The 57671-nt window shown below is 58.7% G+C and carries 53 protein-coding genes and 4 pseudogenes (2 of these 57 only partly in view); 17 read left to right on the top strand and 40 right to left on the bottom strand.

Annotation, left to right across the window (positions count from 1 at the left end; all coding sequences use genetic code 11):
* From RBH71_RS14440 to sppA, 21 genes are all read right to left on the bottom strand, one after another.
* Positions 1 to 82 carry the beginning of a PhoH family protein gene (locus RBH71_RS14440; protein WP_003514799.1) on the bottom strand. Its footprint begins 974 nt before the window's first position, so 82 of the gene's 1056 nt are visible here — the first part of the coding sequence; its start codon is at positions 80 to 82; the stop codon falls past the left edge of the window.
* Positions 83 to 122: 40 nt separating this feature from the next.
* Positions 123 to 1526 (bottom strand): tRNA (N6-isopentenyl adenosine(37)-C2)-methylthiotransferase MiaB, encoded by a 1404-nt coding sequence (gene miaB / locus RBH71_RS14435; RefSeq protein ID WP_003514798.1) that lies wholly within the window; start codon positions 1524 to 1526, stop codon positions 123 to 125.
* 64 nt (positions 1527 to 1590) lie between these two features.
* Positions 1591 to 2385, bottom strand: a complete 795-nt coding sequence (locus tag RBH71_RS14430) for a lysophospholipid acyltransferase family protein (RefSeq protein WP_003514789.1) — start codon at positions 2383 to 2385, stop codon at positions 1591 to 1593.
* Positions 2386 to 2415: 30 nt separating this feature from the next.
* Positions 2416 to 2844 (bottom strand): Fur family transcriptional regulator, encoded by a 429-nt coding sequence (locus RBH71_RS14425; protein ID WP_003514787.1) that lies wholly within the window; start codon positions 2842 to 2844, stop codon positions 2416 to 2418.
* Between the two features lie 69 nt (positions 2845 to 2913).
* Complete coding sequence (locus RBH71_RS14420; RefSeq protein WP_003514785.1) at positions 2914 to 3408, bottom strand: GNAT family N-acetyltransferase; 495 nt, start codon at positions 3406 to 3408, stop codon at positions 2914 to 2916.
* Between the two features lie 39 nt (positions 3409 to 3447).
* Positions 3448 to 4116: a tRNA (adenosine(37)-N6)-threonylcarbamoyltransferase complex dimerization subunit type 1 TsaB gene (tsaB, locus tag RBH71_RS14415; protein WP_003514784.1), complete on the bottom strand. Its 669-nt coding sequence runs from the start codon at positions 4114 to 4116 to the stop codon at positions 3448 to 3450.
* A gap of 21 nt (positions 4117 to 4137) precedes the next feature.
* Positions 4138 to 4701 carry a NifU family protein gene (locus RBH71_RS14410; protein ID WP_003514783.1) on the bottom strand — a complete coding sequence of 188 codons (564 nt, stop codon included), beginning with the start codon at positions 4699 to 4701 and terminating at the stop codon, positions 4138 to 4140.
* Positions 4702 to 4871: 170 nt separating this feature from the next.
* Positions 4872 to 5363 (bottom strand): universal stress protein, encoded by a 492-nt coding sequence (locus RBH71_RS14405; protein ID WP_003514782.1) that lies wholly within the window; start codon positions 5361 to 5363, stop codon positions 4872 to 4874.
* A 115-nt stretch (positions 5364 to 5478) separates the two neighbouring features.
* Positions 5479 to 6543, bottom strand: coding sequence for a tryptophan--tRNA ligase (trpS, locus tag RBH71_RS14400; RefSeq protein ID WP_003514781.1), 1065 nt, complete (start codon positions 6541 to 6543; stop codon positions 5479 to 5481).
* A 103-nt stretch (positions 6544 to 6646) separates the two neighbouring features.
* Positions 6647 to 7051 carry a VOC family protein gene (locus tag RBH71_RS14395; RefSeq protein ID WP_003514780.1) on the bottom strand — a complete coding sequence of 135 codons (405 nt, stop codon included), beginning with the start codon at positions 7049 to 7051 and terminating at the stop codon, positions 6647 to 6649.
* Positions 7051 to 8640 carry a murein biosynthesis integral membrane protein MurJ gene (murJ, locus tag RBH71_RS14390; protein ID WP_003514779.1) on the bottom strand — a complete coding sequence of 530 codons (1590 nt, stop codon included), beginning with the start codon at positions 8638 to 8640 and terminating at the stop codon, positions 7051 to 7053. Before murJ ends, RBH71_RS14395 begins: the two co-directional genes overlap by 1 nt.
* A gap of 7 nt (positions 8641 to 8647) precedes the next feature.
* Positions 8648 to 11476, bottom strand: coding sequence for a [protein-PII] uridylyltransferase (locus RBH71_RS14385; RefSeq protein WP_003514778.1), 2829 nt, complete (start codon positions 11474 to 11476; stop codon positions 8648 to 8650).
* Between the two features lie 95 nt (positions 11477 to 11571).
* Complete coding sequence (mutS, locus tag RBH71_RS14380) at positions 11572 to 14223, bottom strand: DNA mismatch repair protein MutS (RefSeq protein ID WP_003514772.1); 2652 nt, start codon at positions 14221 to 14223, stop codon at positions 11572 to 11574.
* Positions 14224 to 14413: 190 nt separating this feature from the next.
* Entirely contained in the window at positions 14414 to 15295 is an 882-nt protein-coding gene (locus RBH71_RS14375; protein WP_003514771.1) for a GNAT family N-acetyltransferase, read from the bottom strand.
* A 95-nt stretch (positions 15296 to 15390) separates the two neighbouring features.
* A complete protein-coding gene (locus tag RBH71_RS14370; RefSeq protein WP_003514770.1) occupies positions 15391 to 17622 on the bottom strand; it encodes a hybrid sensor histidine kinase/response regulator in 2232 nt (743 codons plus the stop codon).
* A 55-nt stretch (positions 17623 to 17677) separates the two neighbouring features.
* Positions 17678 to 18166 carry a signal peptidase II gene (gene lspA / locus RBH71_RS14365; protein WP_111802538.1) on the bottom strand — a complete coding sequence of 163 codons (489 nt, stop codon included), beginning with the start codon at positions 18164 to 18166 and terminating at the stop codon, positions 17678 to 17680.
* Complete coding sequence (locus RBH71_RS14360; protein ID WP_003514768.1) at positions 18166 to 19026, bottom strand: TrmH family RNA methyltransferase; 861 nt, start codon at positions 19024 to 19026, stop codon at positions 18166 to 18168. The genes lspA and RBH71_RS14360 overlap by 1 nt, the downstream gene beginning before the upstream one ends.
* Positions 19023 to 20156 carry a class I SAM-dependent methyltransferase gene (locus RBH71_RS14355; RefSeq protein WP_003514767.1) on the bottom strand — a complete coding sequence of 378 codons (1134 nt, stop codon included), beginning with the start codon at positions 20154 to 20156 and terminating at the stop codon, positions 19023 to 19025. Before RBH71_RS14355 ends, RBH71_RS14360 begins: the two co-directional genes overlap by 4 nt.
* Before the next feature lie 93 nt (positions 20157 to 20249).
* Positions 20250 to 20591 (bottom strand): LapA family protein, encoded by a 342-nt coding sequence (locus RBH71_RS14350; RefSeq protein WP_003514766.1) that lies wholly within the window; start codon positions 20589 to 20591, stop codon positions 20250 to 20252.
* 65 nt (positions 20592 to 20656) lie between these two features.
* Positions 20657 to 20983, bottom strand: a complete 327-nt coding sequence (locus tag RBH71_RS14345; protein ID WP_219256707.1) for an integration host factor subunit beta — start codon at positions 20981 to 20983, stop codon at positions 20657 to 20659.
* Positions 20984 to 20985: 2 nt separating this feature from the next.
* A complete protein-coding gene (gene sppA, locus RBH71_RS14340) occupies positions 20986 to 21939 on the bottom strand; it encodes a signal peptide peptidase SppA (RefSeq protein ID WP_013635364.1) in 954 nt (317 codons plus the stop codon).
* Positions 21940 to 22188: 249 nt separating this feature from the next.
* Between sppA and lptC the strand changes: the two genes are divergently transcribed.
* From lptC to ptsN, 6 genes and pseudogenes are all read left to right on the top strand, one after another.
* On the top strand, positions 22189 to 22854 hold the full coding sequence (gene lptC / locus RBH71_RS14335; RefSeq protein WP_003514764.1) for an LPS export ABC transporter periplasmic protein LptC: 666 nt from the start codon (positions 22189 to 22191) through the stop codon (positions 22852 to 22854).
* Between the two features lie 13 nt (positions 22855 to 22867).
* A complete protein-coding gene (locus RBH71_RS14330; protein ID WP_003514763.1) occupies positions 22868 to 23434 on the top strand; it encodes an LptA/OstA family protein in 567 nt (188 codons plus the stop codon).
* A gap of 9 nt (positions 23435 to 23443) precedes the next feature.
* Positions 23444 to 24253, top strand: a complete 810-nt coding sequence (gene lptB, locus RBH71_RS14325; RefSeq protein WP_003514762.1) for an LPS export ABC transporter ATP-binding protein — start codon at positions 23444 to 23446, stop codon at positions 24251 to 24253.
* Between the two features lie 153 nt (positions 24254 to 24406).
* Positions 24407 to 25958: pseudogene (gene rpoN / locus RBH71_RS14320) on the top strand (RNA polymerase factor sigma-54).
* Positions 25959 to 26192: 234 nt separating this feature from the next.
* Positions 26193 to 26774 carry a ribosome hibernation-promoting factor, HPF/YfiA family gene (hpf, locus tag RBH71_RS14315; RefSeq protein ID WP_003514759.1) on the top strand — a complete coding sequence of 194 codons (582 nt, stop codon included), beginning with the start codon at positions 26193 to 26195 and terminating at the stop codon, positions 26772 to 26774.
* A gap of 82 nt (positions 26775 to 26856) precedes the next feature.
* Positions 26857 to 27318 carry a PTS IIA-like nitrogen regulatory protein PtsN gene (gene ptsN / locus RBH71_RS14310; protein ID WP_003493488.1) on the top strand — a complete coding sequence of 154 codons (462 nt, stop codon included), beginning with the start codon at positions 26857 to 26859 and terminating at the stop codon, positions 27316 to 27318.
* A 129-nt stretch (positions 27319 to 27447) separates the two neighbouring features.
* Here ptsN and grpE read toward each other — a convergent pair whose 3' ends face one another.
* Both grpE and hrcA read right to left on the bottom strand, forming a co-directional pair.
* Positions 27448 to 28083 (bottom strand): nucleotide exchange factor GrpE, encoded by a 636-nt coding sequence (gene grpE, locus RBH71_RS14305; protein ID WP_003514756.1) that lies wholly within the window; start codon positions 28081 to 28083, stop codon positions 27448 to 27450.
* A 113-nt stretch (positions 28084 to 28196) separates the two neighbouring features.
* On the bottom strand, positions 28197 to 29288 hold the full coding sequence (hrcA, locus tag RBH71_RS14300) for a heat-inducible transcriptional repressor HrcA (protein WP_003514754.1): 1092 nt from the start codon (positions 29286 to 29288) through the stop codon (positions 28197 to 28199).
* 136 nt (positions 29289 to 29424) lie between these two features.
* Between hrcA and rph the strand changes: the two genes are divergently transcribed.
* Genes rph through hemW form a run of 3 tightly spaced genes read left to right on the top strand, consistent with a single transcriptional unit; the run spans position 29425 to position 32008 of the window.
* Positions 29425 to 30141 (top strand): ribonuclease PH, encoded by a 717-nt coding sequence (rph, locus tag RBH71_RS14295; RefSeq protein ID WP_003514752.1) that lies wholly within the window; start codon positions 29425 to 29427, stop codon positions 30139 to 30141.
* Between the two features lie 17 nt (positions 30142 to 30158).
* Entirely contained in the window at positions 30159 to 30803 is a 645-nt protein-coding gene (gene rdgB / locus RBH71_RS14290) for an RdgB/HAM1 family non-canonical purine NTP pyrophosphatase (protein WP_003514751.1), read from the top strand.
* Between the two features lie 5 nt (positions 30804 to 30808).
* A complete protein-coding gene (hemW, locus tag RBH71_RS14285) occupies positions 30809 to 32008 on the top strand; it encodes a radical SAM family heme chaperone HemW (RefSeq protein WP_003514749.1) in 1200 nt (399 codons plus the stop codon).
* Between the two features lie 74 nt (positions 32009 to 32082).
* On the opposite strand, the gene dnaA is transcribed toward hemW, so the two are convergent.
* The 4 genes from dnaA to mutM form a co-directional block, all read right to left on the bottom strand.
* On the bottom strand, positions 32083 to 33546 hold the full coding sequence (gene dnaA, locus RBH71_RS14280) for a chromosomal replication initiator protein DnaA (protein WP_003514748.1): 1464 nt from the start codon (positions 33544 to 33546) through the stop codon (positions 32083 to 32085).
* Between the two features lie 872 nt (positions 33547 to 34418).
* On the bottom strand, positions 34419 to 34685 hold the full coding sequence (rpsT, locus tag RBH71_RS14275; protein ID WP_003493474.1) for a 30S ribosomal protein S20: 267 nt from the start codon (positions 34683 to 34685) through the stop codon (positions 34419 to 34421).
* A 194-nt stretch (positions 34686 to 34879) separates the two neighbouring features.
* Positions 34880 to 35653, bottom strand: coding sequence for an enoyl-CoA hydratase (locus tag RBH71_RS14270; protein WP_003514743.1), 774 nt, complete (start codon positions 35651 to 35653; stop codon positions 34880 to 34882).
* Positions 35654 to 35684: 31 nt separating this feature from the next.
* Positions 35685 to 36587 carry a bifunctional DNA-formamidopyrimidine glycosylase/DNA-(apurinic or apyrimidinic site) lyase gene (mutM, locus tag RBH71_RS14265; RefSeq protein WP_003514741.1) on the bottom strand — a complete coding sequence of 301 codons (903 nt, stop codon included), beginning with the start codon at positions 36585 to 36587 and terminating at the stop codon, positions 35685 to 35687.
* A gap of 143 nt (positions 36588 to 36730) precedes the next feature.
* Here mutM and ubiE point away from each other — a divergent pair, with 143 nt between their 5' ends.
* The 3 genes and pseudogenes from ubiE to RBH71_RS14250 all read left to right on the top strand — a co-directional run bounded on the left by ubiE (position 36731) and on the right by RBH71_RS14250 (position 40195).
* Entirely contained in the window at positions 36731 to 37507 is a 777-nt protein-coding gene (ubiE, locus tag RBH71_RS14260) for a bifunctional demethylmenaquinone methyltransferase/2-methoxy-6-polyprenyl-1,4-benzoquinol methylase UbiE (RefSeq protein ID WP_003514739.1), read from the top strand.
* 36 nt (positions 37508 to 37543) lie between these two features.
* Positions 37544 to 39117 (top strand): annotated as a pseudogene (ubiB, locus tag RBH71_RS14255) (2-polyprenylphenol 6-hydroxylase).
* A gap of 163 nt (positions 39118 to 39280) precedes the next feature.
* Complete coding sequence (locus tag RBH71_RS14250) at positions 39281 to 40195, top strand: sterol desaturase family protein (protein WP_003514735.1); 915 nt, start codon at positions 39281 to 39283, stop codon at positions 40193 to 40195.
* Between the two features lie 23 nt (positions 40196 to 40218).
* Here RBH71_RS14250 and RBH71_RS14245 read toward each other — a convergent pair whose 3' ends face one another.
* The 3 genes and pseudogenes from RBH71_RS14245 to RBH71_RS14235 form a co-directional block, all read right to left on the bottom strand.
* On the bottom strand, positions 40219 to 40578 hold the full coding sequence (locus RBH71_RS14245) for an MmcQ/YjbR family DNA-binding protein (RefSeq protein ID WP_003514733.1): 360 nt from the start codon (positions 40576 to 40578) through the stop codon (positions 40219 to 40221).
* Positions 40575 to 41781: pseudogene (gene coaBC, locus RBH71_RS14240) on the bottom strand (bifunctional phosphopantothenoylcysteine decarboxylase/phosphopantothenate--cysteine ligase CoaBC). Before coaBC ends, RBH71_RS14245 begins: the two are co-directional and overlap by 4 nt.
* Positions 41782 to 41851: 70 nt before the next feature.
* Positions 41852 to 43435, bottom strand: a complete 1584-nt coding sequence (locus RBH71_RS14235; RefSeq protein ID WP_003514729.1) for a peptide chain release factor 3 — start codon at positions 43433 to 43435, stop codon at positions 41852 to 41854.
* Positions 43436 to 43525: 90 nt separating this feature from the next.
* Between RBH71_RS14235 and dut the strand changes: the two genes are divergently transcribed.
* The 3 genes from dut (at position 43526) to cysK (ending at position 45815) form a co-directional block, all read left to right on the top strand.
* A complete protein-coding gene (gene dut / locus RBH71_RS14230; RefSeq protein ID WP_003514727.1) occupies positions 43526 to 43996 on the top strand; it encodes a dUTP diphosphatase in 471 nt (156 codons plus the stop codon).
* Positions 43997 to 44072: 76 nt separating this feature from the next.
* Complete coding sequence (locus tag RBH71_RS14225; protein ID WP_019564444.1) at positions 44073 to 44690, top strand: LysE family translocator; 618 nt, start codon at positions 44073 to 44075, stop codon at positions 44688 to 44690.
* Positions 44691 to 44846: 156 nt separating this feature from the next.
* Positions 44847 to 45815, top strand: coding sequence for a cysteine synthase A (gene cysK / locus RBH71_RS14220; RefSeq protein WP_003514725.1), 969 nt, complete (start codon positions 44847 to 44849; stop codon positions 45813 to 45815).
* 116 nt (positions 45816 to 45931) lie between these two features.
* Here cysK and RBH71_RS14215 read toward each other — a convergent pair.
* From RBH71_RS14215 to rsmI, 10 genes and pseudogenes are all read right to left on the bottom strand, one after another.
* Positions 45932 to 47463, bottom strand: a pseudogene (locus RBH71_RS14215) (YifB family Mg chelatase-like AAA ATPase).
* Positions 47464 to 47648: 185 nt separating this feature from the next.
* Positions 47649 to 48608 (bottom strand): glutathione synthase, encoded by a 960-nt coding sequence (gene gshB / locus RBH71_RS14210; protein WP_003514721.1) that lies wholly within the window; start codon positions 48606 to 48608, stop codon positions 47649 to 47651.
* Between the two features lie 244 nt (positions 48609 to 48852).
* Complete coding sequence (locus RBH71_RS14205; protein ID WP_013635353.1) at positions 48853 to 49365, bottom strand: cupin domain-containing protein; 513 nt, start codon at positions 49363 to 49365, stop codon at positions 48853 to 48855.
* Positions 49366 to 49475: 110 nt separating this feature from the next.
* Positions 49476 to 50576: a sn-glycerol-3-phosphate import ATP-binding protein UgpC gene (locus RBH71_RS14200; RefSeq protein ID WP_003514717.1), complete on the bottom strand. Its 1101-nt coding sequence runs from the start codon at positions 50574 to 50576 to the stop codon at positions 49476 to 49478.
* Positions 50577 to 50587: 11 nt separating this feature from the next.
* Positions 50588 to 51430 carry a sn-glycerol-3-phosphate ABC transporter permease UgpE gene (gene ugpE, locus RBH71_RS14195; RefSeq protein WP_003514715.1) on the bottom strand — a complete coding sequence of 281 codons (843 nt, stop codon included), beginning with the start codon at positions 51428 to 51430 and terminating at the stop codon, positions 50588 to 50590.
* Positions 51431 to 51441: 11 nt separating this feature from the next.
* A complete protein-coding gene (locus RBH71_RS14190) occupies positions 51442 to 52416 on the bottom strand; it encodes an ABC transporter permease subunit (protein ID WP_025592231.1) in 975 nt (324 codons plus the stop codon).
* Between the two features lie 84 nt (positions 52417 to 52500).
* Complete coding sequence (locus RBH71_RS14185) at positions 52501 to 53799, bottom strand: extracellular solute-binding protein (protein WP_003514712.1); 1299 nt, start codon at positions 53797 to 53799, stop codon at positions 52501 to 52503.
* 133 nt (positions 53800 to 53932) lie between these two features.
* Positions 53933 to 54493 (bottom strand): sugar O-acetyltransferase, encoded by a 561-nt coding sequence (locus tag RBH71_RS14180; RefSeq protein WP_035252008.1) that lies wholly within the window; start codon positions 54491 to 54493, stop codon positions 53933 to 53935.
* An 11-nt stretch (positions 54494 to 54504) separates the two neighbouring features.
* The gene (locus RBH71_RS14175) at positions 54505 to 54873 is read right to left on the bottom strand and encodes a YraN family protein (RefSeq protein ID WP_003514708.1); all 369 of its coding nucleotides are present in this window, start codon (positions 54871 to 54873) and stop codon (positions 54505 to 54507) included.
* Positions 54863 to 55804: a 16S rRNA (cytidine(1402)-2'-O)-methyltransferase gene (gene rsmI, locus RBH71_RS14170; protein ID WP_111802539.1), complete on the bottom strand. Its 942-nt coding sequence runs from the start codon at positions 55802 to 55804 to the stop codon at positions 54863 to 54865. Before rsmI ends, RBH71_RS14175 begins: the two co-directional genes overlap by 11 nt.
* Before the next feature lie 267 nt (positions 55805 to 56071).
* On the opposite strand from rsmI, the gene dnaN reads away from it, so the two are divergent.
* Together dnaN and pmtA are read left to right on the top strand one after the other, a co-directional pair.
* Entirely contained in the window at positions 56072 to 57190 is a 1119-nt protein-coding gene (gene dnaN / locus RBH71_RS14165) for a DNA polymerase III subunit beta (protein ID WP_003514704.1), read from the top strand.
* 197 nt (positions 57191 to 57387) lie between these two features.
* Positions 57388 to 57671, top strand: the beginning of a protein-coding gene (pmtA, locus tag RBH71_RS14160; protein WP_003514702.1) for a phospholipid N-methyltransferase PmtA. 310 nt of this gene lie beyond the right edge of the window; only the first 284 of its 594 coding nucleotides appear in the window; it begins with the start codon at positions 57388 to 57390; its stop codon lies off the right edge, out of view.

The following is a 57671-nucleotide window of genomic DNA, read 5'->3' as shown; positions in this document are numbered from 1 at the left end:
ACGTCAGGACGAAGTGATTGGCGTCGGTCGCGGCTTGGCGTGGCTGGCGCGATGAAGGTGATACCAATTCATGTGCGTTCAAGCGGTCAGGCTCCTGTCCCAATCAGTGTCGGCTCCTCACTCTAACTCTCTGCCACCTCGGCAAACAAGCTGTTTGGACCCGTTGCGGTGATTCGTACATTAACAATGTCACCGATTTTCAAAGTCTTTGCATCAAGATTCACAGATTGCAGCCAGGGAGAGCGACCTATCAACTGTTCAGGCATGCGGCCGGGCTTTTCCAGCAACACATCCATCGTCTTTCCGACCAGCGATTCCGCAAATTCCTTCTGCTGCCGCAAGAGCAGCGCCTGCAATCGTTCCAGCCGCTCGGCCTTCACCTCTTCCGCAACCTGATCCGTCAGATCGGCGCCCGGCGTTCCGGGGCGTGTGGAATATTTGAATGAAAAGGCCTGCGCATATTTCACCTGTTCGATGATCGCCATCGTGTCTTCGAAATCACGATCCGTCTCGCCGGGGAAGCCAACAATAAAATCCCCGGACATGGCGATATCAGGGCGGGCGGCCCGGATTTTTTCAATGAGCTGGATATATTCCTCACCTGTGTGGCGACGATTCATCGCCTTCAGAATGCGATCCGACCCGGACTGAACAGGCAAATGCAGATAGGGCATCAGAATGCGCAGGTCGCGATGTGCGCCAATCAAGCGGTCATCCATGTCGCGCGGATGGCTGGTGGTATAACGAAGGCGTGCGAGACCGGGAATTTCCGCCAGCCGGTAAAGAAGCTCGGCAAGTCCCCATTTTTCGCCTTTCGAGCCTTCGCCCTGCCAGGCATTGACGTTCTGGCCGAGCAGCGTGATTTCGCGCACACCGGCATCCACCAGTTTCATCGCCTCATCCACGATCTGGCGCACGGGACGCGAAACTTCCGAACCACGCGTATAGGGCACAACACAGAAGGTACAGAACTTGTCGCAGCCTTCCTGCACCGTCAAAAATGCCGTGACGCCGCGCGTACGCAGTGTTGCCTTTTCGGCCACCGGCAGATGTTCGAACTTGTCCTCAACGGCATATTCGGTCTCGATGACGCGCTCGCCGCCGCGCACCCGCTTCAGGGCGTCCGGCAGGCGATGATAGGTCTGTGGGCCGATGACGACATCGACGGCTGGCGCACGGCGAAGGATTTCCTCGCCTTCCGCCTGCGCCACACATCCGGCAACGCCGATCACGAATTCGCGGCCCTGTTCTTCGCGCGATTTTTTCATGTCGCGCAGGCGGCCGAGCGCCGAATAGACCTTTTCAGCGGCCTTTTCGCGGATGTGACAGGTGTTCAGAAGCACCAGATCCGCCTCGCCCATATCCTCCGTCTGAACGTAACCGTCCTTCGCCAGCGCATCGCTCATGCGGACGGAATCGTAGACGTTCATCTGACAGCCATAGGTCTTGATGAAGACCTTCCTGCTGTTAGAGCCCTCGCGGGCAATCATTTCGGGGGCATCGAGGCCAAGCGTTTCCTGGGTCATGGCGGTTATCTAGTGTTTTTCACGCCCGGATTAAACAGAAAAATACCGGAAAAGCTGGAATGCTCTATTTCCGCCAGCCACCACGCAGGCTGAAAGCCAACATGGAACGGATAGAAGCGGCGATATCGGTCGCCAGACGCTTGCGGTTATCCGTGCTGTGAAACGGAACGCTGTCGCCGAATGTAACGTCCACGTCGATGGCACCTGCCCTGATGATACCGAGCAGATGCGGCACCAGAGTTATGCTGCCCGGCCAGGCCGCAATGACCCGGTGGTAACGTCCCATGGCCATGCCCTGCACCCGCGTATAGGCGATTGCAACCGGCTGCACATAGACGAGCTTGCCCGGAACCTGCTCGGCAGCCGTGGAGGCTGCGCCGAACAGCGAGGATTTGACGGCAAGCATGCGGTTGCCGTCAGAGGTGGTGCCTTCCGGGAACAACACGACGATCTCGCCATCGGCCATGCGGGCGGCGATCTCGCCGACCTGCGCACCGGTGCTGCGCTTCTGCTCGCGCTGGACGAAGATGCTTTTCTGCAGACGGGCGAGCCAGCCAAAGACGGGCCAGTCACGCACTTCCGTCTTGGCGATGAACACCACGTCGGCAATACTGCCGAGAACGAGAATGTCCTTCCACGAGGCGTGGTTGACCGCCAGCATCAGCGGTTTTGCCCGCTCCACATCCCCATGGACATGCACGCGGATGCCGAGGACATGGCAGGCTATGCGGTGCCAGATGCGGGGAATGCGACGGCGAAGCTGCCAGTCGAAGGCAAGGCCCAACAGTTGCAGCGGCAGCAATATAAGCGTGACGATCAGGAGAACGACCGCAATATAGGCTGTCCGAAGCCACATCATGATTGAACCGTGCGCTTGCTCACCAGCGTCTCAATGTTCGCCGGGCTTCAACGGTACGCCGTAGAGTTCGAGCCGGTGATCAACGAGCTTGAAGCCGTGTTCCCTGGCGATCTTTTCCTGAAGCGCCTCGATCTCGGGTGAATGAAACTCGATGACCACACTGTTCTTCAGATCGATCAGATGATCGTGATGTTCCTCAGGCACGGTCTCGTAACGCGAGCGGCCATCGCGAAAATCATGACGCTCGATGATGCCGGCGTCCTCGAACAGCTTCACCGTTCTGTAAACGGTGGAAATCGAGATGCGCGGATCCACGGCGGAGGAACGGCGGTAAAGCTCCTCGACATCCGGATGGTCTGCCGATTCCTGCAGCACGCGGGCGATGACACGGCGCTGGTCCGTCATCCGCATGCCGCGTTCGGCACAAAGTTCCTCCAGCGTTTTCGAAAGGTCTATCACGTCTTCTGGCCTTTTGAGTATTCCGGTTGAATTTCGGGGCTGTCGCCGAAAAATGCCTGTCGCAGGGAACTAGCGAAGATCGCGGCGCATGACAAGCGCCGTCGACTTCGCGCCATCCTTGGCGGTGTAATAGGCCTTCCGCTCAGCGACCGTTTTGAAGCCGAGCTTTTTATAAAGTCCCAGGGCGGAGGCATTGTTGCTGTCCACTTCCAGGAACATCGTTTCGGCACCGCGCATCATCGCCTCACGGACGGCCGATTGCATCAGGCGCCAGCCGAGGCCGGTGCGCGCGAACTTGTCGGCCACCGCAACGGTCAGGATTTCCGCCTCGCCGGCCACTTCGCGCGCAAGCACGAAACCACCGAGCGGTTTGCTGAAAAATGCGTTCGTCTGCCGCGCGACGGCACCGAAAACCGAGCCTTGCGTCAACAGCCCGGAAAACTCCCCGTCATTCCAGGGGCGCGGAAAGCGCAGCGCATGCAATTCCGCCACTCCGGCGCAATCCTCATGCTGCATCGGCACGATCTCGAAATAGGGCTTCCAGCTTAGATATTCGTCAAACATAACAAGGAATCATCCGCACGCATTTACGGGTGCCACCTATCAGGCAACGCTCTGGCGTGCCAGCGCAAAACCCGTCTGCGGCCGGGCATCCGGGCCGCGAAGGTAAAGCGGTGTGGGTTTCGGCATGCCTTTCTGCTTGCGTCCACCCGCCCGCGCGACAGTGGAAATCGGAAAATGATCGGGACCTGACCCCGTGTCGAAACCCTGAAAAAGGGGTGCGGCGGAACCGATAATGGCGCCATCGAAACCGGAGAGAGTCGTTTTGGCATCCTCCAGAGACAAAAGCGCGGCCTCGAGGAGCGGCGATCCATCCTCTGCAAATGTCTGGAGGTAGGCTTCGCCCCGTTTGGCGTCGAGCACGACAGCCACTGGCCGGCCGGGATTTTCCAGCAGATGATGCAAGGCGATCGTCTCAAGCGTGGTTACGCCGACTGCCTCTATGCCGAGCGACAGGGCAAAACCACGCGCGGCAGCAACGCCAACGCGAATGCCGGTAAAGGAACCCGGTCCGATCGTTACCGCGATGCGCCCGACTTTCTGAAGCGGCAGGTGTGCCTGCTGCAGGGCACCATCAATCACAGCCATCAGCCGCTCGGCATGACCTTTTCCGATGGTTTCGCACACCTCGCCAAGCACCGTGTCGGAGGCGCTGTCATAGACGCAGGCAGAACAGTCCACACCTGAGGTATCGAGTGCGAGAACAATCATGGCGCGGCCTGGCTTATAACGTCATACAGCTTCGACTTCGCGCACTTCCGGCACGAAATGGCGAAGCAGGTTCTGGACGCCGTGCTTCAGCGTGGCGGTGGAGGACGGGCAACCGGAGCAGGCGCCCTTCATGTTCAGGAACACGGTGCCGTCGCGGAAACCACGGAAAGTGATATCGCCACCATCCTGCGCCACGGCGGGGCGGACGCGGGTATCCAGCAGTTCCTTGATGGTGGCGACGATGGTTTCGTCACCCGCTTCAAAGAACTCGCCTTCCTCATCCGACACTTCAGCCGCAATGGCAGTGCCCATGATGGGGCGGCCAGACATGAAATGCTCCATGATCGAACCGAGAATGGCGGGCTTCAGATGCTGCCATTCTGCGTCATCCTTGGTGACGGTGATGAAATCGAAGCCGAAATAAACACCGGTGACACCCGGAATGGTGAAGAGGCGCTCTGCCAGCGGCGAGGCCTGCGCCTGCGCGGGGTTGAGAAACTCAGCCGTGCCGCTTTCCAGCACCACCTTGCCCGGCAGGAACTTGAGGGTCGCGGGGTTCGGCGTGGCTTCCGTCTGAATGAACATTATCTGTCTCCTTCGAGGTCGCCGTTCACGCCCCGCAATTTAGAATTCTTCCAAAAAAATACGCCTGGCGAAGCCTTACTTCAAGCCCTGACATGATAATTACATTCAAGAAATCGTCAGCCCGAAATTCTTGCCCGAATCCGTTCCTGCCTTTCGGGGTCGAACGAAGGTCAGCAAAGGGCGTCGATTTCCTCATCCGTCAGCGTATCCGGCAGCACGGTGACGGGGATGGGGAAGGCCGCACCGCGTCCTGAGATGGAGGAGACGAGCGGTCCCGGCCCTTCCTTCGTTGATCCTGCCGCCAAAACCAGAATGGCAATATCGCGATCTTCCTCGATGAGCCCGTGGATCTGTTCGGTTGCGCCGCCTTCACGGATCACCGCTTCCGGCTCGATGCCGATGGTCTCACGGACCTTCTGGGCGATCTTGGCAAGCGTTGCTTCCGCCTCCTCTCGCGCCTCGGCCCGCATGATCTGCTCGACGCCCAGCCACTGCTGGAAATCGCCTTCCGGTATCATGTAAAGCAGAACCAGTCCGCCATTGGAGTTCTTGGCGCGACGACCGGCATAATGCACGGCCCTTTCGCATTCCGGTGTGTCATCGATAACAGCGAGAAATTTGCGACGATGCCCTTCCAGACGCGACAGCCGTTTTGAAACCATTCCGCACTCCCTGTGTCCGCCGCGATCCGAAAAACCGCCCGACGGTTCGGGCGGAGATTATATCAAATCACGGCAGGCGCAAACCGCCCGCCGTGATCCGCAAGGCGATACGTGGTCAGCGCAGGAACCCGATGATGTCGCGCACCTCGTTCATCGTGTTTTCGGCGATCGCGCGCGCGCGCTCACCACCCTGTTTGAGGATGGCATCGATGTGGGTGGGATCGTCGAGAAGGCGGCGCATCTCGTTGTTGACCGGAGCCAGCACATTGACGGCAAGCTCGACGAGAGCCGGCTTGAAGGCCGAGAACTGCTGTCCGCCGAATTCTAAAAGAACCTCCGCTTTCGTCTTGTCAGACAGTGCTGCATAGATACCAACTAGGTTTTCGGCCTCCGGGCGGCCCTTCAGGCCTTCCACTTCGCTCGGCAGTGCATCCGGGTCCGTCTTCGCCTTCTTGATCTTTCTCGAAATTGCGTCGACATCGTCCATGAGGTTGATGCGCGACAGATCCGACGGATCGGACTTCGACATCTTCTTGGTGCCGTCCTTCAACGACATCACCCGCGGTGCCGGACCGCCGATCAGCGGCTCCACCATCGGGAAATAGGCATGCACCGGCTCATTGCCCACGGTGATGTCGAGCCCGAGACCGGCGTTGCGGATATGGTCGCCGAAATCGATGTTGAATTTCTGGGCGATGTCGCGGGCCAGTTCCAGATGCTGCTTCTGGTCGTCGCCGACAGGAACGTGGGTCGCGCGGTAGACGAGAATGTCCGCAGCCATCAGGCTCGGATAGGCAAGCAGCCCAAGCGACACCTGCTCGGCATTCTTGCCGGACTTGTCCTTGAACTGCGTCATGCGCTCCATCCAGCCGATGCGCGCCACGCAATTGAAGATCCAGGCGAGTTCGGCGTGCTGCGGCACAGCCGACTGGTTGAAGACGATATGCTTCACCGGATCAATGCCTGCGGCAATGAAGGCGGCAGCGATCGAGCGGGTCTGCGCCTTCAGGTCGGAATGAACGAGCTGGGCGGTGATGGCGTGCATGTCGACGACGCAATAGATGCAGTCGTTATCTTCCTGCAACGCCACGAATTTGCGGATGGCCCCGAGATAATTGCCGAGATGCAGATTGCCGGTCGGCTGGACGCCCGAGAAAACCAGCGGCTTGAATGCGTTCATTGTCGTCCTCGAAAAGGCTTGTGGAGGGCCCCGCCCCGTGGTTGGAATTGCACGCGCGCTTATGCACCTACAGCCCCTCGCAATCAAGCGGTTTCAGGGCGCGTCAGCCGCGTGGCTGAAGAAGATCCCAGTGATTTCCATAAGGGTCCGCAAAGACCGCGACAGAGCCATAAACCTCATGGCGCGGCTCCTCCAGAAAGCGCACGCCGCGCGCAAGCATCGTCTCGTAGTCACGACCGAAATCGTCGGTATGCAGGAAAAACCCGACACGGCCGCCGGTCTGGTTGCCGATGGCAAGACGCTGCGCTTCGCCATCCGCCTCGGCAAGCAACAGGGCACAGCCATCGGTCCCTTGAGGCTTCACCACCAGCCAGCGTTTGCCGTCATCAAGAGGTTGGTCGGAAAGGCAGTCAAACCCCAGGACCTCGCAATAAAACGTCTTTGCCCGGTCATAATCGTCCACCAAGAGTGTGATGAGGGCGATGCGACGGTTTTCTGCAAAGGACATCAGCTTGTCTCCGTCTGGGCATTCTTGTTGCGGCGCTTTTTGATGGCTCTCTTGACCATGCCGAGATCGGCACCACCCGAAACGAAAGCCAGCACGAAATAAACGAGCATGGCGGAGAGCACGAGGCCCATGATGGTTCCGGCCCGGACGAAAATGGAGGAGGCGGAGGACAGCTCGAAGCTGAGATAGGTCAGCGCATAGTGAACGAAGCCCGCCATAAGGGCGGCGGCCAGCAGCAAGCGCGGAATGCGGGTGAGGAGCGGAATGTCCACATGCCAGTGACCCCGCCACAACAGCATGCCGAACAGCAGGGCGGCATTGACCCAGCCGGCAGTGATCTCGGCAATGGCGATGCCCGGACCTCCGAGACGCGGAAACAACGTCAGCGCCAGAGAGACGTTCACAACCACGGAAATCGCCGCGAAGATCATCGGGGTGCGGGTGTCCTCGCGGGCAAAGAAGCCGGGAATGAACGCCTTTATCAGCACGAAAGCCGGCAGGCCGAGGCCATAAATACCGAGGATCTGCGCGACGGTGACGGTGGCCGAAGGCGCGAAATTGCCGCGCTCGTACAGAAAGCGCACGATGGGTTCCGCCATGACGAGAAGGGCAGCGGCGGCGGGCAATGTCAAAAACAGCACGAATTCGACCGAGCGGTTTTGCAGGCTTCCCGCCTCGACCATATGTCCGCCACGCAAAGCCCGCGCCAGCTCCGGCAAAAGCACGGTGGCAACGGCGATGCCGACGACACCGAGCGGCAGCTGGTAAATCCGGTCGGCATAGGCGAGCGAGGAGATCACACCCTCACCGGCAGACGCGATATTGGTGTTGATCAGGAGATTGATCTGGGTGATGCCGCCGGTGATCGCGGCCGGCAAAGCAAGGACCAGCAGGCGCTGGACATTCTTCGTCAGCCGGGGTCTGCGGAAACCGATCCGCATGCCGGCATTGCGCACGGCGATCCAGACGATGCCAAGCTGCACCACACCCGCCGCCATGACACCCCAGGACAGGGCATAACCCACCTGAAGCGGGTCGTAATGCTTCCACCAGGCTAGCATCAGAACACCAATCAGAATGATGTTCAGGAAGACCGGCGCAATCGCGGCAGCGAAGTAACGGTGCAGCGAATTCAGCATGCCGCCCATCATTGCCGCCAGCGACATGCAGGCGAGATAGGGAAACATGATGGTTGCGAGACGGACGGTGTTGTCGAATTTCACCGGGTCTTCCAGAAAGCCCGGCGCAATAACGGTGCGCACGATGAACGGCATCGACAGTTCCATCAGGATCGTCAAAGCCAAAAGCACGGTGAACAGAACGCCGAAAACTTCTTCGGAAAAGCGCCTTGCGCCCTCCATGCCGTTCGCCTCGATTTCCTTGGCGAAAAGCGGCACGAAGGCCGAGTTGAACGCGCCTTCGGCAAAAAGGCGCCGGAAGGTGTTCGGGAACCGGAAGGCAGCATTGAAGGCATCGGCGACCGGGCCGGTACCAACGGCTGCGGCCATCAGCGTCTCGCGGAGGAACCCGAAGATACGGCTTCCGAGCGTGGCCGTGCCGACCGTGGCGAACTTTCCGATCAAGCTCATGGGAATTTCAAGCCTTTGCCGTGCGCGTGGCTGGCAGCGCCGCCACATCGGGATGGGCGATGATGCCGTTTGGCATGCGATCGCGCAATTCGTCTTCCTGCTCGCTCATCACGGCCTTCAGGCGCGTGGCAATGCTGGCCTGCCGGTTGTCGTTGGTGACCTTCTGACCGAAGAGATCCGTTACGTAGAATGTGTCGATGACCTTCTCGCCGAAGGTGGTGATGCGTGCGGAATGAATATCCAGCGACAGATCGGCAATGACAGCCGTCATATCCGCCAGAAGCCCCGGCCGGTCGAGGCACTCGACCTCGATAACGGTGAACTTGTTCGAAAGCCCGTTGGAAATGATGACGGAGGGCGGAATGGTGAAGGCGCTTTTCTTCCTCCGGCTCTTGGTGCGGGTGGCAATCATTTCCGGCAGGCGCTGACGACCGGACAGAACCTCTTCGATCAGCTTGCCGACATTGTTGCCGCGCCGCGTCTCGTCTTCGTCGATCGGAAATTCGCGGTTGATCAGGATCGTATCGAGCGCCCGCCCATCGGATGTGGTGAAGATTTGCGCGTCGGCAATGTTGGCGCCGGCCGCAGCGCAGGCGCCGGTAATGATCGACAGCAGGCGCGGATGGTCGGGCGCCAGCACGGTGATTTCGGTGATGGCGTGGAAGGAATGTGTGCGCACCATGGTCGACAGCGCTTTTTCCTGCTTGTCGGCCTCGCGGATGAAGCGGGTGTGACGCACCTGATCTTCCAGCGCCACCGTCAGCAGATAGGGCTCATAGTGCAGCTTGGTGTATTTGCGCCGTGCCTTCTGGCCCCAGTCTTCCAGCGCGTCGTAAAGCGCCTGACGGGCAATATGCGCCCTTTCCTTGCGTGAGACTTCCGAAAAGCCACCGGAGAGGAGCAGCTCGGTCTCATAATAAAGCGAGCGGAGCAACTGACCCTTCCAGCCGTTCCAGACACCCGGGCCGACCGCGCGGATATCGCAGACCGTCAGGATAAGCAGCATCTTCAGCCGCTCCATGGATTGCACCTTGTCGGCGAAATCGGTGATGGTCTTGCGGTCGTGGAGGTCGCGCGTCTGGGCGACCATGGACATCAGAAGATGCTGCTCGATCAGCCAGACCACCATTTCGGTCTGCTTGCCGGTCAGCCGGAAACGCTGGCAAAGCTTGCGGGCCACCCGCGCGCCGGCAATCGAGTGGTCCTCCTGCCGGCCCTTGGCGACATCGTGCAGCAGAACGGCCACATAAAGTGCCTCACGCTCCTCGACACCCGGCATCAGCTGGTTGGCAAGCGGATGGGCATCCACAGCCGTCCCCTTGTCCACCTCCGACAGTACGCCGACCGAGCGGATCAGATGCTCGTCCACCGTATAGTGATGATACATGTTGAACTGCATCATCGCGACGATCTTGCCGAATTCGGGAATGAACTTGCCGAGGACGCCAGCCTCGTTCATGCGCCGCAAGGTGAGCGCCGGATCACGCCTCGAGGTGAGGATCGCCAGAAACAGCCGGTTCGCCTCCTCGTTCTCGCGAAGCCCGTCATTGATCAGCGACAGCGACCGGGTAACGACACGCAGCGCATCCGGGTGAAGTTCGAGATTGTTGATATCGGCGATATGAAAGAGCCGGATCAAATTGACCGGATCGTTTTTGAACACGTCCGGCTTGGCCAGCGCGATGCGGCCGCGATCCTCAACGAATTCAACAGAACCGGGAATTTTGCGGACGCGGTGGGCAAAGCGGCTGAGAACACCCGACAGGCCCGGCACGTCCTTTGCCTGCCTGTCCTCCAGTGCGGCGCAGACGATGCGGGTCAGGTCACCCACGTCCTTCGCCACCAGGAAGTAATGCTTCATGAAACGTTCGACGGCGGAAAGCCCGGGGCGTGGCTGATAGCCCAGCGCATCGGCGATCTCGCGCTGAATGTCGAAGGAAAGGCGCTCTTCCGCCTTGTTGGTGATGAAATGCATCTGGCAACGGACGGCCCAGAGAAAATCATCGGCCTTTTCGAACAGCCTGAGTTCGCGCTTAGACAGGACGCCAAGCTTGACGAGATCGGCTGTATCGCGGACATGGTAATAATATTTGGCGATCCAGAACAGCGTGTGCAGGTCGCGCAGGCCGCCCTTGCCTTCCTTGACGTTCGGCTCCACCAGATAGCGCGTATCGCCCGCCTTGCGGTGACGCTGGTCACGCTCTGCCAGCTTGGCGGCGATGAATTCCGGCCCGGTGCCGGTGACAACTTCCGACTCGAAACGTTTTTCGAGATCGTCGGTCAGGGATTTTTTGCCGCAGATTGCCCGCACTTCCAGAATGGCGGTGCGGATGGTCATATCGGATTTCGACAGGCGGACGCACTCATCCACCGTGCGCGTGGCGTGGCCGACCTTGAAGCCGAGATCCCAGAGCAGATAAAGCACGAACTCCACGGCCTTGTGCATATCCGGCGTGTTCTTGGCCGGCAGCAGGAACAGAAGGTCGATATCCGATCCCGGCGCCAGCGTGCCGCGACCGTAACCCCCCACCGCTGCAACGGCGATCTGCGGCGCGTCTTTCGGATAGACATATTGGCAGGCGAGATCATAGAGGATTTCGATCAGCCGGTCCTGGAGCCAGGAGATACGTCGGGCGCAATCGATGCCGCTGCCGTCGGATTTCAGCAGTTCGCGAGCCTTTTCCCGGCCTTCCGTGCTGGCCTTGCGAAAGATCGGCAGCAGGTCTGACCTGACATCGGCGATGCGCTTGCCGTCGTTCTTGAAGATGATGTCGCATTCGCGCTTCAGCGCCGAAACATCGAGAATTTCGGAAAAATCCAGGTCCTTGATGGCCATTTATGCCGTTATCCATGTCCTGTGGGAAAGCCACCGCTTGCGATGGGATTGTCCTATAGCGAGTTTCAAAGGCGATGGACAGGCAGTCTATCCTCTTAAGCCTTGCCAAGTTCTTTCTTTAACGCATAGAGCGCGTCCAATGCCTCACGCGGCGTCATTTCGTCCGGGTTGAGCCCCTTCAAAGCTTCTTCCACCTTAGATGGTCCAGCCTTGCGGGTTTCCTCACGGCGAACCGCGATCTGGAACAGCGGAAGATCGTCGATCAGCTGACTGGCCGGGTTCTTTCGATCGGCATCTTCGAGCTTCGTCAGCACCTCACGGGCGCGCTCCACCACCGATGCCGGAAGTCCGGCGAGCCTTGCCACCTGAATACCGTAGGAACGATCCGCAGCACCCGGTCCGACCTCGTGCAGGAAGATGACATCACCCTCCCATTCCTTCACCCGCATCGTGGCATTGGAAAGGCGACCAAGTTTTTCCGACAGCACCGTCAGTTCGTGGAAATGCGTGGCGAAGAGGCCACGGCAACGATTGACCTCGTGCAGATGCTCGACCGCCGCCCAGGCGATCGAAAGGCCGTCGAAGGTTGCCGTGCCACGGCCGATCTCATCCAGAATGACCAGCGAGCGATCCGTCGCCTGATTGAGGATGGCGGCCGTTTCCACCATTTCCACCATGAAGGTCGAGCGGCCACGCGCCAGATCGTCGGACGCGCCGACGCGGGAAAACAGCCGGTCTACGATGCCGATATGGGCGGCTTCTGCCGGAACGAAGGAGCCGATCTGCGCGAGGATGGCGATGAGCGCATTCTGACGCAGGAAAGTCGACTTACCGCCCATATTAGGGCCGGTCAGCAGCCAGATCGCACCATTTTTGCCGCCCGCAGCAGCCGACAGATCGCAATTATTGGCGATGAATGGCCCAGCCGACTGGCGCCGCAGGGCCTGTTCAACCACAGGGTGGCGCCCGCCTGTGATCGCGAAGGTCATGGAGGCATCAACGATCGGTCGGCAATAGGCCTGTTCGGTAGCGAGATAAGCAAGGCTTGAGGCGACATCGATCACCGCAAGCGCCAGCGCACCCGCCTTGATCGCCTCCGCCTGCTGCACCACGGCCTCGACCATGCGCTCGAAGGCTTCCAGCTCCATGGTCAGAGCCTCAGCCGCGGCATTGGCGATGCGGCTTTCGAGATCGGCAAGCTCGGTGGTGGTGAAGCGCATGGCGCCGGCCATGGTCTGGCGGTGAATGAAGCGCGCCTTCGCTTCATCCGTCGCCATCATGACATCGGCGTTGCCCGCCGTTACCTCGATGAAATAACCAAGCACGTTGTTATGCTTGATCTTGAGCGACTTGATGCCGGTTTCCTCGGCATATTGCAGCTGCAGCCCGGCGATCACCCGGCGCGACTGGTCACGCAATGCGCGCACGTCGTCGAGTTCTGGATTGGCGCCCTCACGCAGAAAACCGCCATCACGCTTCAAAAGCGGCAGATCGTCGGCCAGCATCGATCCGAGCATGGCTTCCAACCCGCCCGGCAAAGCCTTCAGATCCGCAAGTGCAGCAGCAAGCTCCTCCGGCAATAATCCCTGATCGAGAATGGCGGCAATTCTCTCGGCCGACGCCAGGCCCTGCCTGATCGCCCCGAGATCGCGCGGGCCACCGCGCTCCAGCGCAAGACGGGAGAGCGCGCGCGGCATATCGGCAACCTGTTTCAAGGCGTCGCGCAGGCCATCGCAAAGGGATACGTCATCAATAAGATAGGCGACCGCATCGAGACGGGCGTTAACCCTTTCCGGATCGGTCAAGGGAGACATCAGCCGCTCGGCCAGAAGCCGCGCACCGCCGCCCGTGACCGTGCGGTTGAGGGCATGCAGGAGCGATCCGTCCCTTTCGCCTGAGAGCGTCTTCACCAACTCCAGATTGGCGCGGGTCGCGGGATCGATGAACAGCGTGGAGGCAGCGCTTTCGCGTTCCGGCGCACCAAGCGGCGGGCGCTCGGCAATCTGGGTCTTTTCAACATAGGCAACCGCGGCAGCGGCAGCGGCCATTTCCACGCGCGAAAATGTGCCGAAACCATCGAGGGTCGAGACGTTGAAGTAACGCGCGATCCGCCCTTCCGCCGTAGCGCTGTCGAACAGAATGGCCGGCTGCGGCACGGCGACACGGCCAAGCATATCGAAAACCGGTCGCAGCTCTTCGTCATGGAACAGACTGTCGGTAACGATCAGCTCACGCGGATCGATGCGCCAGATATCAGCGAGGAGCCGCGTCAGCGTGGTTTCCGCCAAGCGGAAGACGCCGGTGGAAATATCAATCCAGGCAAGCGCAAACTGTGCCTCCGCACTGCCGCGAATACGAGCGAGCGCCATAAGATAGTTGGATTCCGTCGGCGACAGCAGCTTTTCTTCGGTGAGCGTGCCAGGCGTGACAAGCCGCACCACATCGCGCTTCACCACGGATTTCGATCCGCGCTTCTTCGCCTCGGCCGGGTCCTCCACCTGCTCGCAGACGGCGACGCGATAACCGCGCAGGATGAGCTTCTGGAGATAATCATCGGCGGCGTGAACGGGAACGCCGCACATGGGAATATCCTGCCCCATATGCTGGCCGCGTTTCGTCAGCGTGATGCCGAGCGACCGCGAGGCTTCCACCGCATCGTCAAAGAACAATTCGTAAAAATCGCCCATGCGGTAAAACAGCAGCGAACCGGGGTTGTTCGCCTTGATCTCGATATATTGCTCCATCATGGGAGTGGCCGTAGCGCGGCTCTCTTCCGAGATCAGGGAAGCGGTGGTCAAAACGTCCGTCAATGGCTTGCCGATGTCATATCGTGTTGCGGAAAGGGAGCGCCGACACTAGCGGCAATGGCCGCACCAAGACAACACACACGGCACCGCTGCCCACAGGAACATCCCGCTTGATCCGAGTTAAAACCGGTTAGCCGTTGATGCGCTCGGTCTCGCCGCCGTAATAGCTGATGTAGCGGCCGGCGATAGAGGAAACCGGCAGGACCACGAGAACATCTGTCGTGTTGAAGGCGTGGTCCACCACGGCGCCGGAGCCGAACATAGCGCCGAGACGCATATAGCCCTTGATCAGCGGCGGCATGGCGTTCAGCGCCTTGCGGGCGTTCAGCGCCTCAGCCGGTACCAGGTCCATCTCGTGATAAAGCTCGGGAAGAGCGGAAGCCGCCCACTCGCCCTTTGCAACGCAATTGTGATGCAGGAAGGACAGAGCAAGCGCGTGGGCTTCCGGCTGCACGCCGGGGAACGAAGCGCAACCGATCATGGCATCCATGCGGTGTTTCACGGCATAGGCCCAGTTGCCCTGCCACAAAAGCTCAACCGTGCGCTTGGTGCGATATTCCGGCAGCACGCAGGAGCGGCCAAGCTCCATGAAGCGCTTGCCCGGATGGCGCGCTACCAGCCCGGCGATGTCGAATTCGCTTGCGGAATAAAAACCGTTATTCGCGAGTGCAGTTTCCTGACGTAACAGACGGTAGGTACCGACGATCTGGTCCTCGCTGTCGCCTTCAATCGCCTTGTCGAGCACGAGCAGATGGTCGCAGACACTGTCCCAGGCGTCGATGTCGCGCTTGCGGCGCATGGCGTCTGCGGGAAGGCGCGCCTTCATTTCATCAACGAAAACCCGGTAACGAACGGACTGCGCCGCGTCGATCTCCCGCTCGTTTCTTGCGAGCCGCGTTTCCAGCGAGCCGATACGGCCGAAAAGCCCCTCATTGTCCTGAGCGGTGTCTGGACGAGGATGAATAACAACTTTGTTTTCACAAATGTCGTGACTGTAGATTTCGGCAACCATGGGGAATCGCTCCGCCACCAAAAGATTTTTCCTGTCATAAATCACTAATTGACGACAGAATAGTGACAAAATGCAGCCATTGCGAGTCTCTCAAGTCATGATGGCAACAGGCGTTTCGCCTCCAGCAAGCGGCGGATTTCCTCGACCAGTCGTCTCGGGTCGGCAGGCTTGGTCAAAACCTTGGCCGCACCGGCATTCAGCAGGATTTCAGCGGTTTCAACGCTCGCATCGCCGCTGAGCACGATGAGCGGAATATTTCTTCCGCCCTTCAGCGTGCCGAGAAGCTCCGGCAGCACCTCAAGCCCCTCGCCGCCCGGCATATTGAGATCGGATATGATGAGGTGCGGCAGGCGGGTTGTGCCCGGCGCCACGGCTTGCTGCAGGGCCTGAAAATCGTCGACACCGCGCACGATGTAACCGCTTTTTTCCAGAACGGCCCGGATGATGCGCGCATTGACGGCGTCGTCCTCGGCCACGAGGATATCGATACCGCTTACCCCCTCCGTTACCCGTGACGAAAACCCCACATCCGGATGGTTGTCGTTGATGGCATCGCGCCGTTCTATGCCGCGCAGACGGCCGCAGAGGACGTCAATCAGGGACTTTTCGCGCAGCGGCCGGATCAACCAGGCGTCGAAGGACGCATGCATGGTCGACGCCCGCTCTTCGGGACTGACCAGCAACGTGCGGCGGACATTCTGTTGCGGCCAATCCCTTAGCGCGTCTCTGAACAGAGGCGAAATACGCCTGTCGACAATGATATCGGTGAGATCGGCAGCTGTACCGTGCAGCTTTTCCAAGTCCTCCGGTTCGTGGATAAGAGCGCATTTACCGCCGAAAGCCTCGATCGCCTCCATCGTCACCGTTGCTGCCACGCCCCTCGGCGCGACCAGCAGGACATTGGTATGCTGCAGGCAATGGTGCCGGTCCGGGTCCGGCGTGCCGGTGGACGAACTGCCCGGACGGAATGCCAGCTTGAAGGTGCTGCCCTCACCCTTGCGGCTGAAGACCGTGAGGCTGCCGCCGAATTCCCGCACGATGCGGGCGGAAATCGCGAGCCCAAGCCCTGTTCCCCCACTTTGTTGCGACATCGGGCCTGCCTGTTCGAATTCGCCAAAGATACGGGCTTGTTCCGCTTGGCTCATGCCGGGGCCGGTGTCCTCGACGGTGATATGCAATTCGCCTTCAACCATGCGCGCTCGGATGACGACCCCGCCCACCTGCGTGAATTTGACGGCATTGCCGAGGAGGTTGAACAGAACCTGACGCAGCCTTGCCGGATCGAAATCCAGATAATCAGGCACATCCGGCGTGACGACGGAGGTGATTTCGATGCCCTTTTCGTGGGCGCGATGCGCCAGCATCTCGACAATGCTCTCGATCAGCCGGCGCAGGTTTTCCGCACGCGGATTGAGTTTGAAACGGCCCGCCTCCATGGTCGAATAATCCAGCAGGTCCTCGACCAACTGTACCAGCGACTGACCGGACTGCTTCATGCCGTCGAGATAATTACGTTGCTCTTCATTGAGCTTCGTCTGCGATAGAAGATGGTTCATGCCGAGCATGCCGGAAAGCGGCAGACGGATCTCGTGGCTAACAGTTGCCAGCAGCCTTGCCTTTTCGGCATCGGCCTTTTCCGCGCGTAACCGGGCGTTTTCCCGCTCGCCGAGTGCCAGCCGCTCCTCGGTGACATCTCTCGCGATGCTGCTGATGAGAAGACGACTGCTTGCCAGATCGCGGGTGACGACATCGTGCCAGGAGAAAATGCGCTGACCGAACGGGGTCGCGATTTCCACATCATAAGCGTGGGCCTTGTCGCCTGGCCGGAAAGCGATGCCGATTTCCTCACAGCTCAGCCCTTCGGGTGCCGAGCAGCCCGTCACTTCACGAAAAACCGCATTCGCCTCGACGATGCGCCGATCCATATTGCGGATGACGATGATATCGCCCATGGCCTCCTGGATCTCGGCAATCAGCGATCGGTTTTGAGTTTGGCGTAGCCGTACATCCAAATCATCTGCAGATAGTTTGCCGGGATACTGGAAGGATTTGCCGAACATGGCGTAGGACAGGAGACCGACCAGCACCGCACCGAAGAAGGATGCCAAGGCGACGGTGACCGAATAAGGCACCGCAAGCGCGATCAAGGCCGCGGAGAAGGCACCCACCGACAATGACGCGGCAACGTACAGCGTGATCGATCTGGCATCTATCCCGCGCTCCGCACCGCCATGGTGAGATGTCGTGTCGACACGATCCGCAGGCTGCGCCGGGGTGGCGGCGAGGCCATCTGAAACTTTTTCCCGCAGTCGTGCCAGTTCGCTCATGCACAACCGCTACCACGGCAGCGGTTTTGATATGCTTGGCTCAAACGCTAAAATTTTACTTTTTAGCCGCCCGGGCGTGCAGAAACTCATCGAGAATGACGCAACCGGCACCGATTGTTATGAAAGTGTCGGCCAGATTGAAGACCGCGAACGACCATGTATCGGTGTGAAACAGGATGTAGTCGATGACGTGACCGTAGAAAAAGCGGTCGAGAAGATTGCCGGCTGCTCCAGCGATGATGAAGGCGAAGCCAAGATGGGCAAAAGTCCGATCCGCCGCCGTCTTGCGCCAGAGCCACAGAACGAAGACCACGATGACGAGCCGCATGCTGACGATGAACCAGCCGTGCATGTCCGCCAGCATCGAAAACGCCACACCTAGATTATAGGTGCGGTAAAGCGCCAGGAACGGAATGACCGGCACCATCTCCTGCAACGGCAGATAGGTATCGACCAGTTGCTTGACGACCTGGTCCAACACAAGGGCAGCAACGATAAGCGCGAAAGCCGGGCCAAATTTCGAAAACAACGCCGCTTTGGCCATTACTTCACCGGTGCCAGTTCGAGGAGATGTCGCCGCGCCTCGAAAAGCATGACAGCGGTTGCGATGGCGAGATTGAGACTATCGGCACGGCCCTGTTGGGGAATGCGCGCCAGTTGGTCTGCCTTGCCGGCCAGTTCAGGCGGCAGGCCGGATTGTTCGTTACCCATCAAAAGCACGACGGGCTTTCCGGCGTAATCGATTTTTCGATAGTCCACCGACCCGGCAAGATGGGTGGCAACGACACTGACATTGGCTGATTTTTTCCATGAGAGGAATTCCTCAACCGAGGCGCGGGCAACGGGCGTAGCGAAGACCGAACCCATGGTCGCACGCACGGTTTCCAGCGAAAACGGATCGGTGCAATCGCCGACCAGAATGACACCTGAGGCACCCGCCGCATCCGCCGTGCGGATGATGGTGCCGAGATTGCCGGGATCACGCACCCGATCGAGCGCGATATAGGTCTCGCCTTTTTCCGGACGGATATCCTTCAATGGCTTCCATCTCTGGTCAAAGATGCCAACGACCATCTGCGGATTGTCGCGGCGGGTGATCGAGGCGATGACTTTTTCGCTGACTTCTAGCACCAGCCCGCCGGAAGCGACCGTCTTTACGGCCGCCTGCTCCACCAGCGGCTTGCCCTTGGCCGCCTTGGCGTAAACCAGGGTGCGGATGGTCCAGCCCAGTTCGAGCGCGTCGATAACCAGCTTCAAGCCTTCCGCCATGAAGGTGCCGGTCTCTTCCCTGCCCTTTTTCTGGGTAAGCGCCTTGATATCCTTGATGATGGGATTGGCAAGGCTGGTGACTTCCTTGACCTGGCCAACCCGGCGCGTCGTGTTTTCGCGCATGTCGTTCGTCATTTCGGCTCCCAGCGGCTGAACAGCGATGTGGAAAGCACCCGGCCCGGCGTCTTCCCATCAAGCCCGGCCTCGCGAATGACGAGCTCGCCGGACGCAACGACGCCACCGGCGCCGCGCATGATTTCGCGCATCAATTCATGCATCGAATAGAAGCTGGCCCTGATAGAATAGGCCGTCAGCACCAGACCGAGCGCTTTGGGCGACAGGATTTCCCGGCAGATATCGAGCATCAACGGAAGATGGTCGAACAATTGCCAGATTTCACCATGGGTGCCGCGGCCGAATTTCGGCGGGTCGGTGAGAATGATGTCGTAGGTGCTGCCGCGACGCTCCTCGCGCTGAATGAACTTCATCGCGTCTTCGCAAATCCAGCGGATCGGCGCCTGTTCGAGCCCGGCAAGCGCCTGGTTCTCCTTTGCCCAGCCGATCGCTTTCTTGGAGGCGTCGACATGGGTCACTTCAGCGCCTGCAGCAGCGGCGACCAAAGAAGCGACGCCGGTGTAACCAAACAGGTTCAGGACTTTCAGCGGCCGGTCAGCCGTTTCAACGGCATTTTTCAGCCATTCCCAGTGGACAATCTGCTCCGGGAAGACGCCGACATGCCGGAAGGCCGTGAAGCGGCCGAGAAATTCGACGCCGAGCAGCGACAGGGGCCAGATTTCGCCAAGTGCTGCCTTTGGAAAACGCCAACGGCCCATGCCGTCTTCATCCGTGTCGCCGGTAAAAATGGCGTCGGCATTCTGCCATACGCGGTCTGGAACCGACGGTTGCCAGAGAGCCTGCGCCTCGGGACGGACGACGCGATATTCGCCGTATTGTTCAAGCTTCAGGCCATTGCCGCTGTCGATGAGATGAAAATCACCCGCGCCACTCGATTCCAGAATAACCGGAACCTGTTCTGCGGGACGTTCGCCGGTGCGATGCTTGAGGGGCCGCGCAGGCACCTGCTCAACGGCCGGTACTGGGGCTATTTTTTCCCTCGGCGCAGGTTTCGGCGCGCTGCGCACCGCGTCCGGCTCGCGCTTTTTCGGTGCCGCGTCCATTCGCCGTGCCGGCTTTGCGGCATGAACCTGTTTTTTCTCGCTCCCGGCACGCACGCGATTGCCCGGCCGGCTGTCTTTTTTCTTCAATGGAAATCTTTCCGCTTCTGCCCGCGTCTTATCGCGCCAGCAAATAGCATTCCAAGCGTCGCTCGACTAGAGCCGCAACGAATGTCGGCACCATCACTTTGCCGGGAGTTGGCCCGCATTCGGAAGCTGCGCGGCTGTTGCCGCTTTGTGCCGGTTCGCCTCGTCATGCCAGCGAACGGCTTCCTTCGCCTCGATACGGGCGCGCTTGCGATGCTTGCCCTGTGCAAACCATGTGGCGGAAGATCCCAGAAGCACACCGAAGATGACGGCCAGAAACAGGAACACGAAAAACGGCGCGGTGAAGGAAAGTACACCATCCTCCGGCCGGAACGGATTGAGCGCGAGCGTCACGGACTGACGATTGGCCACGCACAGGATGACGAGGATAATCGCCAGCGGAAGCAGGATGATGAGGTTGATGATTTTTTTCGACATCCGACATTACTCCATCGCGGCGTGCATTCCCTCGGCTCCGTTTCCGGGGCGGCGGGTGAGAACGATCAATCGTCCTCTTCGTCACCCATACCGGGGTTCAGGCGCTCACGCAGTTCCTTGCCCGTCTTGAAGAAAGGCACCCATTTTTCCTCAACGAAAACCGATTCACCCGTGCGCGGGTTCCGACCGGATCGCGAAGGACGGTTCTTCACCGAAAATGCGCCGAAACCACGAAGCTCGACACGATTTCCCGCTGCCAAGGCATCGGTGATTTCATCCAGCACCGCATTGACGATATTTTCCACGTCACGGTGATAAAGGTGCGGGTTACGCGCAGCAACGATCTGCACCAGTTCAGACTTGATCACGGTTGCCCCCTGAAAGAATTGGATTTTTAATGCGGCTCAACCTGCCAAACGGAAACAAGACCGTCAAGAAACAACTTGTCCGCACCGAGCTGACCAGAGCCCGCAAATGGGATTAAATCGTCATATCCCAGAAGCTTCGCTATTTGCGCAACACTGAAAAGCGAAAAAGGCGAACTGGAAGACGGTGCGCGCCATTCCACGATCGGCAGATCCTTGGCAACACCGCGCGTTTCGAAATAGCCGCGAATTTCCTTTTCGCCGCCAAGCGTGTCGACCAGCTTGTTGGCGAGCGCCTGTCTGCCCGTGAAAATCGATCCGTCCGCCAGTTTCAACACATCCTCGCGCGGCAATTTGCGGCGATCGGCCACAAGATCGACGAACCAGCCGTAGCTGTCCATCACCATGGAACGGATCATCGTCTTCGCCTCTTCGGGCGCCTCATGGAACGGCGAAGGCTCCGCCTTCATCGGAGAGGACTTTATTTCCTGCAGCGAGACGCCGAGCTTATCCATCAGCTGGCCGATCTGGGGATATTGAAAGATCACGCCGATAGAGCCGGTGATCGAGGTTTCGCCAGCGACGATGACGTCACCTGCAGATGCGATCATATATCCAGCGGAGGCGGCAAGCGTGCGGACATCGGAGACCACCGGCTTCTTTTCCGCAACGCCGCGAATGGCCTTGAAGATGCGCTCGCCGCCATAGGTGGTGCCACCGGGCGATGAAATCGAAACGATCAGCCCTTTGACATTGTCACTCTTGGCAATCTTGTCCAGCCGCTCCAGAAGTTCGGTATTGTCCTGGATCAGCCCGGAGATCTGGACACGGGCAATATGGGGTCTCTCGCTTTGCTGCGGGGTGGCCCATAAAAACCGGTAGAGGCCGAAAATGCCGGCGACAAACAGAAAAACAGCGGCAATCCGCCAGAAAGTCAGCTTGCGGCGCAATCGTCTGCGATCCGCTATCGCCATATTATCCATCGAAAACCCCTGCCTTCCGGCATTTGAAGCGTAATGTAAGCGTCATGGCCATATGGTTCTTCTAGCGCGAAGCCGCAAGGAAACAATAAGGAAACCAGAATTACGATTAAATTCGCATTTCCCTTGCACCTTTCCAGACAAAAACCATATTGGCAGGACACAGCACTCATGCCAAAGACATCAAGATAAACATATAAGCTTCAGTTGCGCGCCAAAGTGGCGCCCAGGAAGTTTTCCGGACCCACTCTTATGCTCGAAAGACTCCGCCAACCCGCGCCAGCGTTTCCGCTGCCCAATGACCAGAACGGCGCTTACGAGCGCGCGCTGAGGCATTCCGCGCGCGTGAAGCGGCTGAAAATCATTCTGCCGCTCGGTGCGGCGATCATCTCGTTTGCCTTCGTCGCCGTTTCGCTCATTCGCACCTGGGCGCCCGAAGAGGTTTCGCTTGAAAGCGCAAGGATCGAAGACGGCAAGATCGTGATGGAAAAGCCGGCCGTTGCGGGCCGCAACGAGAAGGGGATCGACTACTCCATGAACGCAGACCGTGCGTTGCAGGATATCGCCAACCCCAACCTCATGACGCTCGAAAGGGTTCTGGCTGCGGTGCCTGTGAACGACAGCGTGGCCCAGGTGATTGCCAAGGAAGGCATTTTCGACCGGGCCACCAACACGCTGAAGATGACCGCCCCTTTTGACATCAATCTCAGCAATGGCATACAAGCGAAGTTCCAATCTGCGGATGTCGATCTGAAGGCTGGAAAAATGAGCAGCAAAGAGCCGGTTTCGATCAAAACAAACGACGGCGCCATTGTTGCGCAATCGATTGATATCGCGGATAATGGCAAGACTATTACATTTTCGGGGCAGGTACGCGCACGTATCGCTGCATCCAATATCAAGAATGAAGGCAAGTGAGAGCCCGGTCCAGATGATGCAAATTTCCCGTCCCGTTTCCCTTGGCAAATCCGCAGGCGTTACAGCCGCAGCTTTTGCTTTTTCCTGTCTTGCAACCGTGGCTTTCGCTCAGAACACCACCAGCAACATGACAGGCGTCAAGCTCTCCGGCGACCAGCCGATCGCTATCGAAAGCGATCAGCTCGAGATTCGGGACCAGGAGCGCAAGGCCTATTTCACCGGTAACGTGAAAGTTGTGCAGGGCACCACCACCCTTCAGGCCGGCAAGATGACGGTCAATTACAAGGGTGAAGGTTCCTCGCTCACCAGCGGTGACGCCAACATCGAAAAAATCTTCGTCGACAATAACGTCTACCTGACGTCCGAGACGCAGAAGGCCACGGCCGATCACGGCGAATTCGACATGGCGGCGCAGACCTTCATTCTGACCGGCAAGCAGGTTGTGCTGTCCGAGGGCGCGAATGTTTTCACCGGCTGCAAGCTCACTGTTCTGATGAATTCGGGGCAGGCAAAGCTTGAAAGCTGCGGCGGCCCTGTCCGGATCATGCTCGATCCGAAATCGCAGCAGAAGAAACAGTAGTCTCACCTCGTGAAGATAGCCTCGATCTCAAAAATATTTGGCGGTGGGCGCGACCGACCTGTGGACGCTGCGTCGCAGGCCGACAAGGCTCGCTATGACGGCACCCTGATCGCGCATGGTCTGACGAAGACCTATAATACACGGCGCGTCGTCAACGGCGTTTCGCTGGTCGTGCGCCGCGGTGAAGCCGTGGGGCTGCTTGGCCCGAACGGCGCAGGCAAAACCACCTGTTTCTACATGATAACGGGCCTGGTACCTGTCGATAGCGGCAAGATCGCCATCAACGGCAACGACGTCACCACCATGCCGATGTACAGGCGTGCCCGCCTCGGTGTCGGCTACCTGCCGCAGGAAGCCTCAATTTTCCGCGGACTGACAGTCGAGGAAAACATCCGCGCCGTGCTGGAAGTGCACGAACCTGACAGCGCCAAGCGCAGCCGCAAGCTCGATGAGTTGCTGGAAGAGTTCCACATTGCGCAGCTGCGCAAATCGCCCGCTGTCGCGCTGTCGGGCGGCGAACGTCGCCGTCTGGAAATCGCCCGTGCTCTGGCGACCGATCCGACCTTCATGCTTCTGGACGAACCTTTTGCCGGCGTCGATCCGATCTCCGTCAGCGACATTCAGAACCTTGTCAGACATTTGACCGCGCGCGGGATCGGCGTTCTCATCACCGACCACAATGTCCGCGAAACGCTCGGCCTCATCGACCGCGCCTATATCATCCATGCCGGTGAGGTTCTGACCCATGGCCGTGCGGACGATATCGTCAACAATCCGGATGTGCGCCGGCTCTATCTCGGCAATAATTTTAGCCTTTAAGCTCCCGGGCGCGAAAGATTCTTCATCGCGCCCCGCAGTGACGCTTGACCAAACATAATAAAAAAGCAATTTTTGGGCCAAGTTTCGTTGCCTGCGCAAAATTTATGAAATTTGTGGCGACGAAGAAGCTGTAAGGGGAGTTTCGCGTCCGCCATGGCATTATCTGCCAGCCTTTTGCTGCGTCAAAACCAGTCTCTCGTGATGACACCGCAACTGATGCAGTCCATCCAGCTGCTTCAGATGACGCATTTCGAACTGACGCAGTTCATCGCGCAGGAGGTGGAGCGCAATCCTTTGCTTGAAATTGCGGCAAACGACGGGGATTTGAGCAGCGATAGCCCTGTTGATGCGGAGAATTTCGGCGATGCCGACAGCGAAGGGTCCGACAAGTCCGCGCCGGTAACGGCCGACAGCGACGACTGGTACGGCGATCGCGCGGCAAATCTCGGCGAACAGCTCGACACCAGCTTCGAAAATGTCTTTCCCGACGATACCGAACCCAGAAAGCCCGACGCACCCGAACTGGCGGGGCAGTGGAAATCCATGCCCGGGCAGGAGTCAGGCGAGAGTTACGATCTCGACGACTTCGTTGCCGCGAAACAGACCCTCAGCGACCATCTCAATCAGCAATTGCCTCTCGCCATATCCTCTGTGGAAGACAGGATGATCGCCGAAGCGCTGATCGGCCAGCTCGACGAGACCGGATATATCGCCGTAGATGCTGTCGAAGACGTCGCTGAACGGCTGGGGGCGGCGCCTTCGGCAGTGGAGCGCATTCTGGAGACGCTTCAGAGCTTTGATCCTCCCGGCGTGTTTTCCCGCTCGCTGAGCGAATGTCTGGCGATCCAGCTTGCCCAGAAGGACAGGCTTGATCCGGCAATGCGGGCTTTTATCGACAATCTGGAGCTTCTGGCGAAACGGGATTTCGCTTCTCTAAAAAAACTCTGCGGCGTGGATGAGGAAGACCTTCTCGACATGCTGGCGGAAATCCGCACGCTCAATCCGCGTCCGGGCGCTGGTTACGATTCTGACCGTTTCCGAGACAATCGTTCCTGATATCATCATTCGCCCCTCCTCTGCCGGCGGCTGGCTTGTGGAAATCAACCCCGAGACCCTGCCGCGCGTGCTCATCAACCAGACCTATTTCGCAGAGGTTTCAAGGCACAAGTCGCGCGAGGGAGAGGATCAGGATTTCCTTTCCGAATGCATGCAGACGGCCCATTGGCTGACCCGCAGCCTCGACCAGCGCGCCAGAACGATCATGAAGGTGGCGACCGAAATCGTGCGCCAGCAGGACGCCTTTCTCGTCAATGGCGTGGACCACCTGCGCCCGCTGAACCTCAAGACGGTGGCCGACGCCATCAAGATGCACGAATCCACCGTCAGCCGGGTGACGTCGAAAAAATACATGCTGACGCCGCGCGGCCTGTTTGAGCTGAAATATTTCTTCAGTGTTTCCATCAGCTCGGTGGAAGGCGGTGACAGCCATTCGGCAGAAGCCGTGCGTCATCGCATCAAGGCGATGATCGCGCAGGAGGCCGCCGACGCAGTGCTTTCCGATGACGATATCGTCGATAATCTGAAAAAGAGTGGTATCGATCTTGCCCGCCGGACCGTGGCCAAATATCGCGAGGCGATGAACATCCCATCCTCCGTTCAGAGACGGCGCGAGAAGAAGGCCCTGGCCAGACTGTCGGCGTTCTGAGCGGTGGCGCTGGTCACGTTTTCAGGGCTTTCCAGCCGCACCATTGACTCTTGCTACGGCAAGGGCTAGAAGCCCGCCGCACACGTAAGCAAGGTCATTTGTAACGGATTCATCTCCACCGTCCATGGGCGTAAAATTCGAATGGGGGCTTTTAAAGGCCTTCGAAACGCTTGGATGCGCGCGCGGCTTGACGTAAGCTGGTACTCGCAAATCACTACAAAAAGGAAATTTTCCATGAGTGTGCGTGTATCTGGTAAACATATGGAGATCGGCGAATCTTTCCGGCAGCGGATTGAGGACAATATAGGTCTGGCAGTTACCAAATACTTCGATGGGGGGTATTCAGGCCAAGTGACCGTAGAGAAGTCCGGATCGCGTTTTGCAGCCGATTGCAAACTGCATCTCGATACGGGCGTTGTATTGCATGCGGCGGGTCAGGCAAATGATCCGCAAGCGAGTTTCGATGCCGCCGCCGAGCGTATCGAGAAGCGCCTGCGTCGCTACAAACGGAAGCTGAAGGACCATCACCACAATGGTTCCGCGGCGAACGGCGCGATGTCGGAAATCGCCTATACGGTAATGGATGCTGTCCCCGATGAGGACCACGAGGTTCCGGAAGACTACGCACCCACGATCGTTGCGGAAAGTTCGAAACAGATAAAGACGATGTCCGTCGCCAGCGCCGTGATGGCGCTCGACATGACGGACGAACCGGTTCTGCTGTTCCGCAGCCCCGGCAAGGAATATCTCAACATCGTCTACCGACGACATGACGGCAATATTGGCTGGATCGACGCGGAAACGATCAAGAGCTGAACAGTCTGACAAGACATGGGAGGCAGAGCGCGAAAGCGTATCTGCCTCCTGCATCGTCTCGATGGCATGAAGGAAAAAGAGAATGGCGTTGGCAGATTTGCTGCAACAAGATGCGATTATTCCCGCCCTCAAGGTGAATTCCAAAAAGCAATTGCTTCAGGAGCTGGCCGCAAAGGCAGCCAGAATTACCGGAGTCTCGGAACGGGAAGTTTTCGACGTCATCCTCCAGCGTGAGAAACTCGGCTCCACCGGTGTGGGGCACGGCATTGCCATTCCGCATGGCAAGCTGAGCAGCATCCATCAGATCACCGGCGTCTTCGCACGTCTTGAAACACCTGTTGATTTCGAGGCGCTGGATGACCAGCCGGTCGATCTGGTTTTCCTGCTGCTTGCACCCGAAGGCGCCGGCGCGGATCATCTGAAGGCGCTGTCGAGAATTGCCCGAGCTTTGCGCGACCCCGAGCTGGTGGCCAAGCTGCGTGCCACCGATTCCGACACGGCAATTTACGCCTTCCTCAATCAGGAGCAGGCGACCGCTGCCTGATCAAAGGCTGCCGACGGTCCTTTCCATGGACAAAAAACGCGCCCTTGAGGCGCGTTTTTTATTGGAGCATTTCAAACAAAAGCGCGTCCCGGTTTTTATATCCGGACGCGCTTTAGATGAGGGAATGCCTCACGCATCCTTCTCGTTGACGGAGGCGGTGCCCGGCTCGGGCGCTGCGGCGGTCTCCACCTTCGGGCCACCCTTTGAGACGCCAACCATGGCGGGGCGCAGCACCCGGTCACCGATGGTGAAACCGGCCTGAACCACCTGCAGTACCGTGTTGTTCGGAACTGCTGTGTTCGGAATTTCGAACATCGCCTGGTGGAAATTCGGATCGAATTTCTGGCCTTCCGCATCGATCTTTTTGACGCCATGTCGCTCCAGCGTCGAGAGCATCGAGCGCTCCGTCATCTCGACACCTTCGATCAGGCCGTTGAGACCGGCTTCGCCATTGGTCTTGAGTTCGTCAGGAATGGCTTCAAGAGCGCGGCGAAGATTGTCGGAAACGGCAAGCATGTCGCGCGCGAAAGCGGCGAGAGAATAGGCCTTCGCATCCTTGACTTCGCGCTCGGTGCGGCGACGAAGATTGTCCATTTCTGCTGCAAGACGCAGGAACTTGTCGCGCAGATCGGCATTTTCGGCCCTGAGCAGTTCGATCGGATCGGGCTCGGCAGCTTCCGCCGTCTCTTCCCCTGTAAATGCGGGTTCGACAAACTCTTCGGCGACGTCCGCGTCAGGTCCGGGCTTTTTCGTATCGTCGGTCATGACGTTCTCCAGATTTGAATATTGTTGGTTGCGCCCGATATCGAGGTTTGAAGGGCAAAAATCAAGGCTTGCGGCGAAAAGCTTGCCGCATTCTCTAACCTTGCGGGCTTGTCCTATCTCTGCTTTCGGGAAAGGCGGGCCATAATTTGTGCGGTGTAGTCCACCATAGGCACGATACGGGCGTAATTTAGCCTCGTGGGACCGATGACGCCGACGGCACCCACAACGCGATTTTCCTCATCCCGATAAGGTGCCACGATCAGTGACGAGCCTGACAGCGAGAAGAGCTTGTTTTCCGAGCCGATGAAAATCCTGACGCCTGAGCCACTTTCCGCAAGGTTGAGTATCTCGATGAGATTTTCCTTACGTTCCAGATCGTCGAACAGCAGGCGCACACGATCGATATCTTCCTCACCGGCCAGACCTTCCAGCAGGTTGGAGCGTCCGCGGACGATGAGGCGGCCGAGCTTGCCCTCTTCATTGTCGCCCGCCCATATGGCGAGACCACGTTCAATGAGGTCCTGCGCGAGCGTGCCGAGTTCCGACTGCAATTCGGCACGCTGCGTCTGAAACTGGCCCCGCAGTTCTTGCAGCGTCTGCCCGGAAAGATGGGCATTGATGAAATTTGCCGCCTCTGTCAATTGCGATGACGAAATGCCGACCGGCAATTCGATGATACGGTTTTCGACCTGATTGTGGTCCCCTACCAGCACGGCAAGCGCCTTGGTGGGCTCCAGCCGGATGAATTCAACATGCTTGAGAATGACGTCGCTCTTGGCCGTCAGCACCAGGCCGGCACCGCGCGACATGCCTGAAAGCATGCGGCTTGCCTCCGTCAGCAACCCTTCCAGCGATTGCTCGTGGCCGGCGACCGGACCGATCTGGCGGTCGATACTGGCTCTCTCATCGGCGGGCAGATCGCCCACCTGCATGAATGCGTCCACGAAGAAGCGCAGCCCCGTCTGGGTGGGCAGGCGACCGGCGCTGATATGCGGCGAATAGATGAGACCCAGTTCCTCGAGGTCGCTCATGACGTTGCGAACGGAGGCCGGTGAAAGCGACATCGGCAACAGCCGCGACAGGCTGCGCGACCCCAAGGGTTCGCCGGTGTCGAGATAGCCTTCGACGATGCGCCGGAAAATCTCCCGCGACCGTTCATCCAGCAACGATGCCTGATCTTTTGAAAGCGGTGCGGAAAAGCCCATATCATCCGTTCTTTATCGTCAAAACTCTGTCCGTACCAATATAATGCGTTGCACCGCTGCGGCAAAATGGAAATTGGCTTTGCAAAACCCCGGGGGGCGCCTTAGAAGGCAGGAACCAACATGGAGAGTGGATCATATGCGGCCTTCAGGCAGAAAAACCGATCAGATGCGCAAGGTTTCCTTCGAGCGCAATTTCTCGAAACATGCCGAAGGTTCCTGTCTGGTCAAATTCGGTGATACGCATGTGCTCGTCACCGCAAGCCTTGAGGAAAAGACGCCGCCGTGGCTGCGCAACAGCGGCAAGGGCTGGGTCACCGCCGAATACGGCATGCTGCCGCGTTCCACCCATGAGCGGATGAAGCGCGAGGCCTCGGCCGGCAAGCAGGGCGGACGCACGCAGGAAATCCAGCGCCTCATCGGCCGCTCGCTGCGTGCAGTGGTCGACCTGCAGGCGCTTGGCGAGCGCCAGATCAGCATCGACTGCGACGTCATTCAGGCCGATGGCGGCACGCGCACGGCTTCCATCACCGGCGCATGGATCGCCCTGCATGATTGCCTGAAGTGGATGGAAACTCGCAACATGATCAAGGTCGAGAAGGTCCTGAAAGACCATATCGCCGCGATCTCCTGCGGCATCTTTGCAAAACAGCCGGTCATCGATCTCGATTATCTCGAGGATTCCTCCGCCGAGACCGATGCGAATTTCGTCATCACCGGCTCCGGCGGCATCGTCGAAGTGCAGGGAACCGCGGAAGGTGCCCCCTTCTCCGAAGAGGAATTCCTGACGCTGCTCGGTCTTGCAAAGGCCGGATGCAGCGAACTGGTCGCCCTTCAGAAGCAGGCAATCGCCTGAGCCGACAGGAAAACGTCATGCGCAAGCTCGATACCAGAACGATCGTTGTCGCCAGCCACAACAAGGGCAAGATCGCCGAAATCGCCGACCTGATCGGGCCTTTCGGCTTTTCAGCCAAATCGGCTGCGGAGCTGAACTTCGTGGAGCCGGACGAGACAGGCACCACCTTTGAGGAAAATGCTGCCATCAAGGCGCTTGCGTCTGCGAAGGCGTCCGGCCTGCCGGCTCTTTCTGACGATTCCGGTCTGGTGATCGATGCGCTGGATGGCGCGCCGGGCGTTTATACCGCCAATTGGGCTGAAACGGCTGACGGTACGCGCGACTTCGCCATGGCCATGCAGAAGGTCGAGGATGCGCTTGCCGAACGCGGTGCAACGAAGCCGGAAGACCGCACGGGCCGATTCGTCAGCGTGCTGTGCCTTGCCTGGCCGGACGGGCATGTCGAATATTTTCGCGGCGAGGTGGAAGGCACGGTGGCGTGGCCCCCGCGCGGAACGAGCGGTTTCGGCTATGACCCGATCTTCAAACCAGAAGGTTACGACACCACATTCGGTGAAATGACCGCAGACGAAAAACACGGCTGGAAGCACGGCGATGCGTTTGCGCTCTCCCACCGTGCCCGCGCGTTCAAAAAATTCGTCGAAACCTGTCTGGAGGCATGAACCCGATGACCGGGGAGCACCAACTTTCTGCCCCCGGCGCGTCGCTTCTGCCGGATACGGGCGATCCCGGTTTCGGGATCTATCTGCACTGGCCCTTCTGTGCGGCCAAATGCCCCTATTGCGATTTCAACAGCCATGTCCGCCACCGCCCGGTGGATCAGGAACGGTTCACTGCGGCGTTCCTCAGCGAAATGGCAAAGATGCGGGCGCTCAGCGGTCCGCGTGTCGTTACCAGCATTTTCATGGGCGGCGGTACACCTTCGCTGATGGACCCGCAGACCGTAGGCGCGCTTCTTGATGGCGTTTCGCGCTTCTGGCATGTGCCTGATGGTATCGAGATCACCATGGAGGCCAATCCTTCAAGCGTCGAGGCGGAGCGGTTTCGCGGTTACCGGGCAGCCGGCGTCAACCGCGTCTCGCTCGGCGTCCAGGCGCTGAACGACCGGGACCTGAAGTTCCTTGGCCGGCTGCATGATGTTGCCGATGCGCTTAAAGCCATCCGTCTGGCGCGGGAAATTTTTCCGCGCATGTCCTTCGATCTGATTTACGCCCGCCCGAACCAGACGGTGGCCGAATGGGACGCTGAGCTGAAGGAAGCCGTCTCCTACGCCGTCGACCATCTGTCGCTCTATCAGCTCACTATCGAGGAAGGCACGCCGTTCTACGGGCTGCACAAGGCTGGCAAGCTGATCGTACCGGATGGCGAGCATTCGGCGGTGCTTTATGAAGCGACGCAGGAAATCACCGAGCGTTACGGCATGCCGGCGTACGAGGTTTCCAATCACGCCCGCCCCGGTGCGGAAAGCCGCCATAACCTGACCTATTGGCGTTATGGCGATTATGCCGGTATTGGACCCGGTGCGCATGGACGCCTGACCAATGGCGCCTCCAAGCTCGCCACCGTCACCGAGCGCCATCCCGAAACCTGGCTCGAGACCGTAGAGCGTGAAGGCCACGGCATGGTCGATCAGGAGCTTCTCGGCGTCGACGAACAGGCAGACGAATTGCTGCTGATGGGCCTTCGCCTGCGCGAAGGCATTGATCTTGCTCGCTGGAGCGATCTCTCCGGCCGCGAACTCGACCCGGAGAAAGAGGAATTCCTCCTGCAACACGGCTTCGTGGAACGGATCGGCAATTCCCGCCTGCGCTGCACCCCTTCCGGCATGCTTATTCTGGATGCCGTGGTCGCCGATCTCGCCTGCTGACCGGCAGCCTGCCTGGTCCTGAGCCAATCAACAACCGAGAAACCAATAAAAAAGCGGCCCGAAGGCCGCTTTTTTCATGCGTTGTTTTCGTTGATAAGGCGCTTCAGCAGCTCAACCTCGTGGCCGAGCTTGGTGTCGCCGGAAATCAGATCCTCGATCTTGCGCACCGCGTGAAGAACCGTGGTGTGGTCGCGACCGCCGAAACGGCGACCGATCTCGGGAAATGAGCGCGGTGTCAGCATCTTGGCCAGATACATGGCGATCTGGCGCGGCTTGACGATGACGCGGGTGCGACGGTTGGAAACCAGCTCCTGCCGCGACACATTATAATGTCTGGCGACAATGCGCTGAATATCCTCGATACGGACGCGCTTGGCCTCCCCACTGCCGACGAGGTGCGACAGCAGCTCATCGACACGGTCAACCGAGAGGTTCGGCTCGAAAGAGCGCCGGAACATCAGCTGGTTGAAGGCGCCTTCAAGCTCGCGTCCGCTCGCCGTCACGCTTTTGGCCACGTGGGTCAGGATTTCGTCCGAAATCTCGAAAGACGGATCGTCCTGACGCGCCGAGCCCATGCGACGGTTGAGCATTTCGTAGCGCATGTCGTAATCGGGACCTTCGATCTCGATGGCCATGCCACCCTGAAGGCGCGAACGGACACGCGGATCAAGCGATTCCAGCTCCCACGGCGCGCGGTCAGCGGCCACGACTACCTGCTTGGCGCTGTCGAGCAGCATGTTCAACAGGTGGCAGAATTCGTGCTGGATCATCTTGCCCTGCAGGAACTGCATGTCGTCGATGACGAGAAGGTCGATATTGCGCAGGGTGTCCTTCAGCGTCAGCGCATCATTGTCGCGGATCGCGGTCGCAAAACGCCACATGAAATATTCGGCCGTCAGATAGACCACACGCGGGTTGCGCGGGCTGTCGATGGCGGCATTGGCAATCGCCTGCAGAAGGTGTGTCTTGCCAAGCCCGACACCCGCATGAATGAACAGCGGATTGAAGCGCACAGCACCGGCACCCGCTTCAGCGATCGTCTTTGCCGCCGCAAGCGCGACGCGGTTGGACGAGCCCTCGACAAAAGTGTCAAAGGTGAAACGCGTATCGAGCGGCGAACCGAACAGCGGCCCGGAGCTACCCTGCCGCAGCGTCGCCTGCGCCGCCGCAGGCTGTGCAGAAGGTGCTGTCGCGGGCTGCGACGGAATGAAGGACTTGTTGCGCGCAACAGCGCCCATGTCCTGAACGGGCTGCACCCGTTCCTCGACCTGCGCGGGGCGGGCCGGGCGGCTGGCGGAGCGGACAAGAATTTCCACCTTCAGCACGTCCGGATCCTCGCTTTGGACGAGACTGGTGATCAGATCCATATAACGGTTGTTGATCCAGGACTTCAGAAAGGTCGTCGGAACGGTAAAACGGACGACGCTTTTCGAAACGGTGTGGAGTTTGAGCCGTGCAAACCAGCTTGCATAGACCTCGGGACCAACCTGTGCCTTCAGCCGCGCGCTAAAACGTTCAAACAGCGCATCGTGCTTCATTGCCGATTTATCCCCTGCCGCTTCTGAGCAAGCTGCATCACGAGCCTGTGGTGCGCGGTCCCCATCGGCCACCGCACCCATCGCCAAATTCAATTGCATATTGCCGCCTTTCAAATTGCCAATCATAGCCTGACGATCAAAAAAACGATCGCCAGAGATCCCCCTCGTATTATTTCCCGCCTCCAGCACTCCCCTCGAAAGAGCGTCAAAGACTACTACTTGTTTGCGAGCCGGTTATCCCATTTCCCTCCCCTTCATGGAGAGGCCTGCGACACGCTAAAAACGCTCCTTTCGCTACAACTGTAAGGCGCATTCTTAAGGACAAAAAGCTCCAGCCCGTTCCGAGACCGAAACGGCACAAAAAGCTCAATGACCTGAGAAAACGGACCTCGAAAGGCCCGCCAGCAAGAAGGTGAATATCGTCGATACGATCATCGAGATAATCTGTGGACTGAGATCCGCACCCCTTGTTGAAATGCATTTAGGCAGGATCGTGGGGAGAGATCAATGGCGTTTTTTCTGCAAAAACTCAGATCGACCATTGACTCGCAATGGTCGTTTTGCATCACCGGCAAGGTCCGAAGCAGAATCGCTTATGAATCAATGAGATTCAATTTTGGCATTTTTCGATAGCCCGTTTTGGCAAAAAAATAAAAATCTTCTTGACTCAAAACTGGCTGCGACTTCCGTAGAGAAAGCTTCCCATTTTTCGGGAGACCTCCGGCAATCCATTGTTTTTATTCAGTTTTTCTTGTCGCTCATCTGACACGCGTTTGTCACGTTACGGCAGGAATGATTAACGTAGGGTTAGAATCACAAAAAGCCCGGTCAAAAGACCAGGCTTTTTGAATAGTTAATTGTGATTAGCCGGATTAGGCGGAAAGAGCCTTAACGCGCTGGGCAAGACGCGACACCTTACGGGATGCCGTGTTGCCATGCAGAACGCCACGCGTCGCTGCGCGCTGGATCTCAGGCTGAGCTGCCTTCAGAGCTTCGGTGGCTACTGCCAGATCGCCCGAAGCGATCGCTTCCTCGACCTTGCGGATGAAGCCGCGAACGCGCGAACGGCGAGCCTTGTTGACTGCGGTACGGCGAGCGATCTTGCGGGTCGCCTTTTTCGCCGAAGTTGTATTGGCCATGTATGCCTCTCTTCGAATTCAAACCAAATTCCGCAACCAGAGGATCGGGTCGTTCGAAGACCTCACTTAACCCAAGAATGCGGGAGTAATTTCGGACAAGCCGGATGGCTTTCCTTAACCGTGGGCGGGCATATACCGCTAAAGCGTACGCCCGTCAACGCGCAAATGGCGGAAAACGCCGATATTCCGAATCCTTAGCGATTCCGGAAAGCGGGTTTGCGCTTTTCAACGAAGGCCGCCATGCCCTCCTTCTGATCCGCTGTTGCAAAGAGCGACTGAAAGGATCGCCTTTCATATCTCAGCCCTTCCGAAAGAGGAACCTCGAAGGAGCGATTGACGCTTTCCTTGGCCATGAGAACGGAAGCGCGGGACAGCGAGGCGATGCGCGTGGCGGCATCCACCGCCTCATCCATGAGATTCGCCGCGGGGACGATCCGCGAAACGAGGCCGGCGCGCTCTGCCTCGGCTGCATCCATCATGCGGCCGGTCAGAACCAGATCCATGGCCTTCGCCTTGCCCACCGCCCGCGTCAGCCGTTGTGAGCCGCCCATGCCGGGAATGACGCCAAGCGTGATTTCCGGCTGGCCGAATTTCGCCGTGTCCGAAGCGATGATGAAATCGCACATCATTGCCAGTTCACACCCGCCACCCAGCGCAAAGCCGGAGACTGCGGCAATAACCGGCTTGCGGGTCGATGCGACCTCGTCCCAGCCGCCGAGAAAGTCGCCGACATAGGCATCGACAAAATCCAGCCCCTGCATTTCCTTGATGTCCGCGCCAGCGGCAAACGCCTTTTCCGACCCCGTTATAATGATCGCACCGATGGAGTCGTCGGCAGAGAACGAGGAGAGAATGTGCCGCAGCTCCTTCAGAAGCACCGAATTGAGGGCGTTGAGCGCCTTGGGCCGGTTTAGCGTGATGACGCCCACCTCGTCGCGCTTCTCGACCAGTATCGTTTCATAATCCACGGCAGTCTCCCTCGCCATTATTCCGCCTCAGCTACTTCTGGCAGGCCGCGCAATAAAAGGTCGAACGACCGGCCTGCACTATCCTTTCAACCGTACCCCCGCAGCCGGGTGTACGGCAAGGCTGGCCTTCCTGATCGTAGACTGAAAAGGAATGCTGGAAATAACCGAGCGTTCCGTCCGTCTGTATATGGTCGCGCAGGGAAGAGCCACCGGCGGCGATTGCGTCCGCGATCACGTCCCGGATCTTCTCCGTGAGATTGATGAGCTGCGGCTTCGGCTCTCCGGTTTTGGTCACCAGCGTTCCCGCCGCCCGCAAAGGCGAGAGATGGGCACGCCACAGCGCCTCACAGACGTAGATATTGCCGAGGCCCGCAATGACCTTCTGGTCCAGCAGCGTGCTTTTTAACGGCTGGCTTTTACCCTGGAACCGGCTCGCGAGATAATCCGCGCTCAGCGCGTTGCCGGTCGGTTCCGGTCCCAGCCCCGCAAAAGCGGGGTAGAGGTCGAGCTTGTTGCGCTCCACCAGATGCATGAAGCCGAAGCGGCGCGGGTCATTATAGATGACGCAGATGCGCTCTTCGCCCTTATCCAGATGAAAGACGACATGATCGTGCTTGCCGTCCTTCGAGCGGGCATAATGAAACGCGCCGGGCGCGTTCCTATTTCCTGCCTCATCCGCCGCCGCCTCGATACGGAACGAGCCGGACATTCCAAGATGGGCAACGATCGTCAGCCCGTCTTCCAGCTCTATCAAGAGATACTTCGCCCTGCGCCCGAGCGATATGATCGTCCTGCCCTCGATCAGGCCCGCGAAGTCCTCCGGGAACGGAAAGCGCAGATCGGGACGGCCAAGATGGAGCTTGCGGATTCTTGCCCCTTCCATGGTGGGCGCGAGGCCGCGTCTAACGGTTTCGACTTCTGGCAATTCTGGCATCTGGCTTATCCGGCAGTTTATCGTTAGGACCATGTGGTCTATACAATGCACGCGAAATGTCGCGCCCAGGCGATGCGGCAACAGATAGCGTCGCCATGGCGTTTCCGCTATGGTCCGCCACGCAATTAATATGGAGACAGACGATGACCGACGCCCGTACCACTGCCCAAGGCGGCATGGAAACGTCCTATGGCTTCCACAAAGTGGACGAAGGCAAAAAGCAGGGGCTGGTCAACGATGTCTTCCACAAGGTGGCCAAGCGCTACGACATTATGAACGACGTGATGTCGGCCGGCCTGCACCGGCTGTGGAAGGACGCCATGGTGTCCTCGCTTTCACCGCGCAAGGACGCCTCTTATAAGGTGCTTGACGTAGCTGGTGGCACCGGCGATATCGCTTTCCGCATCGTGGAAGCCTCCAACCGTCTGGCGCATGCCACCGTTCTCGATATCAACGGCTCGATGCTTGCCGTTGGCGAGGAGCGCGCGGCAAAACGAAAGCTCTCCGACAATCTGACCTTCGTTGAAGCCAATGCCGAGGAGCTGCCCTTCGAGGCGAATACCTTCGACGCCTATACGGTCGCCTTCGGCATTCGCAACGTACCGCGCATCGACGTTGCGCTGAAAGAAGCCTACCGCGTACTGAAACGTGGCGGGCGACTGCTGGTGCTGGAATTTTCCGAGGTGGAAATGCCGCTACTCGACCGCGTCTATGATGCATGGTCGTTCAACGCCATTCCGCAATTCGGCAAGATGATCACCGGGGATGCCGAGCCCTATCAATATCTGGTCGAGTCTATCCGCAAATTCCCCAATCAGGAGGATTTCGCGACGATGATCCGCTCCGCCGGCTTTTCGCGCGTGACCTACACAAATTACACCGGCGGTATCGCCGCCCTGCATTCCGGCTGGAAGCTTTAAGACCATGTCCGGCAAAAGCAGGAGACAAGCATAAGCATGAGCACTTTGGGCGCATATTTCCGCCTCGCAAGGGTTGGCTGGGTTCTCGTGCGCGAAGGCGTCGTGCTGGCCTTGCCATCCGATGACCTTCCTGCCTCCGCGCAAGTGATGAAGGCGTTGCTGAAGCCATTCGCCCGCAGCAAGGCCAAGCGGGCGCAGCGTAGCGACCGGCTAGCGGTAGCTGTCGAGCGGCTTGGCCCGTCCTATGTGAAGATGGGACAGTTTCTGGCCACAAGGCCGGATGTGGTCGGCGCCGACTTCGCCGACGATCTTGCGAGCCTGCAGGACCGCATGGCATTTTTCCCCGCAGCCGCGGCCAAGGCTAATATTGAAGGTTCGCTCGGGCGGTCTGTTTCGGAACTCTACAGGGAATTTGGCGATCCGATCGCCGCCGCTTCCATCGCCCAGGTTCACCCGGCGATAGTGGATACGCCGAAAGGGCCGCGCAAGGTCGCCGTCAAGGTCATTCGCCCCGGCGTTCGCCAGCGCTTCCAGAACGATCTGGAGGCGATGTATCTGATCGCCGACCTGCAACAGCGTTTCGTCCGCTCTGCCCGCCGCCTGCGGCCGGTGGAAGTCACTCGCACGCTGGAACAGACAACCAAGATCGAGATGGATCTGCGGCTTGAGGCCGCCGCCCTTTCCGAACTTGCCGAAAATACCAAAGAAGACCCCGGATTCCGCGTTCCGGAGGTAGATTGGGAACGCACCGGCCGCGATGTCGTCACCATGGAATGGATCGACGGCGTCAAGATGTCGGATATTGAGGGGCTGAAGGCTGCCGGCCACGATCTGAACAAGCTGGCTGATACCCTCATCCAGTCCTTCCTGCGGCACACGTTGCGCGACGGCTTTTTCCATGCCGACATGCACCCCGGCAATCTCTTCGTCGATCCGCAGGGCATGATCGTAGCCGTGGATATGGGCATTGCCGGGCGGCTGGGAAAAAAGAACGCAGGTTCCTTGCCGAAATCCTCTACGGCTTCATCACCCGCGATTACATGCGCGTCGCGGAGGTGCATTTCGAGGCCGGTTATGTGCCGGGCCATCACGATAAAGCCAGCTTTGCGCAGGCGATCCGCGCCATCGGCGAACCGATCCACGGCCAGCCGGCCGAGACGATCTCCATGGGCAAGTTGCTGACGCTGCTGTTCGAAGTTACCGAGCTCTTCGACATGGAAACGCGCCCGGAACTGGTGATGCTGCAAAAGACCATGGTGGTGGTGGAAGGCGTATCCCGCATGCTCAATCCGCGTTTCAACATGTGGAAAGCGGCCGATCCGGTCGTCAGCGGCTGGATAAGGGACAATCTTGGCCCGAAACGCATTGTCACCGATCTGAAGGACGGCGTGAAGGCGGCTCTCAAGCTTGCGGAAGCGGCACCCGAGATCGCTGCCAAGACGGAGAAGCTGCATTCCGACCTGGTGTATATGAGCGAGAACGGCCTGCGTTTCGACGCCCAGACCGCGGAAGCGATCGGCAAGGCGGAAGCGCGCCACACCAGATGGGGCCGGGCGGCGCTCTGGGTGATTGCGCTGACGCTTCTCTATATCGCGATCAGGATCAGCTAAACGATATTCAAACTCGGCGCTCACGCCGGTGCGGCACACTTTCGAACCGAAAATCGCCGGTCTTCCAGTTTGATAGATGCGTACCATGCTGCTGCAACATATCGAGGATAATGACCTGATCTTGATTGAAAGTTAAATGATTGCCGGACGGGAATTGAGATTGATGGCAAAAAATGAAGCCGTAAAACGGGTCCTTACCTATTGCTCGTGGCCCATGGTGTTTTTTCTCGGTCTTACCGGGGCTTATTTCGCTTTTTCGAGTGAGCATCCAATCACCACATTCCTCGCCGTCTACGCGGGCGCGGTGGCCAGCCTGTTTCTTCTTGAGCGTTACATTCCCTATGAGACGGAATGGCTTCAGTCTGATGGTGAAACCGTCAACAATATCGCCCACACGCTATTGACCAAAGGGCTTGTTCAGCTTGCTGCCATGGCAGCGGTGCTCTTTCCAATGCTGACCGCCATTTTTCTGCAACCTTTGGCGGCCATGAAATTCGACCTGTGGCCTTCTCAGTTGCCGATGGTTGTTCAGGTCACGCTCGCCCTGATGATCGCTGAATTCGGTCTCTACTGGGCGCACCGTATCGCCCATGAAACGGTGTTCTTCTGGCGTTTTCACGCGCTTCATCACAGCGTTGTCCGCCTTTGGGTCGTGAATACGGGCCGTTTTCATGTGGCCGACTCGCTGTTCAAGATCGCGCTCAGCCAGATTCCGCTTTATCTCATGGGCGCGCCGTTGCAGGTGTTTTGGTGGCTCGCGGCTGTGACCGCCTTCATCGGCATTCTGACCCATTGCAATGTGGATATGAAAACCGGGCCTCTGGACTACGTGTTCAGCACGCCCCGGCTGCACCGTTGGCACCACTCCAAAGAGCTGCCTGAGGGAAATACCAATTATGGCGAGAACCTTGTCATTTTCGACCAGTTGTTCGGCAGCTATTTCAATCCCGATCGCCCTTCCTCGACCAACATCGGCATCAAGGGAGAAATTGCAAAGGGCTTTCTGCCACAGCTTTTTCAGCCTTTTACCAAGGAAGGGGTTCGCCAGATCATCGGGCGAAACACGAAAGAAAATTGAAGGGATTGGCGACAATGCCGCCTTCAGGCCGGGAGAATTCCCAGTTCGACCCGCAGCTTCTTCGTCAGCCCTGCAGCAACGAGTTCATAGGAGCGGCGGACATAGTGTTCCAGCTCCTCTTGCTCCAGCGGTGAATGATCGGAGATCGATATCCATTTGCGCTTGGCGAAATAAGGTGCCTGATGGATGCCTTCCAGCGAGGTAAGGATTTCGAAGCTTTCCTCCGAACATTTCACCACAAGCCGCCAGTCGTCACGTTCACCCAAAACGGAAAAGACCTTGTCTCCGACCTTGGCAACGTGGGAGTCCCATTGATCGACGAAACGGACGCCCGGCCATTCTCCGAGCACCCTGTCGAATGTCTTGCGATCGAAAAGGCTCATGCGAGTTTCTCCGCGATAAGGGCCGCCAGACGTTTGGCGACTTCGGCCTTGTCCATATCAGGCCAGGCCTCGATACCCTCATTCGAAATGATCTTCACGCTGTTGCGGTCTCCGCCCATGATGCCGGTTTCCGCCGAAACATCATTGGCAACGATATAATCCGCGCCCTTGCGCTCCAGTTTGGCTCGGCCGTTTTTCTCCACATCCTGCGTCTCGGCGGCGAAACCCACCACCAGCTTCGGGCGCTTTTCGTGGTGGCCGACGGTTTTGAGAATATCGGGGTTTTCCATAAGTTGCAGCGCAGGCGGGGCATCGCCCGGCTGCTTTTTGATCTTCTGCTCCGAAGAACCCGCCACCCGCCAGTCGGCGACAGCGGCAACCATGACGGCGATATCCACCGGCAGCCTTGAAATCACCGCATCGCGCATCTCCTCGGCACGCTCGACATGGACCGTTGCAACGCCCGCCGGATCGGCAATCGTGACGGGACCCGAGACCAGCGTTACCTCCGCACCCAATTCCGCAAGCGCAGCTGCGATGGCATGGCCCTGCTTGCCGGAGGAGCGGTTGGCGATGTAACGCACCGGATCGATCGGCTCATGGGTGGGGCCGGAGGTAACGATCGCCGTTCTGCCTTTTAAAGGCTTCGGCCCGCCATCCAGCAAAGCCTCGACGCCTTGGACGATCTGCAAAGGCTCCGCCATACGACCAAGACCGGCCTCGCCCTTTTCCGCCATTTCGCCTGCCATAGGGCCGATGAAAAACACGCCGTCTTTTTTCAGCGTTTCGACATTGCGCATCGTTGGCTTTGCCGACCACATTTTTGGGTTCATGGCAGGTGCGACCAGCACCTTCCGATCGGTCGCCAGAAGGATCGTGGAGGCAAGATCATCAGCCAAACCATTCGCCATCTTCGCCATCAGATCAGCGGTGGCGGGCGCGACCAGCACGAGGTCGCATTCGCGTGCGAGCCGGATATGCCCGACATCCTGCTCGTCCTGCCTCGAAAAAAAGCTCGGTGAAGACGTGGGTGGCGGACACTGCGCCAACAGCAAGCGGAGTGACGAATTCCTGTGCGCCCTTCGTCATGACTGGCGTCACCTTCGCGCCGCGCTCTTTCAGACGGCGGATGAGGTCGAGGCTCTTATAGGCCGCGATGCCGCCGGAGATGATGAGGAGAATATGTTTGCCTGAAAGCGTCATGATGCCGGACCAGTTTCCCGTTTAACCGGGAAACTAAGCCCTTGGCATTCAAAGTGCAATCCGGCTGATATCACGCCGCCTTGGCGACGTGATATTCCTTGATCGCGACCATCTTGATCGCCGGAAACCGCTCGGATTCATACCGCAGCGAGAAGGCATCCTGCGCCAGAAACACCGGATCGCCATCCAGATCGCGAGCGATATCGCCGCGTTTGACGTTGAGGAACTTGTCCATTTCCGCAGGCTGATCGGACGAGATCCAGCGGCAGACGGAAAAGCGAGACATTTCAAACGAGACCGGCAGGCCATATTCGCCCATCAGCCGTTCCTTCAACACATCGAGCTGCAGCGCGCCGACAACGCCGACGATGGCGGGCGAGCCGTCTTCTGGCGAAAAGAGCTGCACGACACCTTCTTCCGCCATCTGCTGCAAAGCTTCCTTCAGCTTCTTCGCCTTCATCGCGTCTTCCAAGCGCACGCGGCGCAGGATTTCCGGCGAGAAGTTCGGCACGCCCTGGAATACGAGGTTTTCACCTTCGGTCAGCGTATCACCGATGCGCAGCGTGCCGTGGTTGGGAATGCCGACCACATCGCCTGCAAAGGCCGTATCGGCCAGCTGGCGCTGTGACGCGAAGAAGAATTGCGGTGCGGTCAGCCCCATGAGCTTGCCGGTGCGCGACAGCCGCGCCTTCATGCCGCGCTCCAGCTTGCCGGAGCAGATGCGGGCAAAGGCGATGCGGTCGCGATGGTTGGGATCCATATTGGCCTGAATCTTGAACACGAAGGCCGTCATCTTGTCTTCCGCCGCATGCACGGTGCGGGTATCCGCCACCTGATCGCGCGGCGGCGGGGCGAAATCACCCAGCGCATTGATGAGGTCGCGCACACCGAAATTGCGCAGCGCCGAACCGAAGAATACCGGCGTCATGTGACCTTCCAGGAACGCCTGACGGTCGAAGGGGCGGCAGGCTTCCAGAGCCAGTTCCGTTTCCTCGATAAAGACCTTGCGCTCATTTTCCGGCAGACGATCGGCGACAGCCTGAGGGCCGTTGACCGAAAGGCCATCCACCTGCGTGTCGTTGCCACGAAAGGTGTTTTCAGCAAGATTGTAAGCGCCACAGAAGCTCTTCGCCCGGCCGACCGGCCAGGTGATCGGCGCGGTATCGAGCGCCAGCTTTTCCTCGACCTCGTCCAGAATCTCGAAGGGATCGCGGCTTTCGCGGTCCATCTTGTTGATGAAGGTGATGATCGGAATATCGCGCATGCGGCAAACTTCGAAAAGCTTCAGCGTGCGCGGCTCGATACCCTTGGCGGCATCGATGACCATGATCGCCGCATCCACCGCCGTCAGCGTGCGGTAGGTGTCATCGGCAAAGTCTTCGTGGCCGGGCGTATCGAGGATGTTGAAGACGCGGTCGTTATATTCGAAGGTCATGACCGAAGTGACGACCGAAATGCCGCGCTCGCGCTCGATCTTCATCCAGTCCGAACGGGTCTGGATGCGATCCTTCTTCGCCTTCACCTCACCGGCAAGCTGGATCGCTCCGCCGAACAGCAGCAGTTTTTCCGTAAGCGTGGTCTTACCCGCGTCCGGGTGCGCAATAATAGCAAAGGTGCGGCGGCGGGAGACCGCCTCGGCAAGTGTTTCGGCCATCTGACAAATCCTGTGGAATTGCGGGGTATCTAGCGTTTCAGGCCCGCATTTGCAATTGACCTTGCCGCGATCTCGGCAAACTAATGCCGCATGACCGTTCAAAATGATAATCGACCCCTCCTCCGGCTTGTGCGTCTTGCCAATGGCGCAGACCTCGAATTGCCTTCCTATGAAACCCCTGGCGCCGCCGGAATGGACCTGCGCGCCGCAGTGCCGGCCGATGAACCGCTGACTTTGCAGCCGGGCGAACGGGCGCTGGTGCCGACCGGTTTCGTCTTCGAGGTTCCGCAAGGCTATGAGGCGCAAATCCGTCCGCGCTCCGGCCTCGCCATCAAGAACGGCATCACCTGCCTCAATTCCCCCGGCACGGTGGACAGCGACTATCGCGGCGAAGTGAAGGTCATTCTCGCCAATCTGGGGCAGGCCGATTTTGTCATCGAGCGCGGCATGCGCATCGCACAGATGGTGATTGCACCAGTTACGCAGGTGACAGTCAGCGAAGTGACCGAAACATCCGAGACGGCACGCGGTGCCGGTGGTTTCGGCTCCACGGGGCTTTGACCAGCCCCCTTTATGGGCGATTGTTTTCACCCCTGATTTTCGCTATTGATCTGGCGGATTTTCGGGGAAAATGACCATGACGCTGACGACCCTTCTTGCCTATGCCACCGCACTCTTCATCGCCGCTGCCATTCCCGGCCCCGGCATGACGGCGATCGTGGCGCGGGCGCTTGGATCGGGGTTTCGGGAAACCTTCTTCATGGGCCTCGGGCTGGTGCTGGGCGACATGATCTACCTGACCGGCGTGATCCTCGGCCTCGCCTTCGTGGCGCAGACTTTTCAGGAGGCCTTCATGGTCCTGAAGTTTGCCGGCGCAGCCTATCTTCTCTATATCGCATGGAAGCTCTGGACCGCCGGCCTCTTGCCACAGGACCTGAAGGCGAAAAAAAGCACCAGCATTCCCATGTCGTTTCTGTCCGGCCTGCTGATCACGCTGGGTAATCCAAAAACCATGCTGTTTTATGTGGCGCTGGTGCCGACGCTGATCGACATCCGCATGATCGGCCCATCGGAATATGCGACACTTCTGGCGCTGACCTTCGTCGTGTTGATGGCCGTTCTCCTGCCTTACATCCTGCTTGCTGCCAAGGCGCGCAACCTCCTGAAACGGCCAAGTGCGTTGACGATCCTCAACCGCACCGCGGCGGGAATTCTGGCGGGAACGGCGACCATGATCGCGATCCGCAGCACCTGAAACGATTTCGTGCATTTGCCTGATTTATCGTGAATTTTTTCCGGTAATCAGACGATATTAGGACGAACGTTCGCTGGCCTGACAAGACTATTGCTCCTATTCTGCCGCTGAAATCTTGCGGCCACACATCGTGTGGCCTTCATACAGGAGAGCATCATGCCCGAAGCCAGAAAGCCCGGACGCGGACGCGTCTATTCCTCCATCACCGAAACAATCGGCGATACGCCGATCGTGCGGCTGGACAAGCTGGCGAGGGAAAAAGGCGTGAAGGCCAATCTTCTCGCCAAGCTGGAGTTCTTCAACCCCATCGCCTCCGTGAAAGACCGCATTGGCGTTGCCATGATCGAAGCGCTGGAAGCCCAGGGCAAGATCACCCCCGGCAAAACGACGCTGGTTGAGCCGACCTCCGGCAACACGGGCATTGCGCTAGCCTTTGCCGCCGCCGCCAAGGGTTACAAGCTGATCTTGACCATGCCGGAAACGATGTCGGTCGAACGCCGGAAAATGCTGGCCTTGCTGGGCGCGGAACTGGTGTTGACCGAAGGCCCGAAGGGCATGAAGGGCGCCATCGCCAAGGCGCAGGAACTGGCCGAAACCCTGCCAGACGCGATTATTCCCCAGCAGTTCGAAAACCCCGCAAACCCGGATATTCATCGCAAGACGACGGCGGAAGAAATCTGGAACGACACCGAGGGTGCTGTCGATATTTTTGTTTCGGGCATCGGTACGGGTGGCACTATCACCGGTACGGGCCAGGTGCTGAAATCCCGCAAGCCGGAGGTGAAGGTCATTGCCGTCGAGCCAGCCGACAGCCCGGTTCTTTCCGGTGGCAACCCCGGTCCGCACAAGATCCAGGGCATCGGCGCCGGTTTTGCACCCGCGATCCTCGACACTGGAATCTATGACGAAATCGTCACCGTGACCAATGACGACGCTTTTGAAATCGCCCGTCTGGTGGCGAAGCTGGAAGGCGTACCCGTCGGCATCTCCTCGGGCGCGGCACTCGCAGCGGCGATCAAGGTCGGCGCACGTGAGGAAAATGCCGGCAAGAATATCGTCGTCATTATTCCCTCCTTCGCGGAACGTTACCTTTCGACCGCCCTTTTCGAAGGGCTTGGGCTTTAAGCCGTTCCTCTTCGGTCAGGCCGCAAACGCGCGCCTGACCGCAATGACCGATTGTGCCGCCGGCCATCCGCCAGCGGCACAATTGTTTTAGCCGATAAAGGGCGAAGGAAGGCCGCTTATGCCGCCGCCGTCAGTCTTTCACCGGCAATGCGGTATGAAATGGCTTCGGCCACATGTATACGTCCGACAGTTTGTTTGCCGTCCAAATCAGCCAATGTGCGGGCTACCTTGAGAATGCGATGATAACCGCGTGCGGAGAACTTCAACTGTTCGGCAGCATCGCGCAGCAACTGCAGCCCGGAAGCATCGGGCTCCGCATATTTTTCGATCAGCGTTGTCGTGCAGCGAGCGTTGGTGCGAATGCCTGAAGAGCCCGCCGCCGCATAACGCTCCTGCTGCGCAAGGCGGGCGCGAGCGACACGGGCGGCCACCACCGAACTCGGTTCGGCAGTCATGGGACGGATGAGGTCAGTGGCGGAGACGGCGGGAACGTCGATGCGAATATCGATGCGATCCATCAGCGGGCCGGAAATGCGGGCCTGATAATCTGTCATGCAACGTGGCCCTCTGGCGCAAGTGAAACCCGGCTCCCCCGCTCTGCCGCACCGGCAGGGGTTCATCGCAGCGACAAGCTGGATTTCCGCCGGATAAGTGACGCGGTGATTGGCACGGGCAACGATGCATTCGCCCGTTTCCAGCGGCTGGCGCAGCGCATCCAGCACCTGAGGCGCAAATTCCGGGAACTCATCGAGAAAAAGAACGCCGTGGTGGGCAAGTGAAGCCTCACCCGGCTTGGCACGCAGCCCTCCGCCGATCAGCGCGGCCATGGTGGCGGAATGGTGTGGCGTGCGAAACGGTCTGCGGTCCGACAGCTTGCCGCCGGACAATTGGCCGGCGATGGAATGGACCATGGACACTTCCAGCAATTCCGCAGCCTCGAGAGGCGGCAGAATTGAGGGCAAGCGCGCAGCGAGCATGGATTTACCGGAGCCGGGCGGGCCAACCATCAGCAGATTATGGCCACCGGCAGCTGCCACCTCCAACGCGCGCCGGGCCGTCTCCTGCCCCTTGATATCGGCCAGATCCGGCAAATTGACCGGATTAGCACGGATGGCGGGCATCGGGCGGGAGAGAAGCTGGGTGCCGCGAAAATGGTTGGCAAGCGCAATAAGGCTGCGTGGGGCGAGAATATCGATGCCAGCCCCGGCCCAGGCTGCTTCCGGCCCGCTATCAGCCGGGCAAATCAAACCCTTCCCGAGCGCATTGGCACCGATGGCCGCGGGCAGAGCGCCCGAAACCGTGCCGATGGTGCCATCGAGATTGAGTTCGCCGAGAACCACATATTGCCCGAGCGCTTCCGCCGGTATCGCTCCCAAAGCGGCCATGAGACCCAAAGCGATCGGAAGATCGAAATGCGATCCTTCCTTGGGCAAATCCGCAGGCGCCAGATTGACCGTGACTTTTTTGCCGGCAGCGCCAGACCGGAGGCATGGAGCGCGGCCTGCACCCGCTCCCGGCTTTCCGCCACCGCCTTGTCCGGCAGGCCGACGATCTGGATGCCGACCTTTCCGGGTGCGACCATCACCTGCACCTCGACCGGCACACCCTCTATTCCCTGAAATGCAACCGTATTGACCCGTGCCACCATGGCCTGCCCCCGCAAACCGGCCACAACATCAAAGCATTATGCCCCGATGGCGGCCACTCTCAAGTAACCTGCCACAGAGCAAAGAATAAAACAAGAACATTAAGCGAACAATTTCGCGCGAACGGTGTATTTCAGTTGTATAGAGTTGTGCACGCGGAACAAACGCAGGTGGCGAGGAAATTGCCTCAGAAATCCTGTGCTTCGCGCTTTTTCTCGATCGCATCCCACAACAGGCTTGCCACATCGGCACCGCCGAATTTCTGCACTTCACGAATGCCTGTCGGTGAGGTGACGTTGATTTCCGTGAGGTAATCGCCGATCACATCGATGCCAACGAACAGGAAACCGCGCTCGCGCAGGGCGGGGCCGATGCGGCGGCAGATTTCCTTCTCACGCGCGGTGAGTTCCGTTGGCTCCGGGCGGCCGCCGGCATGCATGTTGGAGCGGGCATCATTTTCCGCCGGCACGCGATTGATCGCGCCCACGGGCTCGCCATCCACCAGAAGGATACGCTTGTCGCCCTTGCGAACATCCGGCAAGTATTCCTGGGCGATATAGGGTTCGCGGAACATCTGGCCGAACATTTCCAGCAGCGATGAGAAATTGCGGTCGTCCCGCGCGGAATGGAAGACGCCTGCACCACCATTGCCATAAAGCGGCTTGAGGATGATATCGCCCATTTCATTGCGGAAGCGGGCGATTTCAGAGACATCCTTGGTGATCAGCGTCTTCGGCATCAGATCGGCGAATTCGGTGACGAAAATCTTTTCCGGCGAGTTGCGGACCCAGGCGGGATCGTTGACAACAAGCGTTTTGGGATGAATGCGCTCGAGCAAATGGGTCGAGGTGATGTAGGCCATGTCGAATGGCGGATCCTGGCGCAGATGAATGACATCCATGGTCGAGAGATCGACCCGCTCCGGCTCCGAGAGCGAAAAATGGTCGCCCTTGATATCGCGCAGTTCCATCTGTTCGACGGTCGCGTAGATCTTGCCATCGCGCATGGAGAGGCGTTCGGGGGTATAGTGAAACAGCCGGTATCCACGTGCCTGCGCCTCAAGGCTCATGGCGAAGGTGGAGTCGCCGGCGATATTGATGCCGGAGACATGATCCATCTGGATCGCGACGTTCTTGATCTTCGCCATGCGCATCTTCCTCTTGCAGCATGCGGACGCTTCGCGGTTCCGCCGTGCCCATTGCCTCGTCTGTTCGCGATTCCCCGCAGGACCGGAAGAGACCCGGAAATGCTTCAGAAAACCCTGAAGATGTAGGGCAGCGACCATTCAAACGCAACTGCTGCGAGGGGTGCTTTTTGTGAGTTTTATTGAACCTTCACAATTCCGCAGGTGGCGCTGCGCAGAGCCCCACCTGACGGAGTGTTTTACCAGTTCAGGCCGCCAGCTTGTAGGAACGACCGGCAAACAGCTTGTTCTTGACCCGGTAGGCCAGAGCCAGCGCCGTGGGGAAAGGGCGGCGCATGAAGGCAACCTTGCGGACATACTCATCCACCCGCCAGGTGGCCCATGTTCCCGCGCGGAAATAAGCGACGTCACCCACCCGCAGGATACTGACTGTGCCGTCTTCCGCCGTCACATGCACCTCACCCTCGAGGATATAGACGGTCTCGTCCCAACCGAAGAACCATCGGAACTCGCCCGCCGTACAATCCCACATGGCTGTGCTGGAGGCGCGGTCTCCGCTTCTGGAATGATCCGCCGCACGCGCCTGAGGATCACCGGAAATTATCCAGTCGGGGTTGATGGGGGCCGGCTGCAGCCGCAAATCGGTGCAGGACGCGCTAACCACGCTCTCGTCTTTTGCCCTGCGCAAAGAGGCGGGCAATATCGGCACCGTGCGGATGGCCATGGTCGCAGCCGCCGCGAACATCATCTTTAAAGGCATATTAGAAAACCCCCGTGAAATATTGGAGATCTTCTATCATCGGGATCGTAACGAAGCGGTTTTGACAATCGGCGCAATTTTAGTCATCGCGCCGATTTCTTATCGTCCACTCAGGCCGTTGCCAGCTGCACGGGCTGCGCCACAGCCTGTTCCGCCTTGCCGGCAATGCGCTTGCCGGTCTCGCTGGAGAAGAAGTGCAGCTTGTCCGGAGATATGGCGACCGACAAGGTAGCCGGAATCTCGACCTCCGGCGAAAACGCCACAGTCAGGTTCTGGTCGCCGATCATGCCGTGGATAAGACGCTGCGAGCCGAGTTCCTCGATATACTCGACGCGTAGCGAAAAACCGGGCTCACCTGCCGCCGCCAGGCGGAAATCTTCCGCCCGCATGCCCACAGTAACCGGGCCGGAGGTGGGGGCGAAACCGTTGAGCGCGATCAGCGACGGCCCGACCGCAAGGCTATCCCCATGCAACTCGCCGCTCAGCAGGTTCATGGCGGGAGAACCGATGAAGCTTGCGACAAAGGTGGAAGCGGGGGTGTGATAGACCTCGAGCGGTGCGCCGATCTGTTCGATGCGGCCGCCGTTCAGCACCACCAGACGATCTGCCAGCGTCATGGCTTCCAGCTGATCGTGCGTGACGTAGATCGAAGTGGTGCCGAGGCGCTTTTGCAGGCGCTTGATCTCCCCGCGCATGGAAACGCGTAGTTTGGCATCAAGGTTGGACAGGGGCTCATCAAACAGGAAGGCCGCCGGTTTGCGCACGATGGCGCGGCCCATGGCGACTCGCTGACGCTGGCCGCCGGAAAGGGCGCGCGGCTTGCGCTCCAGATAGGGTTCGAGCTGGAGCATGCGGGCGGCCTCGGCCACGCGCGCATCGATCTCCGCCTTCGGCGTCTTGCGGTTCTTCAACCCGTATTCCAGGTTCTGGCGCACCGACATATGCGGATAGAGCGCGTAGTTCTGGAACACCATGGCGATATCCCGGTCAGCCGGATCTACCTGGTTGACCACCCGGTCACCGATCTTCACCGTGCCTTCGGAAATATCCTCAAGTCCGGCGACCATACGCAGGAGCGTGGACTTGCCGCAGCCGGAGGGACCGACGAGAACAATGAACTCGCCGTCCCTGATGTCGATATCGACGTGATGCACGGCACGCACGCCGCCATGATAATCCTTGCAGACCTGACTGATTTCTATCGCGGCCATTTTCGGTTTCCTTATTTGTCGCTTTCCGTCAGGCCCTTGATGAACCAGCGCTGGAAGATCACGACGATCATCACAGGCGGCAGCATGGCCAGAACGGCAAGCGCGAAAGCTTCGTTGTAATCGGGGATTTGCGAACCGACCCAGACTTGCAGGATCGACTTGATGCCGCGCATCAGGGTGAAGAAACTCTCGTCCGTGGTCATCAGCATGGGCCAGAGGTACTGGTTCCAGCCGTAAACGAACATGATGATGAAGATCGCCGCCATCATGGTACGGGAAAGCGGGATGATCACATCAATGAAGAACTTGACCGGGCCCGCACCGTCGATGCGAGCAGCTTCCAGCAATTCCTCAGGAATGGATTTGAAGAACTGCCGGAAATAGAAGGTGCCCGTCGCAGACGCCAGAAGCGGCACGATCAGACCGGTGTAGGAGTTCAAGAGGCCGAGTTTGCTCATAACCTCATAGGACGGCATGATGCGTACTTCGAGCGGCAGCAGCAGCGTGGTGAAGATGATCCAGAAGGCAAGCGTTGCAAACCGGAACCGGAAATAGACGATCGCATAGGCTGCCATCATCGAGAGGACGATCTTGCCGACGGCAAAACCGATGCCGAGGATCAGCGAGTTCAGCACCATGTTGAGACCGGTGATCTGCCCGGTAAAGCCGCCCTTCTGCGTCAGGACCTTTTCATAGGTCCCGACGAAATTGTCGCCCGGAACGAGTGTCAGGCCGCTGCGGTGGATTTCCGCCGCCGTATGGGTGGACGTCATGAATGCCACGACGACAGGCAATATCAGGAACAGTGCGCCGATGATCAGCACCAGATGGTCGAGGGGTTTTGTCTTGTACATTGTCTTTTCCCTCAATTGTAATGGATGCGTTTTTCGATGAAGCGGAACTGGATGATGGTCAGTACGAAGACGACCAGCATCAGGATGACGGACTGGGCAGAGGAACCGCCGATGTCATTGCCGCGGAAACCGTCGAGAAAGACCTTGTAGACCAGCGTAATCGGATTGTTGGCGGCCTTGTCCTTCACCATCACGTCGATAATGCCGAACGTATCGAACAGCGAATATGTGATGTTGATGATCAGCAGGAAGAATGCAGTCGGTGCCAGAAGCGGCATGATGACCGTCCAGAACCGGCGCACGCTCGATCGGCAATCGATGGCGGCAGCCTCGCGCACGGCGACGGATACGCCCTGCAATCCGGACAGGAAGAAGATGAAATTATAAGGGATCTGCTTCCAGACCGCGACGGCAATCATGGCGAAGGCTGTATCGAAGTAGTTGAGGCCAACCTTCATATCCCAGCCCAAAAACGCGGCCATCTTGACGAAAGGCCCGATATGCTGGTCGAAAAACATCATGCCGATGAGACCCGCAACCGGCGGCGCGATGGCGTAAACGGAGATCAGCAACGTCTTGTAGGCGGAACTGCCGCGAACGACCGCATCGGCCTTGACCGCAAGCAAAAGACCGAGCGCCAGCGAAAAGAAAGTGACCAGCACGGTGAAGACAACCGTGAACTTGGCGATGTTTAGATATTCCGGATTGAAGATGGCATCGGAATAATTGGCGAAGCCCACGAACGTTGCACCGAACCCGAAAGGGTCTTCGATAAAGAACGACGATTGCACGGCCTGGACGGAGGGCCAGTAGAAGAAGATGAAAATCACCGCCAGTTGCGGCGCCAGAAACAGATAGGGCACGTAGGACGAGGAGAACTGCACGCGCTTCATGCTGGCTTCTGCGGCCTTCGCCGTTTTTCCGGTTTTTGCAGACCGGCCGGATAGAAACCGGGCCAGACGCGGTTGAGACGATGTATAGGCCACGCTTGCGCCTCCTTAATCCAAGAGCGAGCCTCCTTTCCGGCGGAAAGGAGGCTCGACAACTATCGTTGGTTTCAAAAAGGGAGATCAGCCAGCCGTTTTAGCGAAACGGGCGAGAAGATCGTTGCCTTCCTTTTCGATGATGTCGAAGGCGTCCTTCGGCGTTACTTCGCCGGAGAAGATGCGGTTGTATTCGCGTTCCATGATGGAGCGGATTTGCGGGTAGAAACCGAGACGGTAGCCCTTGGACCATTCGCCTGAAGGCAGCGACAGCTGCTGGATACCGACTTCGGCGGCAGGCTTTTCCTTGTAGAAGCCTTCAGCCTTGGCCTTTTCGTAAGCAGCCGTGGTGATAGCGACGTAACCGGTTGCCTTGTGGTAGAAGACCTGGATTTCCGGCGAAGTCAGGAACTGGAAGAAGTCAGCGACGCACTTGTTTTCGGCTTCAGACTTGCCCGACATTGCAAAGAGGGCAGCGCCGCCGATGAAGGAGTTGGTGCCAGCGCCCTTGATGGAGCCCCAGTAGGGAAGGAAGGTTGCCGAGAACGGCATGGACGCCGTCTTCTGCAGGCCACCAAACGAACCCGAGGAACCGATCCAGAGGGCAACCTTGCCTTCTTCGAAGGGCTTCTGGTTGTCGTTCCAGCCGGCGCCGTAGTAGGCGAACAGACCCTTGTCTTTCCAGTCCTTCAGCTTGTCGAACATCATGACGAGGTTCGGATCGGTGACCTTGAGCTTGGTGTCAGTGACGCTGTCGTAACCATTGTTGTTGGTTGCGAACTGGATGTTGTTGCGGGAGAAGAAGTTCTCCGTGAACTGCCAGGTGAGCTGCGACTGGACGAGCGGGATGTAACCGGCTTCCTTCAGCTTCGGTGCGACCTTTTCGAAATCTTCCCAGGTCTTCGGAGCTTCGACGCCGGCCTTCTTCAGGGCTTCGTCGTTGACATACATGATCGGCGCGGAAGTGTTGAAAGGCATGCCGACGAACTTGCCGTCAGCGGCAGCGTAGAAATAGCGGACGCCGTTGATGAAGGCTTCGCGGTCGAACTTGTAACCGGCCTTGTTGATGAGGTCTTCCGCAGGAATGACAGCGCCCTTGGCGTTGATGATGGTGGCAGCGCCAGCATCGAAAACCTGAAGAATGTTCGGCTGTTCGCCCGAACGGAAAGCAGCGATGCCGCTTGCAAGCGCTTCTTCGTATGAGCCCTTGGAAACCGGTGTCAGAGCGCATTCTTTCTGGGCTTCGTTGAACTTCTGCGAAACTTCGTTGATGACTTCGCCGTTACGGCCGCCCATGCCGTGCCACCAGGTGATGTTGGTCGCAGCCATGGAAGACGTTGCCGAAATGCTGACCGCCACTGCGGCCATGGAAATCTTCTTCAACATTACTAAATCCTCTCCACCATTTATTGGGATGAGGATGCGAATAGAGACGTTCCATGACGCCTCTTTAACGGTTTTATGTCAGATTTATTACAGTCCCTGCGATAGGAACTCCATTCTTCCAGAAACGGATGTCTCAAGCGTCCTTGCGCTTTATCGGGCGAGCCGGATTTCCGACCACCGTCGTCCCGGCCAAGACATCCCGCGTCACCACCGAACCGGCCCCGACGATCGCGCCATCGCCAATCGTGATGCCGGCCAGAAGGATCGCCCCGCCGCCGATCCAGACATCGCGACCGATCGTGACCGGCTTTGCGATTTCAATGCCTTGCGAACGCGCAACCGGGTCCAGATGATGTTCGGCGCAATAGATCTGCACGGCCGGCCCCAACATCGCGCCATCGCCAATCCGCACGGGCGCAGAATCAAGAATGACGCAGCCGGTATTGAGATAGACGTTCGCACCCAACGTAATGTTGAAGCCGTAAGCGCAATGAAACGGTGCTTCGATAAAGGCTCCTTCCGCAACGGAGGCAAAGAGCGCCCGCAGCAAAGGCGACATGGCCTCACGCTCATCCGGCGGCGCGGTGTTGTGCTGGTGAACGGCACGGCGGCCGCGGGCGCGCAGCACGTCCAGTTCGGCATCCATGCAACAGTACCATTCGCCCGCAGCCATTTTTTCCCGCTCAGTGGACATTGCCTCCCCCCTCAAAAAGCGTCGATGAAATGCTGCGGCAGGCGTCGTGGCAGGACTGCGACGATATCGAAACGCAACGAAAACCGCGCGGCATCCTTGCGGCGGGAGAGCCAAATATCGGCAGCTGCCCGAATGCGCTGTTGCGAACGGAAGCCGACCGCATCGACAGCCCCGGCACCGGAAGGCCGCGCCTTGACCTCGACGATGGCGACGACATCCTTCTTGCGGGCAATGAGATCGATTTCTCCCAGCCGGGTTCGATAACGAATGGCGAGGATGCGGTATCCCCGAAACAGCAGATAGAGTGCTGCCCAGTATTCCGCAGCGTGGCCGCGTCGCTCGGCCTTTCGTCTCTTGTTCGTTTGCCCGTCAGCGGCCATCCGCATCCTTCATATCCAGCAGCCGTTGATAAAGCTCCTTGCGCGGCAGGCCCGTCAGCTTTGCCGCCTCGGCTGCGGCCCTCGCGGCAGGCATGGTTGTGACGAGATCCTTCAGAAGTCTCTCGACATCCTCGATGTCGGGAATTTCGTCATAAGAGGGCGGTTCTATCAGGAGCACGATCTCGCCCTTCACCACACGGTCCTCGTCGTAATATTCCGCAAGCTCGCCCAGCGTGCCACGCCGGAACTCCTCGAAAGTCTTGGTCAGCTCACGGCACACCACAGCACGGCGATCGCGGCCAAGGACTTCCGATGCCACCTTTACGGAGGTGCCAATGCGGCGTGGCGATTCAAAAAACATGAGGGTGGCCGGAATTTTCGCAAGTTCGGCAAAACGGTCGCGCTTGCCGCGATCCTTTACCGGCAGAAAGCCCGCGAACAGAAAGGCGTCACTCGGCATGCCAGAACCGACAAGGGCAGCAAGCGGCGCAGATGCTCCCGGCACCGGCACGACGCGATGACCGGCCTCCAGCGCGAGCTGACCAAGGCGATAACCGGGATCGGAGACGAGTGGCGTTCCGGCATCCGACACCAGCGCCACGGATTTTCCGGCCTCCAAAGCGGCGATGAGTTTTGGTCCCGCTTCCTGCGCATTATGCTCGTGATAGGAGAGCGGACGTATGCGGATACCGTAACGCTCAAGCAAAATGCGGGTGACGCGGGTATCCTCGCACGCGAGAACATCGGCAGATGCCAGCGTTTCCAGCGCCCGGATGGTGATGTCTCCGAGATTGCCGATGGGAGTGGCCACGAGATAGAGCGCCGGCTCCAACGGCCGCGCCGGAATAGTGGCCGTGCCGATCCTGAAGCTCTTGGTCGCCTGTCCGGCGTCGCTGTTCGATATTTCTTCCGTCACACGGCTTCCAATCATTCTGGCCGATCATTCCCGGCCGGTCGCTCCAGTTTTACCCCTTTATGGGCAATAGAAAACCGGCGAACAAGGTCCACGGGCGGTCACAGGCTGTGGATCATGCTGTATAGCAGCAAAATGACCGGCGGCAGATGCACTCGGCTCTTGCATTTTCTGCAATAACTCTGCCATTTTGCCCGTCCACATTATCCGGCGTTCCGGCCGGTCAAGACTCTTCTTACCGATCCGGCGGTGGCCGGGTCGCAACGGTTGAAAGCGGTAGCGTCCATGCGTATTACTCTTGAGCGGTCGAACCTTCTTAAATCGCTGAACCACGTCCACAGGGTCGTCGAGCGTCGTAACACGATCCCGATCCTGTCCAACGTTCTGCTGCGCGCATCCGGCGCCAATCTGGATATGAAGGCGACCGACCTCGACCTCGAAATCACCGAAGCGACGCCGGCCATGGTGGAGCAGGCGGGCGCGACCACCGTGCCGGCGCATCTGCTTTATGAAATCGTGCGCAAGCTGCCGGATGGTTCCGAAGTGCTTCTGGCCACCAATCCGGATGGCTCCACAATGACGGTTGCTTCCGGCCGTTCGAAATTCTCGCTGCAATGCCTTCCGGAAACCGATTTCCCGGATCTGACCGCCGGTACCTTCAGCCACACCTTCAAACTGAAGGCGACCGACCTGAAGATGCTGATCGACCGGACGCAATTTGCGATTTCGACCGAAGAGACACGCTATTATCTGAACGGCATCTTCTTCCACACCATCGAAAGCAACGGCGACCTCAAGCTGCGCGCAGTCGCGACGGACGGTCACCGCCTTGCGCGCGCCGATGTGGATGCGCCTTCCGGCTCCGAAGGCATGCCGGGCATCATCATTCCGCGCAAGACCGTCGGCGAATTGCAGAAGCTGATGGACAATCCCGAACTTGATGTCACCGTAGAGGTATCGGACGCGAAAATCCGCCTGACCATCGGCTCGGTCGTTTTGACCTCGAAGCTGATCGACGGCACCTTCCCGGATTACCAGCGCGTCATCCCCACCGGCAACGACAAGGAAATGCGCGTCGATTGCCAGACCTTCGCCCGTGCGGTCGATCGCGTGTCGACCATCTCTTCCGAGCGTGGCCGCGCCGTGAAGCTGGCGTTGACCAACGGCCAGCTGACGCTGACCGTCAACAATCCGGATTCAGGCAGTGCGACGGAAGAAGTGGCTGTCGGTTACGACAATGATTCGATGGAAATCGGCTTCAATGCCAAATATCTCCTCGACATCACCTCGCAGCTTTCCGGTGAAGACGCGATTTTCCTTCTGGCGGATGCGGGCTCGCCAACGCTCGTTCGCGACACCGCCGGCGACGATGCGCTTTATGTTCTGATGCCAATGCGCGTTTAAAGTGGACTTTTTGTCTTCAAATCAATCAAAAAACGCCGGTGGATCGCTCCACCGGCGTTTTTTGATTCGGCGCAGACAGATTTCTAACGCTAAACGAATTTTTCCAATTACGACATTTTGCCTTGTTTTAGCGCCAAATGAGATAAACAGTGCGTAACATTTTTTTGACAATGACCAAAATACATCCGAGGGGAATTATGGCACTCAACCTGAAGCAACGCTTTGAAAGAAAATTTGAGGAAGAAATCCGCTTTTTCAAAGGCATGGTCAGCCAGCCGAAAAAGGTCGGAGCCATCGTCCCGACATCCTCCATCACGGCAAGAAAAATGGCGAGTGTCATCGACCCGCATTCCGACCTGCCCGTTCTCGAACTCGGCCCCGGTACCGGTGTCATCACCAAGGCCATTCTGGCACGCGGCATCAAGCCGGAGCGCCTGACGGCCATCGAATATTCGACCGATTTCTACAATCAGCTTCTCAG

The organism is Rhizobium sp. AN68 (genome assembly GCF_030758035.1).
Lineage (GTDB): Bacteria > Pseudomonadota > Alphaproteobacteria > Rhizobiales > Rhizobiaceae > Agrobacterium > Agrobacterium tumefaciens.
This window is presented reverse-complemented; position numbering and strand designations above follow the sequence as displayed.

Bases quoted from the DNA above. Each gene is read 5' to 3' on its own strand.
- miaB (WP_003514798.1), bottom strand. From the start codon at position 1,526: ATGACCCAGGAAACGCTTGGCCTCGATGCCCCCGAAATGATTGCCCGC.
- RBH71_RS14430 (WP_003514789.1), bottom strand. From the start codon at position 2,385: ATGATGTGGCTTCGGACAGCCTATATTGCGGTCGTTCTCCTGATCGTC.
- RBH71_RS14420 (WP_003514785.1), bottom strand. From the start codon at position 3,408: ATGTTTGACGAATATCTAAGCTGGAAGCCCTATTTCGAGATCGTGCCG.
- tsaB (WP_003514784.1), bottom strand. From the start codon at position 4,116: ATGATTGTTCTCGCACTCGATACCTCAGGTGTGGACTGTTCTGCCTGC.
- RBH71_RS14410 (WP_003514783.1), bottom strand. From the start codon at position 4,701: ATGTTCATTCAGACGGAAGCCACGCCGAACCCCGCGACCCTCAAGTTC.
- RBH71_RS14405 (WP_003514782.1), bottom strand. From the start codon at position 5,363: ATGGTTTCAAAACGGCTGTCGCGTCTGGAAGGGCATCGTCGCAAATTT.
- trpS (WP_003514781.1), bottom strand. From the start codon at position 6,543: ATGAACGCATTCAAGCCGCTGGTTTTCTCGGGCGTCCAGCCGACCGGC.
- RBH71_RS14395 (WP_003514780.1), bottom strand. From the start codon at position 7,051: ATGTCCTTTGCAGAAAACCGTCGCATCGCCCTCATCACACTCTTGGTG.
- murJ (WP_003514779.1), bottom strand. From the start codon at position 8,640: ATGAGCTTGATCGGAAAGTTCGCCACGGTCGGCACGGCCACGCTCGGA.
- RBH71_RS14385 (WP_003514778.1), bottom strand. From the start codon at position 11,476: ATGGCCATCAAGGACCTGGATTTTTCCGAAATTCTCGATGTTTCGGCG.
- mutS (WP_003514772.1), bottom strand. From the start codon at position 14,223: ATGATGGAGCAATATATCGAGATCAAGGCGAACAACCCCGGTTCGCTG.
- RBH71_RS14375 (WP_003514771.1), bottom strand. From the start codon at position 15,295: ATGGTTGCCGAAATCTACAGTCACGACATTTGTGAAAACAAAGTTGTT.
- RBH71_RS14370 (WP_003514770.1), bottom strand. From the start codon at position 17,622: ATGAGCGAACTGGCACGACTGCGGGAAAAAGTTTCAGATGGCCTCGCC.
- lspA (WP_111802538.1), bottom strand. From the start codon at position 18,166: ATGGCCAAAGCGGCGTTGTTTTCGAAATTTGGCCCGGCTTTCGCGCTT.
- RBH71_RS14360 (WP_003514768.1), bottom strand. From the start codon at position 19,026: ATGACGAACGACATGCGCGAAAACACGACGCGCCGGGTTGGCCAGGTC.
- RBH71_RS14350 (WP_003514766.1), bottom strand. From the start codon at position 20,591: ATGTCGAAAAAAATCATCAACCTCATCATCCTGCTTCCGCTGGCGATT.
- sppA (WP_013635364.1), bottom strand. From the start codon at position 21,939: ATGGATAATATGGCGATAGCGGATCGCAGACGATTGCGCCGCAAGCTG.
- lptC (WP_003514764.1), top strand. From the start codon at position 22,189: ATGCTCGAAAGACTCCGCCAACCCGCGCCAGCGTTTCCGCTGCCCAAT.
- RBH71_RS14330 (WP_003514763.1), top strand. From the start codon at position 22,868: ATGATGCAAATTTCCCGTCCCGTTTCCCTTGGCAAATCCGCAGGCGTT.
- hpf (WP_003514759.1), top strand. From the start codon at position 26,193: ATGAGTGTGCGTGTATCTGGTAAACATATGGAGATCGGCGAATCTTTC.
- ptsN (WP_003493488.1), top strand. From the start codon at position 26,857: ATGGCGTTGGCAGATTTGCTGCAACAAGATGCGATTATTCCCGCCCTC.
- grpE (WP_003514756.1), bottom strand. From the start codon at position 28,083: ATGACCGACGATACGAAAAAGCCCGGACCTGACGCGGACGTCGCCGAA.
- hrcA (WP_003514754.1), bottom strand. From the start codon at position 29,288: ATGGGCTTTTCCGCACCGCTTTCAAAAGATCAGGCATCGTTGCTGGAT.
- rph (WP_003514752.1), top strand. From the start codon at position 29,425: ATGCGGCCTTCAGGCAGAAAAACCGATCAGATGCGCAAGGTTTCCTTC.
- rdgB (WP_003514751.1), top strand. From the start codon at position 30,159: ATGCGCAAGCTCGATACCAGAACGATCGTTGTCGCCAGCCACAACAAG.
- hemW (WP_003514749.1), top strand. From the start codon at position 30,809: ATGACCGGGGAGCACCAACTTTCTGCCCCCGGCGCGTCGCTTCTGCCG.
- dnaA (WP_003514748.1), bottom strand. From the start codon at position 33,546: ATGAAGCACGATGCGCTGTTTGAACGTTTTAGCGCGCGGCTGAAGGCA.
- rpsT (WP_003493474.1), bottom strand. From the start codon at position 34,685: ATGGCCAATACAACTTCGGCGAAAAAGGCGACCCGCAAGATCGCTCGC.
- mutM (WP_003514741.1), bottom strand. From the start codon at position 36,587: ATGCCAGAATTGCCAGAAGTCGAAACCGTTAGACGCGGCCTCGCGCCC.
- ubiE (WP_003514739.1), top strand. From the start codon at position 36,731: ATGACCGACGCCCGTACCACTGCCCAAGGCGGCATGGAAACGTCCTAT.
- RBH71_RS14250 (WP_003514735.1), top strand. From the start codon at position 39,281: ATGGCAAAAAATGAAGCCGTAAAACGGGTCCTTACCTATTGCTCGTGG.
- RBH71_RS14245 (WP_003514733.1), bottom strand. From the start codon at position 40,578: ATGAGCCTTTTCGATCGCAAGACATTCGACAGGGTGCTCGGAGAATGG.
- RBH71_RS14235 (WP_003514729.1), bottom strand. From the start codon at position 43,435: ATGGCCGAAACACTTGCCGAGGCGGTCTCCCGCCGCCGCACCTTTGCT.
- dut (WP_003514727.1), top strand. From the start codon at position 43,526: ATGACCGTTCAAAATGATAATCGACCCCTCCTCCGGCTTGTGCGTCTT.
- RBH71_RS14225 (WP_019564444.1), top strand. From the start codon at position 44,073: ATGACGCTGACGACCCTTCTTGCCTATGCCACCGCACTCTTCATCGCC.
- cysK (WP_003514725.1), top strand. From the start codon at position 44,847: ATGCCCGAAGCCAGAAAGCCCGGACGCGGACGCGTCTATTCCTCCATC.
- gshB (WP_003514721.1), bottom strand. From the start codon at position 48,608: ATGGCGAAGATCAAGAACGTCGCGATCCAGATGGATCATGTCTCCGGC.
- RBH71_RS14205 (WP_013635353.1), bottom strand. From the start codon at position 49,365: ATGCCTTTAAAGATGATGTTCGCGGCGGCTGCGACCATGGCCATCCGC.
- RBH71_RS14200 (WP_003514717.1), bottom strand. From the start codon at position 50,576: ATGGCCGCGATAGAAATCAGTCAGGTCTGCAAGGATTATCATGGCGGC.
- ugpE (WP_003514715.1), bottom strand. From the start codon at position 51,430: ATGTACAAGACAAAACCCCTCGACCATCTGGTGCTGATCATCGGCGCA.
- RBH71_RS14185 (WP_003514712.1), bottom strand. From the start codon at position 53,799: ATGTTGAAGAAGATTTCCATGGCCGCAGTGGCGGTCAGCATTTCGGCA.
- RBH71_RS14180 (WP_035252008.1), bottom strand. From the start codon at position 54,493: ATGTCCACTGAGCGGGAAAAAATGGCTGCGGGCGAATGGTACTGTTGC.
- RBH71_RS14175 (WP_003514708.1), bottom strand. From the start codon at position 54,873: ATGGCCGCTGACGGGCAAACGAACAAGAGACGAAAGGCCGAGCGACGC.
- rsmI (WP_111802539.1), bottom strand. From the start codon at position 55,804: ATGATTGGAAGCCGTGTGACGGAAGAAATATCGAACAGCGACGCCGGA.
- dnaN (WP_003514704.1), top strand. From the start codon at position 56,072: ATGCGTATTACTCTTGAGCGGTCGAACCTTCTTAAATCGCTGAACCAC.